We start from the raw sequence: 57671 nt of genomic DNA, 5'->3' as shown, positions 1-57671 counted from the left end.
GGAATATGTATATGAAGGTGAGCCACCAGAAGGATTGGCAGTTGCAGTACCATTACTTTGGTCGCAATATTCAGGGGTATTGGAAGCTGAAGTGATAGGCCCGTTAACAGTAGTAACAATAGCAGTTGTAACAGTGCTGCATTGATTGGCATCGGTAACAGTAACAGAATAAGTATCATCGCAAAGGTTGATTGCAGTAGAAGTAGTTTGTGAAGCAGCATTACTGCTCCATAAATAAGTGTAAGGCTCCGTACCTCCGGATGGTGTAACGGTGGCGCTGCCATTGCAATGTCCGCAATATTCAACTGTAGATGTAGTGGTAGCAGCAAGACTGCCCTGTTGAGGTACCGTACCTGAAAATGTTGATGAACAATTGTTGGCATCTTTTATAGTAACAGTATATGTTTGCCCTGCATACAAATTAGAGGCAGTTTGAGTTGTTTGAACGGGTGAAGTATTCCAGCTATAAGTAAATGGAAAAGTACCAATAACCGGAGTAGCCGTTAGAGAACCATCATTACTTGCACAAGTTGCTGGATTAGAGCTTATATTAGCTGTAGGAAGAGGATTTACATTTACTATAACAGTGTTACTACTCGTGCATCCCAGGTCGGATGTTGCCGTGACGGAATATGTTGTTGTTGTTGTTGGCGACACAGAAATATTTGGTCCAATTGAACTGTTACTCCACTGATAAGTATAGTTTCCATTTCCTGTAGCAGTTATATTTGCTGTTTCTCCTGCACATATAGTAGGAGAAGTTGGAGTAAATACAGGAAGTTCAATTGAAAGAGGGAGTGTAAGAGTAACTGTACATCCAGTAACAGAAGTCATTACGCAGGTAATGGTTTGTCCGTTTGGAACAGGGTTAACGGTAATAGTATTAGTAGTTGTAGTAGTATTAACAGGAGTTCCTGAAGTATTTACATAAGACCATTGATAAGAAACAAAACCCGCTGGAGCAGTAACAATATCGGAAGATCCGGCGCATTGCTGAACTAATGATAACGAACCGCAATAACATGAAATATATGCATAACCAAAATGTCCGCCGTTGGTAAAGGGGTCGCAATCGTAAGTAGTAAATTGGATTTTTACAGTTTGATTTAAAAATGCTTTTAAGTCCATACTAACAGTTGTCCAGTTTTTCCACATAATGTTAGTCGTTCTGCAAGTACTACCTGAAGGTGCAACAGGAGTAAACCCAGGAATGCTGCTTGAAGCAGTAACTTCATAAACACCGCAAGTTTGGTCAACTATTGTCCCATTAGCATCAGTTACATAAATTGTAAATTTTGGTTTTTCAATGGATGTATGCGAGGTGCCGGGGTCTTGAAGTACAACAGCATATTGATATGTGAATATACGGCTTTCAGGTGTAACAGTATATGAATATTCTATTCTTTCTGCTTGAGGTTCTCCGCCATCACAACCGGCAGCTCTTGCATTTCCTATCCGGCAAGATTTTGCTCCGGTTGCTGCGTTTGGAGGTAAAACATTTAACGAAGTTCCACCAACTATTGGGTCGTATGCTGACTGGGTCATTAATGTTTGCCTTCCTGTTCCGGCAGCGTATGTAATAGTATTGGAGTCACCAACAACCATTGATGTTCCGGTAACAGAATAAACTCCCGATTGATTTTCGCCGACAGACCCAGTCCATCCGGTAAAGGTGCCTGTAGAAAAATCAGCATTTGTACATTGTGAAAATCCAATGTTTGTAAGCATTACAGACAAAAAAAACATTAAAAATATCTTTTTCATTTTTATAAAATTAATTTATAAAATAAATTATTCTTGCAGCTGAAAAATTCTTAAAATGGGTTACTATAGATTTAGGCATCCCAAATGTAAAAACATTTTTCAATTAAACAAGACGAAAAAAAATAATACAGGTTGCTTTTCATAAAAGATTTTTTTTGATTTTTGAAAATAGAATATTTAATTACGATAAATATTTTGAAATCCTTTATAAATAAAGATTTTAAGAGTTTAAAGAAGAAAAAATGAAATAATTCAAATAGAAGATTACTCTCATTTTATAGACGAACTCATTGAAAACATCTGCAATTATTTTTTCTATTATTTGTTTATGAAAATTTTCCAAAATCAATAATGAAAAGGAGTATTGTTATTTTTTCTTCATTAAAATAACCCAATCTTTCCCGAAAAAAAGCCTGTACATCTATTTCATTTGCTCATATCATATATGTTAAAATATTTTTGTATAAATAAAAATTTCGTTGAAAAGATTTTTCAAATTTTCTTTCAATTATTTTTTTGGACAAAATACAGATTTGTCTTTAATAAAATTATACTCGTTCTTATCAGGTTTGCAAAGGCAAAACTGTTTAGAACGAGTTATACCGTACAGAAAACAAAAAATATTTTTGCAAAACTCTTTTCTGTCGGTATAATAAGAATTATTTTGAATTACTTTGATGCTATTCTTCTTGATATTAGTGATATTTATGACGTTTGTAATTCGTACAACAGGCAACATTTCATAAATTCTTATACGGGAAAGTGCTTTAAAAATGGGTGATTGATTTATTATAGACATTATTATTAAAACACATTAGCGTCGGAAATTATAACATCAAGATAATTTAAAAATATAATAGCTATGATACCTGAAAATTATAATGCTGGCTTAAACACTGAGAAAGAAGTTTACCAAATATCGAGGTTTACATTTGATTATGAAGACAAGATGCTTGTAAGAGAAAATAGTAAAAAAAGGCTGACTAACACGGAAGCTCATTTACTTAAAATGTTTTATGAAAATAAAAATCAGATTCTTCCGCGCGAACTGGCATTAAATACTATCTGGGGCGATAGCAATTATTTTCTTGCGCGCAGCATGGATGTATATATTTCCAAGCTAAGGAAATACTTAAGTGCAGATGATAATATTTCTATCATCAATGTGCGTAAGAAAGGTTATAAAATGGATATCAAATAAAAAATATTTAAGAAATTAATAATGCTATAACATTATTAATAGTGGTGTTTTTTCATAGCTAAACCTGCCGGTAGGATGATAGAAAAATATTGAGGAGTATTTTTTTTTCATCCTGCATAGGCAGGTTTAAAATTATATGGTTCTTACTTTTTATTGTAGATATAGGCATTGAAGAAATTAATAGTGAGAAATCATTGTTAATACAGTAAATTGTTTTTTCATGACAGACCTACCTGCCGGTTATAACGAATCTTAAATTTATGGGTAAATTATTCTTATAGCCTGCCAGATAGGTATTTTGTGTACTGAATCTTGGCAAGTTTGTAAAAACAAAAATAAAGGATTGTATTATAGAAATAAGCAGTTTTTTTTACTACTAATAGTATTAATCAAATAATTTATTTTATTGATTTTCCTTCAATATGCTTGTAAAAAGCATCGCGGTATTGTTCTGCAATTGTAATGCGTGCATTATCCATAATAATTTGACCGCGTTCAATCGTTTCAATATTATTCAGGTTAACAATAAATGAACGATGAATACGCATAAAAGTATTAGTGGGAAGCTCGGCCTCCAGCGATTTTAAACTCATCAGGGAAAGAACTGGTTTTTCAGCATTACGCAACCATATTTTTACATAGTCTTTCAAACCTTCAATGTAGATAATATCATTAAGAATGATTTTTATATGTTTGTATTCCGATTTTACATAAATATAATCATCCTGTGGGGAGCTTTGTTTGTCGGGCGAGTTAACCAGTTCAAACCATCTTAATGCTTTCAGTGATGCTGAAAAGAAATCGTCATAATTAAAAGGTTTCAGCAAGTAATCAAGAGCTTCTACTTTAAAACCTTCAATAGCATATTCTTCAAAAGCGGTTGTAAAAACTATTCTGGTATTATCTTTTATTTTTTTCGAAAGCTCAAGTCCGTTAAGGTCGGGCATTTGAATATCGAGAAAAACCAAGTCTGTTTTTTCATTATTTAAAAATAATATCGCATCAAATGCATTTGAGAATTTTCCTTTTAAATCCAGGAATGGCGTTTTATCTACATAGCCTTCTATTAACTGCAATGCAAGAGGCTCGTCGTCAATAATGATACAGGAGATTTTTTTCATAAGCTTTAAGCAAATATATGAAATTTTATTAAGAAAGGTCAATAGTTAACTGAACTTTAAACATACCGTTCTCAACATTTTTATATATCTGGTGCTTATTGGGGTATATCAGGTTAAGGCGCTGCTCTAAATTCTGAAGCCCTATTCCCGAACCGCTTTTATCATTCGAATCTTTTGGGAAGTGAGAGTTTTCTATAATAAAAAATATTTTATTTTTCGATAATTTCATCTCCATGCTTATTATAGATGGCTCTGTAGAAGAGATTCCATGCTTGTAAGCATTTTCAATTAATGGAATAAACAGTAAAGGTGCAATTTTTAAATTTCCGGTGTCTTCAGGGAAAGAGGTGCGGATAATTATGTTTTCACGAAGGCGAAGTTCCATCAGTGAAATATATTTTTTCAGAAATTCAATTTCATTATCAAGTTGTACAGATTCCTTTTCATATAACAGGTATCGCATTAGCTTTCCTAGATTATATAATGCATCCTGCGCTTTCTCCGGCGACGATTCAATAAGTGTATAAATATTATTTAATGAATTAAAAAAGAAATGAGGCTGTACCTGGTATTTTAAAAGCATCAGTGTCGATTGTATATTTTCTTTTTCTATTCTTTGTCTTTCTCTCTCGCTTCTCGAAAGCTTTTGAGTAACCCTTATATTTATGCAGAATATTAATGAAATACTGTATGTAATAAAATCTTTAAATTGAAGTGAATCGAAAATTAAGAAAAGAATATTATCAGGATGATGATCGCGTTCGTGTGGATGTGGTCTATCAAAATCCGGAGGTACATTTGTTCTTATTTGCCTTAAATATTCAAGTATAATAATAAAGAAAATGAAAATTAATAAATTGATGAGAAAAAATTTATAATATTTTTTGCTTATGAAATAACGGTCAATCAGTTTAAAATAGTTAATGTAAAAAATAATTGCAGCAGACAAAAATGGTGATAAAGGTCCAAACTGGAATGCCTCAAAATCGTAGGAAATAGGCATAAATAGAAAAGGAACCCATAATAATATAATCCATACTATAATATGAGTAAAAACTTTAATTAGAGTTTTATAAATATTATTCTTAGACATTTAATACCAATAACCTGCAATAAATACAAATTTATATTATTTAAAAGATATGTTGAAATAAAATAGATGATTAATGCTTTTTTATAGAAGATTAGGCTGTTTTTAAAAAGCAATAAGGTTATTAAGATATGTTATATACTCGTTCTTATCCATTTTGAAAAAATTATTAGAACGAGTTATGCCGATAGTAACGCTTGTTGGAAAATTATTTTTGTAGTCGCCGCGGCGACCTGTTACGGATCGGTATAAGTTAGAAAATTATAGCAACAGCATATACAGCAATACCTTCTTCCCTGCCCGTAAATCCAAGCTTTTCGGTTGTTGTGGCTTTTATTGATAAATCTGCTTCAGTTATTTGCATTACATCAGCCATAGTTTTTTTCATTTCAGAAATGTATTGAGCAATTTTTGGTTTTTGTAAACACACTGTAATATCAATATTTCCGATAGAATATTTTTTTTCTTCTAATAATTTTACAACTTCTTTCAGCAGAATTTTACTGTCGATATTTTTATATTTTGCAGAAGTGTCGGGAAAGTGTTTTCCTATGTCTCCAAGATTTGCAGCGCCAAGCAAGGCATCACAAACTGCATGTATTAGCGCATCAGCATCGGAATGACCTAATGCCCCTTTAGTGTGAGGAATTTTTATTCCGCCAAGAAAAAAATCGCGGTTTTCAGTTAATTGGTGAACATCGAAACCAAAGCCGATGCGGGGTTTCATTATTCGGTTTTGTTTTGTTCTTTAAACGCGTCGAAATCGAATAATAATGTAAATCGCAAAGTGTTTTCTAACGGATTGCGTTGTTCAATAGGAATAAGATATGCAAAGTCAAGCCCAAAAACATTATATTTTAAACCTGCGCCAAGTGTGAAATATTTACGGTTACCTTTTGTTTTATCTTCATAAAAAAGACCACCGCGAATAGCAAATTGTTTGTCGTACCAATATTCTACACCGGTTGAAATTGTGAATTCACGGATCTCTTCTTTGAATCCTCCCGGAGCATCACCAAAGGACTGGAATAATCCACTTACAACCGAAACATTTGGATCTTTGCCTGCGAGTATAATATTATTCCCATATGCATCAGTAACAGGAAGTCCATTAGAATCCGTTTCGTATACAGGAGTAGTTGGAACGAGTAGTTTGTTAATATCAAGTAAAAAAGCTATTTGATTATATTCATCAATATCGACAGTTAATGATGGACCAATTCGTAAGTTCATTGGAATAAAATCTCTTTCAGTAGTTTCAGTATAAGAAATTTTTTGACCTATATTGGAAATATTAATGCCAACTCCAAGTTTTGCAGGAGTTTTTCCAAATTCCAAATCTTTTTGATAAAATGCGGAAATATCAGTAGCTATTGAATTTCCCGGGTGTGATTCAGCTCCGCCAACAAAATTGCCACCAGTAAGATTTGAGTGTATATAACGAAGAGCTACACTTCCAGATATTACTTCTGAAAATTTTCTGGCATAACAAACATCAAAAGCATATTCACTGGGTCTGAATTGACCTATATTGGTACCATTAATATCAGTGAATGTAATGTCGCCTAATGAGAAATATAAAAGAGAAGCTGCTATTGCCTGGTCTTTACCAAATTTTTTATAGCCTGTAAGATAAGCCAGGTTAATATCATTGACTAAAGCTCTTAACCATGGGCTGTATGAAACAGAGAATCCCATGTTTTTTTCAATGAAAGCATATTTTGCAGGATTCCAATGCAATGAATTGGCATCAGGAGTAGATGCAACACCGGCATCACCTAAAGCTCCGGCTCTGGCATCAGGAGCAATCATTAAAAAAGGAACTGCTGTTGTTATAGTATTCAGGTCTTTGTTGGAATACTGAAAAACATTACTAGTTGAAGAATTCTGAGAAATAACACTAATTGAAATTAAAAATAACCCAATGTTCAAGATAATTGTCGGGTATAAAAAAACTTTTTTCATATCGAAAATTAATTAAGTATGCAAATGTAACGAAAAATATTTATACTTATTGTTTACCTTAAAATAATAAGCCTGTTTGTGCTTTCAAGCCATGAGTCATTTCCTGAAATAACTTTTATTCTGTATAGGTAAACACCGCTGTTTAAGCGATTTCCAGCATTATCACATCCATCCCAGCATAAAGTGTTAAAATTATTTCCGGATGTTAAAATGGTTTGTTTAATTTCCTTTACAAGAAGTCCGGTAATGTTAAAAATTTCTATTTCAACATCTATATCGCAGCATGGCTGATTATGTTCAAAATAAAAACAAGTACTTTCATTAAAAGGATTGGGGAAGTTAAATAAATTTTTGAATGAAAGATTGCCCGGTTTTGTAACAATAAAAGGAATAGTAGTACTGGAAGAATTATTAGCTATATCCCAGGCTTTTAAATTTATTGTATGTATGCCTTCAGATAAAGAAGTAAAAGGAAAATTAATTATACCCTTTTTATAAGTATTCATTTCAGGAGTATAGTAATCATTTAAAATATATTTTACAGAATCATCAAGTGTAGCAACCATATCATGACCCAATTCATACCCGGTGCATTGAATGCCTGTAGTGTCTTCAAGATACGCAATAAATATAGGGTTTGCATCTGTAGTCCCTCCTGAAATAAAAGTAGTATCATTAATATAAAGTTTTATATCAGGACCTTTATCATCGTTTGTTGTCGTGGATTCTATTCCTCCAATCATAAAGTCAGAACCTTCGTAATAACCGTTAGCATCAGTGTATTCATTTTTTGCGTAGTAACTTATTCTTGCCTGACCATAATCAATATTTAAATCTTTGGGAACCACAAATGAAAATTCGAAATCGCCATTTATTACAGATGTTTTCCCTTTGAAAATAATTTTTTCCTGGGTGTTAAATAAATAGGGAATGCTCGTTGCATCATTAGCTAATGTTGTATTCCAGATTTTACTATCATATACGGTAGGATAAATTAAACCGTTAAAGTTAGATAATTTATTTCCGCCCGCATCCTGTATGATTCCTTTAATTGTATATTGTTTTAAAGGAATAAGCGTATCAGGTACAGTTTGTATTTCATGATTATTGATGTGGGTTGTAACTACCGTATTTTCCGGGTATGATAATCTTAACGCAGGGTCGCCAAGCAAAACAATATGCCGTATATTGATGATGCATCCGTTTTCATTTTTACATTTTGAAAGTATATCACCTAATCTTGGATATCCATTAATACTGTCTTTTAAGAAAACATTTTTACAAAAACTTTTATTAAAATTCAGGTTTGAATATGCAAACGCGATACGTGTGGTAGTGAATAAAGCGATTCCTCCTCCATGAGGGTTAAGTAAAACCAGTTCTCCCGCCGATGTTCTTGATGGGTCATCGAAACGGCTGAACTCACATGATGCCGTTATAAAAGCTGGCATATTATTGATGTTTGACCATTTAAGAATATCAGATATTTGAACAATTCCTTCTCCTGCCAAACCTGTTTCACCTCCATGTCCTGTATAGTTTAAAAGCAGGCAGCCTCTCTGTAATTGTTCATCTATGGCTTTGTTTACATCGGGATAGGAATTATCGAATTGTTTATATGCATCAAGGTAAATTTTATAAACATTATTATTATTATACGTTGTATCTACGTATTTTGCTATTGTTTCTGCATGATCGATATGTAAGTCATTATCTTCATCATCGGCAATAAAACAAGAAATATTTCTCCAGTCGCCTGAATTTTCCTGGGTGTATGTGTTGCACCCGTTGGTTTCAGTATAAGTATCGTTTTTTGATAGATAAGCTTCAATTTTATTAACTACTCCTTGCGCTTCTTCTATTGTTTTTACAGGAAACCTTCCTATTCCAATATCAAGTGAGCCATTTGAATAATATCCTTCAGTGCTGTCAAGTACTCCATAATAATCGTCAGTTAAATATGATGTAACAAGTACCAAAGAGCTATGAGATTGATAAGTGGGAACAAAGTTCGTATTGCCGGGTAATATTCCTTTGTAATCATACGAGGCATCGCCAAATAATAGTAAATATTTATGATAATCATTTGTTGCATCTGAACGGTCATAAAACATTCGCATCATATTACGTATAGCGGTAATATCAGGGGAGCCGGATGAGAATTCATTATATATTTCTTCAGGAGTATAAATAGCAACATTAAAATTATCAAGCGTTTCATGAATATTTGCAATACGTTGCGCCTGTGTTTTAAAAAGCGGGTTGGTAACTATTACCATATCAGGAGTGGTACTTCCGTGAATATTTTGATTTTCGACTTTGCCAATAAATTCGGACTTATAAAAATTTGTGTAATCAAAAGCTATAAATTGTTTAAGTGAATCAGTTGCTAAACTAAAGCTAGCGGTAGCAGCATTTATGGAAAATTCCTGGTTGCTAATATTAAAAGGATCTGTAATATCCCATATTTTTATATCAGGTGAAACATTTGCCAATTTGAATTCTGTTATTTTGCCTGTACCAATACAAGATGTATTTCTGAATAACATTTGCGGTGATGAAAATATTAAATTACGTACAGCATTAATTTCAATAAAATTTAACCATGCTACAGCTCCTGCTGTAGTGTTTTTAATATTTACATTTATATTTTCATCATTAGGCGGAAAGCTTAATGAATCTTCACCAATTATAGCATAATCAGCTGTAAACCCTGCAGGGATAGGCTGAATGGTAAAAGATTTATTTTTATTATCGGTTGAAAATTCAATAATAGATGTGTCGTTTGAATTTCTTGCAGCAATATTCAATTTTAAAATTGCCGGTGTAGATATATCAATATTAGGAATTTTAAAGGTTATATTTTTTTCAGAAATGCCATCAAAGTATTCGCCATACCACTCTTTTCCTGATTTTAAAATATTTATTGAATCTTTTTCGTGGTAATAAAAATCATTGAATTTTGTAATTATGTAATTGGGGGTGCTTGTCTCAGAAGCCTGTGTAGCAATTCGTTTACCGGGTTGTGAATTAAAATTGATAAAATAATATGTGTAATCAGAGTAAATATTATTTACATGGTAAAAAATATTTTTAAGAGTGTCATAATTAACTTTTGTTGCAGCCTGTCCATAAAAAAGAATATAATCATTGGCATTAAAAACACCATCGCTTTCACCTTCAACATAAATTGCATTTTCAATAAGGTCATCGAAATTACTTTCCCAGTTTGCTTCAGTAAGCATTCCTCCGCCATTTCCAAAAATCCTTATATTTAAAGGGTTTATTGATGATACATCAATCCCTTGCTGTATAAGGTCGTTGTATGTTATTTTATAAACACCTTCCTCTTTAACTTTTAGCTTATACCATGTACCCGTTGACAGGAGAGAGTTTTCTGCATAACTATGTTTTTGTTTTGTAGAATTTAATACAGGTGTTTTTTCAAAAATAATATCAGCGCTTTTAAGTTTTTCAATTTTTCCTGTTGTAACATTTTTCCGGAAAGGAATAAAAGATAAAATCCCTGAACGCTTTTTTGCTGCAATTTCATAACGGGTATTTATCAGGATATTTTCATTTGAAATAATTATTTTATTAGTTGATAGAATATTTAATTCTTCTTCTGAAGGGGTAATAAAAACAGGTTCTTCAATATTTGCATTATTAATTATTTCAGTTGACTGAAGAGGAATATTATTTTCAAAAAAAGGCAATGAATTATTATCGTAATATTTTGCATTGGAAAAATAGATTACCTTATTATCAGATGAGGAATTATAATTATCAACAGGGTTTTCCCATGAAATGGAAACAGGTAAAATACACTTCTGTGAAAATGATGAAAGTGAAAATAAAATAAAAACAGATAGAAACAGTCTATTCATAGAAAATTAATTATACAAATATAAGAAAAAAGATAATATAAATTACCGCAGGATTACCAATTTTTCAGTTTTTTCAGCAGTTTTATTATCGCTGTTTCTTATTTTTAACTTATAAATATAGACACCTTTTCCAATAACGTCGCCGTAATCATCAAGTCCGTCCCAGGTAATAGGTTCAGCCCTGTATCCATTTGTTAAAACTTCCTGGTGAATTGTTTTTATAAGTCTTCCCGATACGGTAAAAATCTGAATTTGTACATCAAGATTACAACATGGATAGTTATGTTCAAAATAAAAATCAGTACTTGTTGTAAAAGGATTTGGGTAATTTAAAACATGGTATAATGCCAGATCTGCAGATGGCGAAACAACAAACTCTATTGATGCTTCAGAAGAATTATTGTAAATATCCCAAACTTTCAAATTTAATGTATGTGTGCCATTTGATAAATCATCAAGCGGATAACGTATACTGCCTTTCTGATAACTGTTCAAATCAGCTTCGTAATAGTCATTAAGTATTATAGGGTCGCTTGAGTTGGCGTCAACAATGGCGACAATATCATGTCCAATGCCATTTCCAACAGTGTTAATCCCATTTGTATCTTTTAAATATGCTAATATGAATGGGTTTCCGTTGGTCAATCCTCCATTTACAAAATTTGAATCATTTAAATATAGTTTAATTTCCGGACCTGCATTATCTTTAACAGAGTTTGTATCGGATCCCCCAATAATGAAAAATGGATTTTCATAATATCCATTAGCATCAATAGCTCCATTGCTTGCATAATAACTTATACGACCTTCGCCATAATTGTATGCTATATCTTTAGGGACAATAAATGAAAAAGTAAAATTGCCATTAGTTACACTAACTTTGCCTTTATATAAAATCCCTTTTTGTACTAAAAAAGTAGTAACATTACTTGAAGCATCATTTCCCAATGTTTTTATTGCAGATTTTTTATCAAAGACAGTAGGATAAACCATGCCGTTAAAATTAGTAAGTTTTTGTCCTGTATTATCTGCAATGATTCCCGAAATAGTAACTTTTGAAAGTGCTTTTAATGTATCGATAACAGTCATCGTATCATGTTGATTTACCTGTGTTGTTATAACTTTATTTCCCGGATAAGCAAGTGTAAGAGCGGGATCGCCGAGTAAAATAAAGTTTTTAATTTGAGTGTCAACATAGCTTCCGTTATAATTTTTTGAAATCATTATTAAATCCCCTAAAGTTGAGTATTCCCCATTTATTTTTTTAAATGCATTTTTATAAAATTGTCTGTTTAATGCATCATTAGAATTAGCATATGCAACTCTTGAGGTTGTTAATAGTGCTATACCTCCTCCCTGTGAATTTAATATAACCATTTCCCCAGCAGAAGTTCTTTTTGGATCATCAAACCTGCTAAATTCGCATGTGGCTGTGATAAATAAAGGTAAGTTATGGATATTTTTCCAGTTCTGAATATCGGATGTTTGTAGTATCCGTTCAAGTGCCCAGCCTACTTCTCCTCCGTGTCCAACATAATTAATTATTAGTGCTCCTTTCTCAACCCTTTTGTTAATTGCATCATTCACATCCGGGTACCTCTGACCACCTGAGCCCGTTTCCTGTATGTAAGCATCACTGTATATTTTGTCAATATTATAATTATTATAAGTAGTATCGATATAATTTGAATAATTTTCTGAATAATTTAAAAACATATTATTTTCTTCATCATCAGCAACAAAACATATAGTATTTTTCCAATCACCGGGATTATATGATGAATAACTAGTGCATTCTTCAGAAGATGTACCAGGATCATAAATTTTATAGTATTCTGTTACCTTATCGACCATTGTACTCGCTTCCGCTTCTGTTTTAACTGGAAAGCGACCAATGCCAATATCAAGCAAACTGTTTACATAAGAACCTTCATTGTAGTCGAGGAATCCAAAAAAATCATCAGTAGCATAAGAGTCGGAATAACTTATAGCAAAAGTTGATTCAAATGTTGGGATATAATTAGTGTTATCAGTAATTTTATTCTTATAATCGTAGGATGCATCACCGAATAATAATAAATATTTAGGTGATTCATCTTCTCCAGATGCTCTGTCATAAAACATTTTTACAAAATCTCTTATTGCTGAAACATCTTGATTTCCTGAAGAAAATTCATTATATATCTGGGCTGGGGTAACAACAACTGAGGTCAATCCATTATTATCAGAATGAAAACTTGCAAGACGATTTGCTTCTAAAATGAAATCAGGATGAGTAACTATTATATAATTTACTTGACCTAAAGCATGCAGGTTTTGATTTTCAATTTTTCCTATAATAATAGGTTTTAAATAAAAAGCTCCGTTAAAAGCTATAAATTCTTTTAATGTATCAGTAGCAATTTTAAATTGTGCGTTACTTCCCGAAAGTGTGTATTGTTGTTCAACTGCATTAATAGGATTAGTTATATCCCAAATCTTTAAATCTGGACTTGCATTACCAATGGTAAACTCTGATATGTTCCCTGTCCCAACACTAGAAGCATTTCTGAATATTAATTGTGAACCGGAGAAAGTTAAATGTCTCATTACATTTAATTCAATATAATTTAACCAACCTATTGCTCCTGAGGTTGTTTTTTTTATTGTAACATTTATATTATCGCCGGAAGGATAAAAATTTGCAGATTCTGTTTTGGTTGCAGCGTAAACATATTCTCCTGAAACGCCCGAAATTATTGAGGTGTATGAATTACCTGAATATTCTACTGAATAATAATTGCTCGAAGTGTATTTACTGGCGATATCAGTTTGGATATTTGCTACAGTTGTATTATCGATATTTGGAAAATTGAAACTGAATGAGTAGGATGTCTGTATGTCGAATGGTTCACCATACCATTCTTTACCTGAAGAAACTAAATTGAATGAATCTTTTTCATGACAGGCATAATCATTAAAATTTGTAATGAATTTATTCGCGGTAAGTGAAGATGAGCTTTGTAATGAAATTCGTTTTCCATTATTGCTGCCTGAAGTAAGGAAGTATGTTGTAACCTCATTATAATAGTTTGTTTGATGATGAAATTTATTATCAATAGTATTATAATTCCACTGAACAGGAGCATCACCATAAAAGAGTATATAGTCGTTCAAATCAAAGCTTCCATCTGATTCTCCATAAATAAAAATTGGATTCTCAACAAGGTCGTCATACCTGAATGAAGAATTATTTTCAGGAAGAATTCCACCGCCGTTACCATATATTTTAATAGTTCTGGGATCTATAGAACCAATATTAATCCCAAGTGAAACAAGATCGTTATAGGTTAAAATATAAATTCCGCTTTGGTTTACAGCTATCTTATACCAATTTCCTGATGCCAGAACTGATGAATTGGTATATATTTTCTTTTTATCATTTAAAGTTGAAGAATTTGGTATTTTATGAATATTTAAATTAAATGAAATAAGCTTTTCTGTTTTTCCAGTTGATTGATTTATTCTGAAAGGAAAAAATGAGATACAGAGATATGGAGATTTTTTTTCGAAGTTGACAGAAGAGGATACTTCTATATTTTTTTTAAATAAGGAATTATCAAGATATTTTATTTCTTCCGCAGTACATTCTTCATAACTGGCATCAGTAATTTCAACCGAATAATTATTATAATCAAAAAGCTTTATTTTTTCGGAGAAACAGGGTATATTCTTAATGTAAGAAGCACCATCAAAACTTAGATAATGAACGGAATCAGTTTCATTAATAAAAAATGATTTAGTTCCTGTCCAGGTAATGTTTCTTTTTTGCTTCGTATCTTTAGTTTGTGCTAATAAAGAGGTATAAGTAAAAAGCAAAAGAAATGGAATTAAAAATAATCTGTTTTTTGCAGTAATATTCATTCGCTATATTTGTATACTGTTTTTATTTATTGAAAATCTTTATGAAAACGATTATTATCATATTTTATTGTTTTTATAAAAATACATTGTTTAAATATATATTTAAACTGTATGTAAAAAAAATATAATGAAAGAATTTTAAAAAAATTATTTGATATCTAAGTGTTTTCCGCAATATTTTTTCTTATATTTAGCGCAAATTTATTTTATTTAATGATATTTTAAATATAATTATCATTATAAAATCAATTGAGTAGGTTATTTCAAAGCTTTATTTTGTAAGGTTCTTTTATTTTTTAATTTTTTTCTTAATAAATTGCAAATTTAAACAATAAAATATATACTGCTTTGTTTATATTATGAAAGTGGAATTTATTAGAAGAAATAGTATTTCTATAAAAATAAATATCTGGAATAATGAAACTTTATTTTTCTTATTTGTGTATAAAGTAAAGTAGAGATACAAATATTTATTTTTTTAGTTTGCTTAAAAAATATTGTCATAATTAAAAAAATATGTAATATTGTAACATCTTAATTAAGATTTATTTGAAAAAAATATTATGATTGGCTTAAAAAAGATTTTCCTACTTGTATTAATTATATTGTCAGGAGTTTCTCTATACCCTCAAGATCCGCATTATTCGCAATATTATGCTAATCCTTTATATCTTAATCCTGCGTTTGCCGGAACAGCAATTTGTCCACGTTTAATTATGAATTACCGTAATCAATGGCCTTCAATAGCCGGAAATTATGTTACGTATAATGCATCATACGATCAACATGTAGAAAATCTTGCCGGCGGTGTAGGTTTAATGTTCACTTCAGATCAGGCAGGAGAGTCTACTTTAAATACAACTATAATCAGCGGAATTTATTCCTATAGACTTCAGGTTAGCAGGTATTTTTCTATAAAAGCCGGATTTCAGGCAACATATTTTCAAAAAAGCCTAGATTGGGAAAAGCTTACTTTTGGTGATCAAATAGATCCCCGTTATGGATTTGTATATTTTACTAATGAAACCAAACCAAGTGAGCTAACAAAAGGAACTGTAGATTTTAGCGCAGGTATACTTGGTTATAGCGAGAGTGTATATGGCGGTGTTGCTGTTAATCACTTAACTGAACCAAATGAAGGTTTTTTCTCGGTTAGTAAACTTCCTATGCGCATAACTGTTCATGCTGGAGGTGTTATTGATCTGGAACATCATAGAAGAAGAAGAAAAATTGAAGATCCAACCATATCGCCGAACATTCTTTTTATGAAGCAGCTTGACTTTGAAGAGATAAACTATGGGTTATATTATAATAAATATCCTCTGGTTGGTGGTTTATGGTTTAGGCAGGGTTTTGATAATCCTGATGCTTTTATTGCATTAATAGGATTACAGACTAGTGTTGTGAAGATAGGATACAGTTATGATGTTACAGTATCCAAGCTTAGTAGTGCTTCTGGTGGTGCTCACGAAGTATCTTTTGCCCTACAGTTTGATTGTCGTCCAAAAAAGAAACGTATCAGAGCAATAAATTGCCCATCATTTTAGTTATTATTGAAAAAACAAATCAATATGATAATGAACAGAAAAACTATTTCCAAGTTATTTTTAGCAGTTGCGATTTTATCCTTAGCAGCTTGCAAAAAAGACCAATCCTCGACTACAGGCTGGGAATATAACCAACCTAAAAATGGCGGATTTGAAGTAGTTCCTTATGAAGAACAGGAAACTGGTCCGGGTTTGATTCTTGTTGAAGGCGGTACTTATGCAATGGGTCGTACTGAACAGGATGTATTATACGATTGGAATAACATTCCAAGAAGAGTAACCGTTTCTTCGTTTTATATGGACGAAACTGAGATAAGAAATCTTGATTGGCTTGAGTACCTTTATTGGTTAACAAGAGTGTATGGTGTTGATTTTCCTGAAGTATATAAAAAAGCTTTACCAGACACATTAGTATGGCGTGATAAACTTGCATATAATGAGCCTTTTGTAGAATATTATTTACGTCATCCGGCATACAGAGATTATCCTGTAGTGGGTGTAAGTTGGTTACAGGCAAGCAATTATTGTGCATGGAGAACGGATAGGGTAAACGAATATATCCTTATTCGTGAGGGAATATTAAAAACCAACCCAGATCAATCGAATGAAGATAACTTTAATACAGAAGCATACTTAGCAGGTCAATATGAAGGTCTTGTAAAGAATGACCTTATTGATTTGAATCCAAGTGGTCAGGGTACACGTAAAGTTAGAATGGAAGATGGCATTCTTTTACCAAAATACAGACTACCTACTGAAGCAGAGTGGGAATTTGCTTCATTGGGTTTAATAGGAAATACTTTATTTGAACGTGTTATTGAAAGAAGATTATATCCATGGAACGGTCATATAATTCGTACAGATATGGATAAAAACCTTGGAGATTTTGTAACTAATTTTAAAAGAGGTAGAGGTGATAATATGGGTGTAGCAGGTAATCTGAATGATGCTGCTGATATTCCCGGACCAGTTATTTCTTATTGGCCTAATGATTATGGTTTGTATAACATGGCTGGTAATGTTGCTGAATGGGTAATGGACGTATATAGACCTCTTTCTCCGGAAGACATGTCGGATTTTAATCCTTATAGAGGTAATGTCTTTAAAACTAAAGTTACTGATGAAGAAGGTAATATTGCAGAAAAAGACACTTTAGGGAATATTATGTGGCGTAATGTTACTATACAGGAATCTGCCGGAAGAAGAAATTATAGAAAATCGGATAATATAAATTATCTTGATGGAGATTGGACTTCAGCAATTGATCATGATTGGCTAGCAAGAGAAGACGATAGCTTAAGTACTTCAAATTTGATGTATGATTATAGTAATACATCAATGATTAATGATAAATCTCGTGTATATAAAGGTGGTTCCTGGAATGATAGAGCATATTTCTTAGTAGCAGGTACCCGCAGATTTCTTGATGAATCATTATCTACAAGCTATATAGGTTTCCGTTGTGCAATGACTCGCGTTGGTAGTCCTATAGGAGGTAATTAAAATCTAATTTATTAAAATATTAAAACCCCATTTGCATTTTGTAAATGGGGTTTTCAATTATAAGTTTATGATGACTATAGATCAATTATATCAAATATTTCTTAAGTGTGGGAATATATGTACCGATACAAGAAAAATAGTAAACAACTCATTATTTTTTGCAATACATGGCGAGAATTTTAACGCCAATCAATTTGCAAAAACAGCAATTGACAATGGTTGCAGCTATGCAGTTGTTGATGATGAAAAATTTGTTTTAAATGAAAAATTTATTCTTGTTGAAGATACACTGAAGACTTTACAGGAATTAGCAATATATCATCGTCAACAATTTAAAATTCCATTTATTGGCATTACCGGAACCAATGGTAAAACAACAACCAAAGAGCTTATTGCTGCTGTCTTGTCAAAAAAATATAATGTGTTATATACAAAAGGAAATTTAAATAATCATATTGGGGTTCCTCTTACTATATTATCAGTAAATCAAAATACTGAAATTGCAGTAATTGAAATGGGAGCCAATCATCCCGGTGAAATTGCACTGCTTTGTAAAATATCACATCCTGATTATGGAATTATTACAAATATCGGGAAAGCACACCTCGAAGGTTTTGGCAGTATTGAAGGTGTGGCAAAAACAAAAAAAGAATTGTATGATTTTATAAAAAATTTACAAGGAAAAGTTTTTGTTTGTAGTGATAATGAATTTCTGATGAACTCTTCTGAAAAAATTGAACGCGTTACTTATGGCGTATCTAGTGAAAGTTCATGCAGGGGAGAAATAATTGAAAGCAACCCATTATTAAAAGTTAAATGGCTTAATAATAATTCTTCAATTGAAATTCCAACAAATTTATTTGGCTTTTATAATTTCGAAAATATAATGGCTGCAATTTGTATTGGCTCATACTTTAAAGTTGATGAGAAAAATATTGTCAAAGCAATCGAAGAATATATTCCTTCCAATAATCGTTCTCAAATAATCAAAACTTCACGTAATACAATAATAATGGATGCATACAATGCCAACCCAACCAGTATGGATGCTTCTATTAAAAATTTTATTCATGTTGATGCAGAAAATAAATTTATGATTATTGGTGATATGCGCGAACTTGGGAATGACGCTTTAGTTGAACATGAAAAAATATTAAACCTGATTGAATCTTCCGGAATAAAAAATGTGATTCTGGTTGGAAATGTTTTTTCTTCAATAAATAAAAACAATAATATTAAAGCCTTTGTCAATTCTGATGAAGCATTGGAATATTTAAAAAAGATAAATCCATCGAATAATTATTTTTTAATAAAAGGTTCGAGAGGAATTAAATTGGAAAAAGTGCTGGAAGCATTGTAAAAACTATGAAAGAGTATAATATAATTGGAATAATGTCGGGCACTTCACTTGATGGAGTTGATGTTGCTTGTTGTCAATTTTATTTTGAAAGTAATAAATGGAATTATAAAATTATTGTTGCAGAAACATTTCAATACGATTATACCTGGAAAGAAAAATTAAACCATGCAATAAATTCCGATGCATTACACCTGATATTGTTACATACAGAATATGGTGCTTATCTTGGGAAACTGGTTAATAAATTTATTTTAAAGAATAAATTACCTATTGATTTTATTGCATCACATGGGCACACTATTTTTCATCAACCTGAAAAGCGTATGACATTTCAAATAGGTGATGGCTCTGCAATAGCTGCTGTTACAGGACTTCCGGTAATTTGTGATTTTCGCTCAGGTGATGTAGCTCTTGGAGGACAAGGTGCTCCTTTGGTTCCGATTGGTGATAAATATTTATTTTCTGAATTCGATTTTTGTATAAATCTTGGTGGCTTTGCAAATATTTCTTTTGATAAAGATGACAAACGCATTGCATTTGATATTTGTCCGGTCAATATTGTTATGAATAAATATGCAGAACTACTTGGGATACCATTCGATAATGATGGACTGATTGCATCGCACGGTAATTTAAATAATGATTTGTTTGATGAACTGAACAACCTGGAATTCTATTTTTCGAAATATCCGAAATCATTAGGAAGAGAGTGGGTTGATAAAAATATTTTCCCTCTCATCGAAAAATATAAAATTAGTGTTGAAGATAAACTTTACACTTTTTGTGAGCATGTAGCTTTGCAAATTTCTGTTATTTTAAATTCCGAGAAAACTGGAAAAGCTCTTGTGACTGGTGGAGGTGCATACAACAAACATTTGATTTCGCGAATAACTGATTTTTCAACACATGAAATAATTATTCCCGACAATACTACTGTTGAATATAAAGAAGCATTGGTTTTTGCTTTTTTGGGATTGCTGAGAATGAATAACGAAATAAATTGCTTGTCTTCTGTAACCGGCGCCAGTAGGGATCATTCGTCGGGTGCAATTTATCTTCCCTGAAAAATATTTTATCTTTTATTATTTTTTCTGTATAATAAATCATCCGTTTCGTTGTTATATTATTAACATGACGGTGTTAACATTTATATGTGATTGAAAAATTTCATGGGTTGATTCTATTTAAATTTACACATTAAAAATAAAAAAACATGTTAGGAATATTATTGCAAGTAGTAACCAATGTTGCTGACACAGCAGCCAAAACAGTAAATCAGGTTGTAAATACACCGGTTGCTGAAAAACCTGTAGAATCGATTTCATTTTTAGACCTGCTGGAAAAAGGAGGAGTCATTATGATTCCTATAGCATTGCTCTCAATCATTGCGATTTATGTTTTTATTGAACGATATTTTTCAATTAGAAAAGCTACTCGTGAAGAAAGTAATTTTATGAATAGCATTCGTGAATTCATTTTAGCTGGGAAAGTCGATTCAGCTTTGGCACTTTGTAAATCTACCAATAAGCCTATTGCAAGCATGATAAAAAAAGGGATAATGCGAATTGGTCGTCCGCTCAAAGAAATTGAAGAAGCAATAGAAATTATAGGAAAATTTGAAGTTTATAAACTTGAAAGAAACTTAGTTATTCTTTCAATCTGTGCTGGAGTAGCTCCAATGCTTGGTTTTGTGGGAACAATTATAGGTGTAATCAAAATTTTTCACGATATTTCTCTATCGGGTGATGTAAGTATAAATAGTGTTTCAGCAGGCTTATATACAAAAATGGTATCAAGTGCAGCAGGATTGATAGTTGGAGTTATATCATTTATTTTTTATCATTGGTTAAATATAATGATTGAAAAAGCAGTACAGAAAATGGAGCATGCTGCCGTTGAATTCATGGATTTATTACAGGAGCCAACAAAATGAACCTGAGAAAAAGAAAAAAAATAGGTGCTGAAGTCAGCACTTCAGCTATGAACGACATAATGTTCTTTCTGATGCTGTTCTTTATTATCATGTCAACAATCCTTAATCCAAGCGTGATTAAACTTACTTTGCCCAATTCTAAAAGCAGTCAGGCAATGCATAAAAAGGAAGTGGCATTATCAATAACAAAAGATAAACGTTATTATATTGGAAACACTGAAACAACAAAAGATAATTTAGAAGTTCTGCTTGCAGAAGAAATAAAAGGTTCGTCAGATGCCATTGTTGTTTTGCGTGTTGATAATGCATTATCGATACAGGATTTGGTTGATGTGCTTCAGATTGGAAATAAACTGAATGTTAAAATGATTTTAGCTACTAAAACGCTTAATGGCTAGTGACGCAACATATAAGTCAGATAACTACTGGTATGCCGGTTTAATAGGCACCGTAGTTTTTCATGGATTACTTCTTTTGTTTTTCATATTATTTATTTTTAAAACACCTATACCTCCAATAGAACCGGGAGGTGGCGGACCAGGTATGGGAATTGAAGTTAATCTTGGAAATTCTGAAACCGGAATAGGCAGTGAACAGATTGCTGATTTATCAATGCCTGATTTTGTAAATGAAAAACCTGTTAAACTTTTTACACCTGATAGTTATGTTACACAGGAAAACAGCGAATCGGAAACTGTTTCAACCATTACAAAAGACGATAATAATAAAAATGTAAAACCTGAAGTAACAACTGCTACTACGCCTACTATTGACCCTAAAGGACTTTATAAAGGAAAGAAGAATAAAAGCGAAGGAATTGCAGGTGGTTCAGGAAACCAGGGAAATCCTAATGGTAATTTAACATCGAAAAATTATTTAGGAGATGGTGGTGAAGGCAATGGTGGTGGAACCGGTGGTGGTGTAGGTACAGGTAATGGTCCCGGAAACGGTCCTGGTACAGGTCCCGGAATTTCATACGACATAAAAGGAAGGAAATTAAAAAATCTTGCCAAGCCTGTATATAATGATGATGATGAAGGGAAAATTGTAGTTACTGTAACCGTAGATAAAAAAGGAAATGTGGTTACTGCAAAAGCTGGTGCAAAAGGTACAACTATAGCCAATACAACTCTTCGTAAGCAATGTGAAGCTGCGGCACTTAAATCTTCATTCGATTCAAAAAGCAATGCTCCTATTGAACAGATAGGAACCATTACTTATGTTTTTCTTAAATTAAATTAATGGATTATCGGCAAACGCTGGATTATTTGTATGAGCAATTACCCATGTTTCATCGTGTAGGAGCGGCGGCATACAAAGCCGATTTAAATAATACTATAGCCATATCCGAACTTTTAAAAAAGCCTCATTTATCTTTTAAGTCCATTCATATTGCCGGAACCAATGGCAAAGGTTCGGTATCGCATTTTCTTGCTTCCATAATGCAGGAATGCGGTTTTAAAACAGGATTGTATACATCGCCGCATTTGAAGGATTTCCGCGAACGGATAAAGATAAACGGACAAATGATTTCTGAAAAATATGTTGTCGATTTTGTTGAACATTATAAAACAGAATTTGAAAAAATAAAACCTTCTTTTTTTGAGTGGACAGTTGGATTGGCATTTGATTATTTCAGAAATGAAAAAGTTGAAATTGCTATAATTGAAACAGGACTAGGTGGCAGGCTCGATTCAACAAATATTATAACTCCTGAAGTTTCTGTAATTACCAATATCAGTTGGGATCACAGCAATTTGTTAGGCGATACGCTTGAAAAAATTGCAATAGAAAAAGCAGGAATAATTAAAGAAAATATTCCTGTAATAATAGGAGAGACACAAGAACATTCAGGAAAAATTTTTCTAGCAAAAGCCAAAGAAAAAAAATCAGAAATATTTTTTGCGGATAAGCATTTTGAAGTAAAAAATATCTTACAAAAATTTGAAATGCAACCTTTGCTTGAATTAATGCTTCAACCGCTTGATAATTCTATATGTTCAGTGTTTTTTAAAAATGATTTTAAAATTGTTTCGGAGCTTACAGGTAATTATCAAACTAAAAATATTATTACTGTTTGTACTGTTGTAGATGTATTGAATAAGCTAGGATACGATTTAAAACAAAAAAATATTTTAGATGGATTTGCGAAAGTGGTAAGAAATACAGGTATTTTAGGACGCTGGCAAAAACTTTCCGACAATCCTTTAACCTTTTGCGATACTGGTCATAATGTTGACGGCATTAATGAAGTGTTAAAACAATTACAAAAAATTTCCTATCATAAATTACATATCGTTTTTGGAGTGGTTAACGATAAAGATATTCATAAAATTTTGCCACTTCTTCCCGAAAATGCAATGTATTATTTCTGTAAAGCCAGTGTGCCCAGAGCTTTGGATGATAATGAACTATTGACTGAAGCAAAAAAATATAACTTGAACGGGACTGCTTACGGTTCGGTTCAGAATGCATATAAGGCAGCACAATCACATGCAACAAAAAATGATTTGATTTATATTGGCGGAAGCACTTTTGTGGTGGCTGATATTATATGTTAATGATTATATGCTATCCACCACGATTGGAGTAAGAAATAAAACATGAAAATAATAAATGGAAATGTTCCATATATAAAATGTATTGTCGGTAATTTTTTCCATCTAACGAATGTAATAATAGCTATTATAAAAGTGATAGATAGAGAAAGGAATGTTAATGGAAGAATTAAACCAATATTAAAACTAAAATTATGTGGTGCATATCCTGGTTCAATTCCAAATAATTCTTTTCTAAAATATCCGAAAATAATTGCAAGAAACTGAAGAATAATTCCAACTGAATTTCCAATTACAATAAATGTTGAAGCTTTAATCTTCATAATCTGAATAATATAAAAAAAGCCGCTTTTCTGCGGCTTTGTGGGAGTTACTGGGTTCGTCCCGATTCATCGGGGCAGAGACCCCCTGCTATATTCAATTAAAAATTTTCAAATTGAGATTTAATAATGTCAGGTGAATGAATAAGGTTTTCAATATATTTGCGGCTTTTCATTTTTTTAATATACAGTTCAATTCTTCTTGCGATATTAATATCATTGCATTCCAATGAAAAAACAATATTCCAATCATTAGCTTGTTTCGTGAAAGAACCTTTGAAAAACCCTGAGTTATGCATTTTTAAACGTTCTTCGAGGTTGCAGGTTTCACCAACATAATAACGATCAGCTTTTGTACTATATAAAATGTAAACAAAGTGCCCCATAAAAAAAGCCGCTTTTCTGCGGCTTTGTGGGAGTTACTGGGTTCGAACCAGTGACCCCCTGCTTGTAAGGCAGGTGCTCTGAACCAGCTGAGCTAAACTCCCTTAATCATTAATTGGGAGTGCAAAGATAAAAGTATTTTTATAAAAACCAAAAAGTTTTTTATTCTTTGTCTTTATCCTTTTTCGGCTTAGGCATGGGTTTATCCCTGAAAGTATACATAAGCCTTAGTGTGATAAGGTTATTGAACTGATTGCGTTTTTCTCCTGTAAGAAAAATTCTCGTTCTGATCTTAGCAACAGAATATGCATATCTCATATCAAATGAAAAACCTTGTATTAGTCTAAGCTGTACGTCAAAAATAAAATCAATATCCGATTTTTTATAAGGACCGGTAGGGGTATCCCAATTAATTTTTTGTTTGTGCTCCCATTCGCCAAAATCAACAAGGCGTCCCCAGGAAAAACCTGTTCCGAATTTTATGATATCTTTATCTTCATATTGGAAAAGAACAGGAACATCAAGGTAATTAAGGATAAGTTTATAGGCTCCGTTTTTTACTGAATCAATAAGCCACGCTTTTTGGTAACTGCCTTTCTGATTGTATAATATTTCAATACTGAATGAAAATTTTTTCTTAATAGGTACAGAAGCAAAGGCTCCAGTATTTAAACCATACTTATGGTAGCCATATACTTCATCACCATCAACTTGAGTTTTGTTAAACCCGCATATCAATCCGCCCCTGATGCTTTGTGAATTCGAAGCAAGTGAAATAAAAACCAGTAAAATAGTCGAGGTAAATATTTTTAAGTAAGAATTCATCCTGTAATTATATGGTTCAAGTTTTCTGCAAAAGTAATAAAACGAAGTTTTGATGAATAAATTATTGATCAGGAAATATTTTCAACATCTTTCATTGAAAGAGAAATCCTTTTCCTGTCGATGTCGATTTCAAGAACTTTAACTTTTACTTTCTGATTCAGTTTTACCAAATCATTTGGGTTGCTTACAAATTGGTTGGCAAGCTGGCTTATGTGAACAAGCCCATCCTGGTGTACGCCAATATCAACAAAAGCACCGAAAGCAGTGATGTTGGTAATAATGCCCGGAAGTATCATCCCTTCTTTTAGATCTTTAATGGAATGTACATTATTATCGAATTCGAAGAAATCGAATTTCTTTCTTGGGTCGCGGCCGGGTTTCGCGAGTTCGCTCATGATATCGTTCAATGTAGGAATACCAATGGTTTCCGTTACAAAATCGTTGATGTTTATTTTTTTTCTGACATCTTCATTCGCAACCAGATCATTTATTTCGCAATTTAATTTTTCTGCCATTGCTTTCACTACATGATAACTTTCGGGATGTACTGCACTTTGGTCGAGAATGTTTTCAGCATCATGAATGCGAAGGAAACCGGCAGCCTGCTCAAAAACTTTTTCACCGAAGCGTGTAACTTTCCTGAATTCTTTTCGTGATTTGAATGCGCCGTTTTTATTCCGGTAATCAATAATGTTTTGCGCTAAAGCAGGACCAACGCCCGATACGTAAGTCAGCAGTTGTTTGCTTGCTGTGTTGATTTCAACACCTACAGCATTCACGCAGCTTTCAACAACATCATTCAAACTATTCTGCAATTCATTTTGATTCACATCATGCTGGTATTGCCCAACGCCAATCGATTTAGGGTCAATCTTTACAAGTTCTGCCAATGGGTCAGTTAATCTTCTGCCAATAGAAACAGCGCCACGAACTGTAACATCGTATTCCGGAAACTCTTCGCGTGCAATAGCCGAAGCCGAATAAACCGAAGCGCCGCTTTCATTTACAACAAGTGCAACGATGGGTTTATTAAAACGAATACTTTTTATAAACCGTTCTGTTTCTCTTCCGGCTGTTCCGTTTCCAATTGCGATAGCTTCAATTTTATAAGCATTTACTAGACTTTCAATTTTGTTTACGGATTGCTTTACCTGGTTTTCCGGGGGATGCGGGAATATAGTTTCGTTATGTAAAAGTTTCCCATGTTTATCAAGGCACACAACCTTACATCCGGTTCTAAATCCGGGATCAATTGCCAATACGCTTTTTTGTCCCAGTGGCGGAGCCATCAGCAGTTGTTTCAGGTTTTCTGTAAAAACTTTTATAGCTTCTTTATCTGCTTTTTCTTTTGATACTTGTCGGATTTCGGTATCGAGTGAAGGTAATAGAAGTCGCTTGTAGCTATCGCGTATAGCGCTTTTTACAAATTGTGACGCTTCATTATTTGCTTTCAGAAATATGGATTCAATTATTTCAATTGCTTTTTGTTCTTCAGGTGAAATGGTAATTTTTAAGAAACCTTCTGTTTCTCCGCGGAACATGGCAAGTACACGATGCGATGGGGCTTTCATTAATCGTTCACTGCAATCGAAATAATTTTTATAATTAGCACCGTCTGTTTCTTTTCCTTTAATGATTTTTGAAGTAATGATAGCTTCTTTCTCAAATAAATTCCGCAAGCGTTTTCGGGTGAACTGGTGTTCATTAATCCATTCAGCAATAATATCACATGCTCCTGAAATAGCTTCCTCTTCTGATTTTACGCCTTTTTCTTCATTGATAAATTTTGAAGCTTGCAAATTGATATCATCATTTTTCTGCGACATGATAATTTTTGCAAGAGGTTCAAGTCCTTTTGCAATGGCAATGGTAGCGCGGGTTTTACGTTTTGGTTTGAAAGGTAAATAAATATCTTCAAGTTCTGAAAGTGTGGTGGCTTCGTTTAATTGCTTTTCAATTTCATTAGTAAGCTTTTCCTGTTCGCGGATAGAATTGATGATGGCATCACGACGTTTGTCAATTTCAATAAGCTGGTTATACCTATCGCGAATTGCTGCTATCTGTACTTCGTCAAGACAACCGGTAACTTCTTTACGATATCGTGCTATAAAAGGAATAGTTGCTCCGCTTGTAAGCAATGATAGCGTGTTTTCAACTTGTTTTTCCTGTATGTTTAATTCTTTTGCAATGCAAGTAATATGTTCCTGTTTCATAGGAATAATGATATTTCTACAAAATTAAAATATTAAATTGAATATGTAATTCATTAAATTAACTGAATAGGTCGGGATGAGAAATAATAACTGATGTGGCATTTCCTCCGAAGCCTGTAGCATTAATCATCACTTTACGGATATTTCGTTGACGATTTTTTATTTCGGTAGCGTATGGAAAACTAGGTGAATAATTATTTTGTATGCACATAATTCCCAATGCAACACTAAGAGCTGGCGATGCTGCATAAGAGTGACCGATTTTCCATTTGTTTGAAAATAAATTTGGTATATCATTACAAAAAACATTATGTACAGCGTTGAGTTCGGCTTCGTCACCTTTAACTGTCCCGGGACAATGTAACATTATCAGATCAACGTTATTATCAGTCAGCATTTGTTGAGTAGCCATTTTCATTGATGAAGCGATAAGAGAACCATCTTCAGAAAGTCCTGTTAATGAAGGTGGCTTCTCGTATGAAAATCCTACAGACTCAATTATTGCAAGAGGTTTACGTTGTTTGACTTCAAGAATATTTAATTTTTCAATTGCCAAAGCAGCAGCACCTTCGCCTAAAACAAAAGTGTTTACACCTTTTCTTTCAATGAATAATGGAGCGCAAGGATATTTTTCATTCAATAATTTTGAATAAATTCCTAAAGCTTCAACTTGTGCAATAGTGAATTTTGTAATAGGAGCTTCGGTTCCACCAACAATGAAGCGGTTTGCCATTCCCGAACGTATCCATGCAATAGCATTGCAAATAGCCTGTATCCCGGTGCTACATGTAATTGAAGTATTTATTACCGGTCCTGAAGTATTTAAGTAGGATGCTACATTATTTGAAACATAACCTAAAGTTGTTAATGGCGAGGTTGAGATAGCTGTTTTTTTATTTCTGTCCCTTAGAAACTCTTCATGTAATTCTTCAAACAAAGCTGTTGATCCTCGTGAAGATCCAAAATTAATCCCGGTAGTTCTAGCTGAAGAAGCTGACCATCCTGACTGGTCAAAAGCTATCTTTGCAGCTTTCATTGCCATCAGAACAGTCTTATCAATTCTTTTACATTTTGGGTTTTCAAGAATGAGCTTGATTAACTGTTCTTCGGCTTGTTTTGATATTGGTGCAACAGGATAAATTTTATTGTTAAAAGGTTTATTAACTATACACGTATCTTTTGTTAAATACTTTGAGTATATTAAATCGTTGTCATAACCAAGTGGCGAAACTGAACCGCTACCGGTTATAGCGATTAACTCATTTTTTTGAAATTGGAATGACATTACTATAATGTTTAGAAACCATAAAGGTAAACAAAATCATTTTTTAACCAAATAGTAAAAGGTTGTTTAAATTTTATAATTTCAGTACTAAAGTCCAAATAATTGAGGTATTTATTAACTACGCACTTAAGGGCGTAGTTATGACAAATAGCCACAAATAAAGGGCTTCATCTTTGAAATAATAGTATTAAAAATAAAATCAGAATGTTTTTAATAAATTTTTAACAACCTCTAAGTGATTAAAATAATAATGATTTATATTGATAAGGAAAAGGTTGCAGCGGGGACCAAAGAACTTTTTTATAATAAATATTTTTTGCATAACTCGTTTAAATCATTTTTAAAAAACTAATAACAACGATTATAAAAATAAAAAACCTGAAGTTGAATTCAGGTTTTAAGTGGCAGCATTCTATTTGCTGTATATATTGATATTTGTTACCCTGCAATGAATTTGCTAAGTTCATCGATACTGCTGTCGAAGGAGAATGCCTCATTTACTTTAAAAAAATTTTCTTTGTCAATTACTTTTTGGTAAGCCAGTTTTGCTATTTCAAGTTTGCTAGATTCAAAAGTGAAACATTTTAATATTTGTAAAATCTGGGTAGAAGTAAAATAATTTGAATTGATAGCTTCTGTTGCAATTTTTACTTTTGAGCTTTCAAATGTAGAATTATTTATAGTGCTTAAGCAGGAAATGAAATCTGCATCAGATATTGAATAAGGGGTATTATCTGGTTCGGAATACATGTCATCGTTGTAACCTTCTTCACTGAAATTTCCATATTCAAAACCATCATTATTATATGAATCATCAGGGTTAAGGCGATTTATTTGATAAATTACTTTATAATGCCCGTGTCTGCTTATAATAGAATATATTTTCATATTAGGAATAATATTTATTTTACCTGAAAATATTTTTATTGGAACAGTATTAAATCCAACATGATTTAATACAAAAACTGATAAACTATGTTTACCCGGCTTTAGATTGAGTTTAAAAGCTGAAGAAATATTGTTATAGGGTACGTTATCAATCTTTACAAAAAAAGGGCAATTATTATATAACTTCAGATGTAGTTCTGAGATGCCCGGGTGAGCTGATAACGAAAGAATGCTAAAGCATAGTGCGAGTGTAAAAATTAAATTTTTCATAATCGTTCCTCCTGAATATTATTTTGATTTTTAATGCAAAAACCAATTTATATGCCAAAATTTTTTGAATTCTTAAAAAGATTGAAATGAAGAAGCTTTGAAGTTATTTCAGAAAAAATAACATAGAAATGATTATTCCAGCAGTTATAATAATTATTCTTAAAATTTCGGGATTGATTTTATTAACTAATTTTCCTCCGAGAGTTCCTCCGCAAAGGGCAGCAATGAGCATAGTGCATGTAATAGGCCAGTTTACCAAACCTGAAAAGCAAAAGTAAATTGCAGCAGTAACATTAATGCAAAACGATGTTGCCTGTTTTAAAGCATTAATCCGTATAAGCGAGTCGTTGAAGATTAACCCGAATATTGCCATTAGAATTACACCAAGCCCGGCACCGAAATAACCACCATATATTGATGAGAAGAAAACAAAAATGATGATTAAAAAATAACTTGATTTTTTGCTTGTATTTATTGGTTTTCGTTTAGAGATATAATTTTTTAAAATTTTTTGCAAAGCAAGAATTATAGTAGCTGTTAGAATTAAATAGGGAATAAATATTCGAAAGGTATTTTCTGATGTGCATAAAAGAAGAACTCCGCCACATATTCCACCTATGATAGCTGAAGGAATAACAAACCACAAATGTGTTTTTTGCGATAAAAAATCTTTTCGCTGAGCGTATGTACCGCCAAAGTAGCCGGGACAAAGAGCAATGGTATTTGTAATATTTGCAGCAACCGGAGGAATGCCCAATGCAACCAAAACAGGAAATGTTATTAATGTCCCACCTCCTGCAATAGCATTAACAAAACCTGCAGCCAATGCGGCAAAGAAAGCAATTATATAATTGTAATATTCCATTTTTTAATGGTAAATGTTGAATATTAAATTTTAATTAGATTGATTTCATTATAAAATTGTTCAAGAAATATTTCCATGAATTGATGGCGTTGCTCAGCAATTAATTTTGCAGTATCAGTATTCATGAGGTTTTTAAGCAATAAAAGTTTTTCATAAAAATGGTTAATGGTTGGAGCATTACTTTTTTTATATTCTTCTTTGCTCATATTTAAATTAGGTTTTATTTCAGGGTTATACATTTCCCTGTTTTTAAACCCTCCGTAATTAAAAGCTCTTGCTATGCCTATAGCTCCCATAGCATCGAGCCTGTCGGCATCTTGAACTACAAGAAATTCTTTTGTTTTATTTTTATACAAATTGTTTTCTGATTTAAAAGAAACATAACGAACAACATTTTCAACTTCTGAAATTATTTTTTCATTAACATTTAAAGTTTTCAGAAATTCTTTTGCTTTCTGCGGACCAATATTTTCATCGCCATTATGGAATTTTGCATCGGCAATATCATGAAGTAAAGCAGCAAGTTCAACAATAAAATTATCTGAATTTTCTTTTTCAGAAATATATAAAGCCATTTTCCTGACGCGTTCTGTATGCAGCCAGTCATGGCCTCCTTCAGCATTTTGCAAATTTGCTTTAACAAAATTTTCTGTTAGGTAAATTATTTCTTTATGGTTCATTATTAAAAATCTAATGAACCAAAATTAGTGAAAATGTTTGCAGTTGTTAAATTAAATCGGAAAGTTTTGTTTTGCTGAGTTTCTTATTTGTATAATCCCGGATATCTTTAAATACATTCCGAAGCTTACATTTCTTTTCATTCATACAGAATTCACATGACTGATATGATTTTTCAGAAACACAGTAAATCAAGGCAAGCGAACCTTCAAAATGACGGATAACAGATGCAAGGTCGATTTTGTTGGGAGATTTTTTTAAAAAATATCCGCCATCTTTTCCAAGCTTACTACCAATAATGCCCATCTTTTTTATATCGAGAAGAATATTTTCCAAATAACGCTGTGGAATTTTTTCACCTTTTGCAATTTCACTGATAAGTATGGCGCCATTGCCGTATTCTTTTGCCAGGTGTATTAATGCAAGCATGGCATATCTGGTTTTGAATGATAGCATATTATCCGAGTTTACTAATTTCAGTTAATTTTTTACGATCAAGAATTTCTATTTTTTTACTGTCAACTTTAATAATTCCTTCTTTATGAAGCATATTTATTGTTGTCATAACATTTGCTGGTGAGCATGCTGCAAATTCGCTAATTTCCTTGCGTGTAAGGCATAATTTAAAATTGTCGCTTTTATAAACCTGGTCGGAAAGATAAAGCAGTATATCTGCAATACGACCGTTAACATGCTTGTAAGAAAGGTTGATGAAATTAAAAATAGAATATTTATACATGTCAACAGAAGCTTGAAGAATGGTCATAAAATAGCGGTTATTCTCGGAAATTATTTTGAAAAGAGCTTTATTATTAATCAAACAAATTTCAGAATCTTCAACAGCTTCAATTGAAAATAAATTAGTTTCATTGAAGAAAAGATTTGCGCCTCCAAGTAACTTTGGCCCCGAAACTACGGTAAGAACAAAATCTCTGTCCGGGGTAATCTGGTATTTAAACTTCACTATCCCGGAATACAGGAAGGCAATGTTTGACGATTTATCACCTTGCTTAAAAATAATTTCATTCTTTTTAAATGAAAGTTGTACCGATGTTCTTCTTATTAGTTCGTATTCATCCTGAGATAAAAATTGAGTACTGATTTTTTTAAAAAGGCAATCTTCACATCTTTTATTCATATCATTTTTTAAATTAAATTATATTAAAACTTTAATAATTGAATATTTTATAATTCATACAAATGTACACATAATCGGTGAACATTGTGTATAAATTTGTAAAATAAATTTTAACAATAAAATTAATATTAAAAAATGTGTTATGGATATAAATAAAATTACTGTATTAGGAGGCATTGGCAAAGATGGAAACCCTGAAAATGTGAAAAGTTTTGAATTAAAGATGGGTGATATAATAAGTATTGTCGGACCTACTGGTTGCGGAAAAACAACATTGATTAACGATATTGAATTATTCGCCAATAAGAATACTCCTTCGCAAAGGAGGGTGCTGATAAATGATGAGCCAATACCTGAAGATTTTTCTTTCGATCCTTCAAAGCATCCCATTGCTTTGATTTCGCAGCATACAAACTTTCTATCTGACTTGCCCGTAGGCGAATTTTTAAATATTCATGCAAAGGTTAGAGGATCTGAAAATATCGAACAAATGATTGAAGAAACACTCGATTTTGCTAACCAGCTTACAGGTGAGGCGATAATAAGAGAAACTTCAATGACTGAATTATCAGGCGGGCAAACACGTTCTTTATTAATTGCCGATGCGGTAATTATTGGTCATTCACCAATCATTTTGCTTGATGAAATCGAAAATGCAGGGATTCATAGAACCAAAGCATTGAAATTATTAAAAAAGTATGAGAAAATATTTGTGTTTGTAACTCATGATCCCCGAATCGCATTGCTTTCAGATTTTAGAATCATAATGGAACATGGTGCAATGCAAAAAATGATTACCACCAATGCCGAAGAAAAAATGGCAGCAATAGGTTTGAAAAAAATTGATGATGTAATGCTCGAATTCAGAAAACTAATAAGGGCAGGAGAAGAGATTACCGATTTAATTTTTAGTGAACAGATAAAAGATTTAGCAATGAGTTATCAAATTTATTTAAAAAGGAGAAACATATGAAACTATTAATTTTTGCAGGACCACCAACTTGCGGTAAAACAACAGTAATAAGACAGGTAATAAGAAAAATCATCAAGAAAAATTTAAAACCTGCTTATTTAAAAATTGATGTATTGTTTGCTGATGAAGATGAGCAACTGAAAAATGAATTTGGTATTCCAACAAAAAAAATATATTCAGGTGAACTTTGTCCCGACCATTGCAATGTGGTTGTGCTTGATGAAGTAGTTGAGTGGGCTGAGAAAGAAGGTGCCGAATATCTATTTGTTGAAACAGCAGGTCTTTGCCTTCGATGTTCTCCTTATATCGAAAATTCATTGGGAATTGTTGTTCTCGAGGCAACCAGCGGAATGAATTTACCGAGAAAAATTGGTCCAATGCTGACGTTGGCAGATATTAGCGTTGTTACAAAAATTGATTTGATTTCACAGGCGGAACGTGAAGTGTTCCGTTACCGTATTCTTGAAGCAGCAAAAGATATTAAAGTTGTTGAAAGCAATGCATTGTACGGAATCGGTATTGACCCGATTGTACGCGATATTTTAAATACTAAAGACATTGAACAACCTATGTTCTTGAAAGGAAATCCACCTGTAGGAACTTGTACTATTTGCGTTGGGAAAAAAGAAATTGGTGCGAAAAATCATTTCGGTGTTCTAAGAACAATGGAACAGGAATTATTTTATGTTGGTGAATAATGAATAAAGAAAAAAGAATTTATTTGGATAATGCCGCTACAACACCTCTTGATGGACGTGTTCTACAAGCCATGATGCCTTTGCTGAAAGATAATTTTGGAAACGCTTCAAGCCTTCATTCGTTTGGTACTGAAGCAAAAGAAATGCTTACCTATTCAAGAAAGAAAATTGCATCATACCTGAATGCTTCTGCAGATGAAATTATTTTTACAGGCAGTGGTACCGAGTCAAATAACCTGGCATTAAAGGGGATTGCTTTTGCAAATAAAAATAAAGGAAACCATATCATAGTTTCATCAATAGAACATGATTGTGTATTAAATACCTGTAAATGGCTCGAAACACAAGGGTTTTATGTTTCCTATCTGTCCGTTAATAATGAAGGGTTGATCGATTATCAAGAGCTGGAAAAATTGATTAATCCAAAAACCATTTTGGTTTCGGTAATGCATGCAAATAACGAAGTAGGAAGCATTCAGCCAATTGATGAAGTTGGAAAAATTTGCAAGCAACGAAAAATATATTTTCATTCCGATGCTTGTCAAAGTTTTGGGAAACTTGAAATAGATGTTGTAAAAGCAAATATTGATTTACTTACCATTAATGCGCATAAAATTTATGGTCCAAAAGGAGTTGGTGCATTATACATTAATAAAGAAGTTCAAATATCTCCTTTGCTTCATGGTGGTGGTCAGGAAATGGGAATCCGTTCTTCTACTGAGAATATTGCCGGAATTGTTGGATTTGCTAAAGCAGCAGAATTGTGCATTGATGAAATGGAATCAGAAACAAAGCGTATTTCTTGCCTCAGAAATATATTAGCAGAAGAGTTACAAAACAATTATGAAGGTTTTTATATCAATGGAAGTACGACACAGCGATTGCATACGAATTTAAATTTTGCGATCAGTGGATTGGAAGGCGAAACAATCAGGTTATTGCTTTTACTTGATGAAAAAGGAATTGCTGTTTCTACTGGTTCGGCATGTTCGAATAACGATACAACTAAAAGTGCATCGCATGTTTTGCAGGCAATGGGCCGTAACCAGTTCGAATCGCGTGGTGCCATAAGGTTAAGTATTGGTCGCTTCAATACCGAAGATGATATTGATTATTTTATTGAATCTTTTACAAATACAGTAAAAAAATTAAACCCGATATTTTCTTAAAATGAAAATTGCTGATTATTTTATTCCTGATGTAATTGAAAGATATTAAAGTACAGACCTATCAAATAAAATTATTTAATAATAAAAAAATGGAAACAAAAGTTGAAAATAAAATTATGGAAATGCTGCCTGGCTTGGATTGTGGCGCATGTGGCTATAAAACATGCAAAGATTTTTCTTATGTAGCTGAACAAAATAATGATGAATTGAAAAAATGTATTCACATTTCTGAAAAAAAGGAAAATGTAACACAACATCAGTTTTGTCATTCCTGTGCAACAGGTGGGCTTGGAGAAAAGTTGGGATGGAAAGACAGTTTGAAACGTGATTTTGATTTTATCCTTGATGTTTTCGAAGGTGAACCGGGACCAAAAGAAACGATACTGCCATACAACCCTACACTGGTAAAAGAACTTGGAGTAAAAAAAGGCGATGTCATGATTGGCAGACCAATGGGTATGTCGTGCGGATGCCCGGTTACTCATTGCGGGGTTGTGAGTGATGTGGATGCTCGCAATGGTGTTATTCATTGGCATGTTACGGGTCCGCTTCGTCCAAGAACAGAAGCCTTTGTTGATATTGGCTATTATGTTTCTCAGGCTTATGAAGGCATCATTAAAGAATCGAAAGATAAAATTCAACTTGGACAGCGGTATTGGTTTTTGCCAAGAAGATGTATGCTTCAGTGGAGGCACAGCGGTCTTGTTAATGCTGTAACAAAACTTAAAGACGGAAGCTATAAAGTTAGAGTTGAAGGCTTGCTGATAGGTTAATTCATTATTACAATTTAGTAAAATGATTTTTATATTATGATCCTCGCAGGTTAAGGTTTCTGCGAGGATTAATAATTTGTGCAGTTCTTATTTAAAGCATGGATGCTTTGAACTATTTTTATTATATGTACACATGTTCGGTGAACAATATGTATTAAAATATTTTATAAAATTGTTAAATATGTGTTAATCGCTGAATATACTTTTCTATTCATTTTGAAATAGGTTTATATTTGTAAAAAAAAGTCATGAAAAAATATTTTCTTGTTATAATGTTGCTTTTTACCTCATATATGTCGAAATCTCAGAATAACGCTGTTGATTTTAATTTAAAAGATTGCAATGGTACTCAACAAAACTTATATAATATTATTGATTCGGGTAATGTTGTAGTTCTTGTATATGAACATGAATGCCCTTCATGCCTTGCCGGTGCAACAAGTTTAAAGAATGTGATAAAAAATAATTTTTCTGACAAAAAAAATATCAGGGTAATTTATCTTGATAATGGAGCCAACTCATGCAATACAACAAAAAAATGGGTACAGAAAAATAATTTGCTGGAAGGTTTATATTTTAAATTCTCTAATGATTTTACTTCGCCTTATGGTGATGGAATGCCTGTAATTGTTGTTACCTCAGGCAAATCTCATAAAGTTTTTCTTATTGCAGGTTCGCCTGACGAAGCAAATAATGATGCTTTAAAAACTGCTATTGACAATGCATTATCAGAAGGAAATTAATACATAATGAAATTTTTTAAAAATATATCAATAAATTTTTTTGTTGCTATTGTTATTTTAAGAACAATTTTAACTGGTGCTTTCTCTCAAACTTTATCAGGATATGTTTATTCTGTAAATGAAGCAAAGGCAAATGTACCTGTTGTTGGTGCAACCGTATACTGGCGTGGAACAAGTATTTCAACTACTACCGATATTAATGGGGACTTCCATATATCAAAAAATAATATTTCTGATTATCATTTGGTGTTTAAAATGCTGGGATATAAAACCGATACAATTTCAGTAGAAAAGAATTTGCAAAAAGTTGAAGTTGAAATGAAAGTTGATTCTAAGGAGCTAAAGACAGCGGAAATCAAGGAAGCCAACAAAAGTTATTTTTCAAAAATGAATGCCCGGGATGTTCAGGTAGTAAATAAAGGCGAACTATACAGAGCGGCATGTTGCAATTTATCCGAAAGTTTTGAAACCAATGCTTCTGTTGACGTTTCGTATTCCGACGCAATTACAGGTGCAAAACAAATTCAGTTGTTGGGATTATCCGGAATATACAGCCAGGTTCAAACCGAGAATATTCCTATGCTTCGCGGGATGGCTTCAACATTCGGATTGAATTATATACCGGGTTCATGGATGGAATCGATTCAAATTTCAAAAGGAACATCTTCCGTAATTAACGGCTATGAATCGATAACAGGACAGATAAATGTGGAATATAAAAAACCTTCTTCATCAGAAAAGTTTTTTGTAAACCTATATGGCAATGACAAAACCCGCATGGAAGCTAATCTTAACGGCTCGCTTAAAATTAATGACAAACTTAGTACAATGATCATGCTTCATGGAAGTGAATTCAATAAAACAATAAATAAAATAAACACAACCACCATCAATGCTGTTGACATGAGCAACATGAGTGTGCTTACCGACAATGAAGGAAATATAATTCACTGGACAAAGCCTGATAACTTTTTAGATATACCAAAATTCAAAACTATCAATATTTTTAACCGTTGGGATTATATGGTACCGCAAAAATATGTCTCGCGTTTTGGAATTAAATATCTGGAAGAACAACGTGATGGCGGCACAACGGATTATGATAAAAAAACTTTTGTTCTTGACACATCGAAAATCAACAACATGACACTACCCTATGGTTTCGGCATGAACACCAAGCGTACCGAAGCTTTCTGGAAAAACGGGATCATGTTTAACAACAAACCATGGAAAAGTTTAGGTATAATTTTATCATCTATATATCATCATCAGGAAGGTTTTTTCGGAGTTAACAATTACCGCGGTGAAGAAAAAAGTTTTTACTCAAATTTAATTTATCAATCAATAATAGGAACTACCGACCATAAATTTTCAACAGGGTTGAGTTACCTGTATGATAATTATATTGAAGATTACAGCCAGGTTCAGTTTAAATATATTTACCAAACCTTACCGGCAGGAAGTGTTGTAAGCATGCACGATGTGGTTACACTTTCACCAACTACTGACCTGAATCCGGTGTTGTATAATTTCAACAGGCGCGAATGGGTTAAAGGAGCATTCTTTGAATATACATATAATAGTATGGATGTATTCACTTTGATTCTTGGAGTACGCGGCGATTACAGCAATCTTCATGGTTTATTTTTCACACCGCGAACAAATTTCAAATGGAATATAAATGAAACAACCATTCTGCGAGGTTCTGCAGGATTGGGTTATCGCTCGGCAAATGTGATCTCTGAAAATATTTCGTTACTGGCAAGTCAAAGAATAATTGATATAGAAGGTCCGCTGGCACAGGAGCAAGCTGCAAATTATGGAATTAATTTAAATAAGGAATTCAAATTGTTTAAAAGCAAAGCAGATTTTGATATGGATATTTACAGAACAGATTTTATTAACCAGGTTGTAATTGATATTGATGAAGACCCCGAAGTTGCTCATATCTATAATTTAAAAGATAAGAACGGAAAATCATTTTCGAACAGTTACCAGGTTCAGGTAAGTTTCGAACCTGTTGAAAAGTTTAACGTTACCCTTGCATATCGTATCAATGATGCTAAACAAACAACAGAAGGTATATTACAGGAACGTGCGTTATTAAATAAATATAAAGGATTAATAACGATCTCATATAATACAAAAAATCATAAATGGAAATTTGATTATACAACTCAATTCAATGGTCCGGCAAGAATTTCCGATCAAAGTAAAATGCCGGAAATTGCACAACGCGACTATAAATATTCACAACCCTATACCGTTATAAATGTACAGGTATCTAAAGAATTCAAATACAATATTGAAGTTTATTTAGGTGTTGAGAATTTATTCGGCTTTAAACAAAGTGACCCTATTACCGAGCCTTTTCTTCCATATCATACGCACTTCGATACTATGATGAACTGGGGTCCTATTTCAGGAAGGACTATATATAGCGGACTTAGGTTTACTATAAAATAATAAAACCGCTCCATGATGGGAAGCGGTTTTGAGGCGGGGGATATATGCTGACAAAGAATTCTTATGAATTAAGCTCTCAATAATAATACACATTAGTGGGATATTACCCTGGTAAAAATTAACAGATATTTTACAAAGAATAATTTTAAAGAAAATTAAAATTGGTTAGATTTGCCAATAAAATAAATTTTAAAAATAATAGATATGGGAAAATCAATAAAAGGTACTAAGACCGAACAGAACTTATTAAAGTCATTTGCCGGCGAATCACAAGCACGTAACCGTTACGAATTTTTTGCTAGTGTTGCAAAAAAAGAAGGTTATGAGCAGATTGCTGCTATTTTCACAGAAACAGCAAGTCAGGAAAAAGAACATGCAAAGCGTTTCTTTAAATTTCTTGAAGGAGGAGCTGTTGAAATTACAGCTGCATATCCTGCAGGAGTGATAGGAACAACAAAAGAAAATTTAAAAGCTGCGGCTGAAGGGGAACATGAAGAATGGACCGAATTATATCCGCATTTTGCCGAAGTAGCAAAAGAAGAAGGATTTCCTGAAATTGCTACTGCATTTAAAATGATTTCAAAAGTTGAAGCGGAACACGAACGCCGTTATATGAAATTATTACAAAATGTTTCAGAAGATAAAGTATTTATTAAAAATGGTAAGGTGTGGTGGAAATGTTTGAATTGCGGATATGTATATGAATCAGAAAAAGCTTTGGAAAACTGTCCTGCATGTTTACATCCAAAAGCATATATGCAATTAAGAGAAGAAAATTATTAATAGAATAAAATGGAAATACAAATGGCGCAGCGACTTTGTCGCTGCGCCATTTGTATTTCTACACATGTCATTTATTAAGGCAGAGCTAAGTAAATTGTTCCTCCGTTTGTTCCATTCATTTCCCAATCGAGGCGGAAGCGTGTAGGGCAATCCCCATTAGTGATAAGCTGATTGGTGTTATCATAACCAAAAGTAACTGTAGCTTTTTTGTTTTGGTCATCAGGAATTTGATGAACTTTAACTCCTGAGCAAGGATCCCATCCGCAAGCTTGTTTGAATACAGTAGATGTAGTAATTTGAGTATAGAAATGATTATCGTCTCTGTTTTTACCCCAGCATACCAGATTATCATATCCGTCAGCAGAACCCAAACCGTCTTCGGTTATCACATATAAACCTATTGTTCCTGTATAAGTGATTTGTCGTGCCAGGTTCCAAGTACGGGTTGTGTTATCATCAAATGTAGCTTGAAGAGTACCGATTGCTTTATGAATAATAGTTGTGTATGCAGTACCTAATTGTATCAAAAATCCACCAGTTACATTTTCATATGTTTTTGTTCCGTTTAAAATTACCCATTTCTGGTCGGAAACCCGAGTGATTTTAAGATTTATAAGGCTGATGGTAACTTTTGCACCTGCATCACACCAATGGGTGTTGATGTTCTTTTTAACCTGTGCATTTCCTACTCTGTATAGGTTTCCTGCACAATTAAGTCCGTTGTAAGTGATGGAGTATATAATAGTGTCATTTACGATACTCGTGGAATCAATAGTAACATTGCATGGAAGCTGGGAAATTGCTTTTCCTGAATTACCCGAAAGAACACTATTTGCATCTTTAAGCACATCACCTGTGGCATTTTCGATGGCAACTTCATCTTTCGAAAGTTGCTGTAATGAATTGGAATTGGTTTCGTCGTTTTCGTCCCTGTCTTTTTTGCAGCCTGATATGCTTAAAGCTACAGCTGCGGTAAAGATTACAACCAGTTTAAAAAAATTTGTTTTCATGGTTTATCGTTTTTTAGTTTATAATTCTTTTCTTTTTCATTAATAATACACAAGAAAAAAACTTTACCCTGATATAAAATAAAAAAATTATGGTATAACCGATAAATAGAGCGTTTCTACACCGCAGGCAGAAAAGAAACCAATCGCTCCATTGCTTATATTTGTTGGAACATTAGAATGTGATGAATCAAAAAATCCACCAGTCCAGTTTGTTTCTGAAAGCATTGCCCTAATAAATTGTGCATGTTCTTCAGTAATGGAATAGCGCCTTTCTGTGATTAATGTTCCGGTTGGAAAATATATTTTTTCAACAGAAGGTGCAAAAGTCTGGCTTACATCTATTGTAGGAAGTGTGTAGTATAACAATCTTTTTTTACAACTATCAGGATTGCATTGCTGGTATCCTTCTACATTTGACCAGTCGAGTAATATTTCCCATATTGCATAATGTTTTGCATTGTAATTACTAGATACTGTAGTAATATAGAATAATCCATTATCTGTATTCATTTCATAAAGCAAAGGATGGAAATCAATTCCGGGTAATAAGCGTGTTTTTGCCGTGTATACTATATTGTTATATGATATAAATAATGTATATTGAGTTCCTGGTATTCCTGCAAAATCTGATGATGTTTTATAAATCCCTGAATTGGCCGGTTGTTCTGATAAAGTATAAACAGAGTTGAAGTCGCTTATTACCACTGCTGCACCTGTTACCGGTTTAGCTGTATCATTTAAATTATCAACAGGGAAAGAAATTTTAATAGTATGCTCTTTCTTTTCATTAGTTATCATTCCATCAACAACAATAATATTTTTTTGTTCCGATTCTAAGTCCCATGTTGTTTGCTTTTCGCATGATGCAAATAAAAAAATAATATAGATATATATCAAGCTCTTTTTCATCAGAATTTAAAATTATAAGAAATAGAAGGGATAAAGCCTGCTACAGATATTTTTGTTGGAATGATTTCATTTTGACTGTCATGGTCGGACGGAATAACAAAATTTCCATTATCATCAATGATCTTATTGAAGTCAACAGAAATAGGATTTTTTCGTGCATAAGCATTGTAAATAGTGAAAGTACAACTATGCTGAAATTTTTTAACGCTGCCGGGACGATTTAGTTTTAAGGTAACAAGCAAATCGAGGCGATGATAGTCGGGAAGTCGGTCATTATTTTTATCACCGTACAAAGGAACATTATACCCATCATAATAATAAAACCCTATTGGTGTAGTAATTGCCCCACCGGTCATGTATATCCAGTTTGCGGAAAATAACCAATGTTTTCCTGTATTATAGGAAAAATTTAAAGTGATATCATTAGGCCTGTCGTAAAATGCCGGATATGTTTCATTATTATTTACTCCTTCAATTTTCTTGAAAACACGTGAATAAGTGTAACCGAGCCACCCCGAAAATTTTCCTTCTGTTTTACGGAGCATCAGTTCAAGCCCATATGACCAGCTTTTGCCAAACCTGAGTTCACCTTCTATCAGAGGGTTGTAAAGCATGTTTGCGTGATCTTCATAATCAATCTGGTTTATACAATTTTTATAAAATGCTTCAGCAGAAAAATTCAAATTATTTTTATAAAATCGTTTTGCGTATCCCAAAGAGAATTGATCTGATTTTTGTGGCTTGATATTCGGACCACATGGAACCCATACTTCGAGTGAAGTAAAAGGGCTGATAGAATTTGAGAGAACTTGAATGAATTGTGTGGTACGACTGTAACAAGCTTTTACAGCCGAGTTTTTGCTGAAGGAATATTTTAAATTTATTCTTGGCTCAGGCGAAGATGCAGTGTAATACGATTCTTTATCGCCAACCAATAGTGTGTCGATAACTTCGTAACTGGAATTAAAATAATAAACTGAAGTTTCGCCAATATTTCTCCAAACAGGTAAACGCAATCCGTAATAAACAGAAAGCTTATCAGTAATAGTTTGTTCATTGCTTATATATATATCAATTTCGCGTGAATTATAACGTGGTATAACTGGTGTGCTTTTTTGAATAAGGCTATCGGTAAAGTGAACGTTGCCGGGGTTTGAAGCATGAGAGCTTATTTCTATTCCTGTTTTTAAAGTGTTCAAAGCATTTGCATAATATGTGAAATCGGTTTTAATTGTGCCATTTGAAATGGAAGAATTCCAGTAATCGCTGTATTCTTTTGAGAGGTAGAGGTAATAGTTATATTTGCTTGAATAAATTGTCGTATTTGAAAAAAGTTTTTTATTGTAAATATGATTCCACCGGATCGTGCCTAAAACATTATTCCAGTTTATACCGTAATTATTCTTAGAACCCGATAGGCTTCTGCTAAGCAAATCATTCCCGACATAAAAAGAAATAAAAAACCGATCGTTCTCGGTAGCTATATAATTTAATTTTGTATTAATATCAAAAAAAATTATTTTCATATTTGTCCCGCTTAATGAGCTTAGCCAGTTCATATTTGAGCGGCGGCCGGAAAAAAAGAAAGAACTTTTATCTTTTTTAAAAGGTCCTTCAATAGTAATGTTGGATGTGAAAGGTCCCATGCTTCCTGAAAGGAAGGCTTCTTTCATGTTGCCGTCTTTTGTTTTTATGTCGATTACTGAAGACAGGCGTCCACCGTAGCTTGCGGGGAAATCACCTTTATACGCTTCCACATCTTTAATAGCATCGGGAGCAATTGCAGTAAAGAAACCAAAGAAATGCGAAGGATTATAAATTGGCGCTTCATCAACAAGAATAAGATTTTGATCGCTGTTGCCACCACGCACATAAAACAGCGTGGAGCCATCACCGTATGCTTTGATACCAGGGACAGCCTGAAGCGATTTTATTATGTCCACATCACCAACAAAACCGGGCATCTGGCGTATCGCTCTCGGGTTTAATTTCATATTGCTAAGAGGACTTACTAATTTTTCATTCTCCTTGTCGGCAACAATTTCAACAGCTTTTATTTCAAAGTTGGATGCTTCCAATTCGTATGAAATTTTTTTATTTTCTTTTAAATCAATATGATGAGAAATGCTTGTATATCCTATGAAAGAGTATATAATATCATAATCCCCCTCGGGTAAAGTAAGCGAATAAAATCCATAACCATTGGTGAAAGTGCCCATAATAGTGCCTTTTGCATATACGGTTGCACCAATAAGGATTTCGCCGGTTTTGGAATCTTTTAAGTAACCACTTATAGTATATTTCTTTTTTTCTTTAGAATTGGTTGAAGAAGCTATAGTATTCTGAAAAGACTCTTTTTGTAAGGGTCGTAAAACAATTTGTTTTTCAATGATTAAATATTCGATTCCGTTTTCGGTGAAAATTTTTTCAAAGACTTCTTTCACCGTTTTATTTTTTGCTTTTATGGTTACTTTATTATTTAAAGGGATCTGTGTTGAACTGTATGTAAAATTGATTTGTGTAAGCTCGGTAATTTTTGTCATTACTTCGCTTATGGTAACATTTTTCAGGTTTACAGAAATTTTCTGATTCAAATCTTGTGCATGTGTGTTTTCAATGGTCAAAAAGAGAACTGCAAAAAAAGTTATTACAATTAAAATCGGTGATTTTAGGAAGTATGTAAGTAAATTGTTACTTCGTTTCATATCCGGACAGTTCAATCTGTTTACCCGATTTTTTTGTTACCCGAAGTTTAAAAGTACTTTCAATTAAAGTAAGAATCTGTTCGAGTGATTTATTAGAGTATGAGCCGGTAAACTTAAGTCCGGAAAGTTTTTTATCGGTAATTGATATGTTGGCATTAAAATGTTTATTCAGGATTTCAATCACATTACTTAATGAATCATCAGCGAATATGAGGGTATTCGTTTTCCATGCAATAAAATTATCGTCGGTGTTTTTCGTTTCAGAAATTTTTTGCTCAGCTTTATTAAATTCGGCTTTTTCTCCCGGTTCAAGCATGGTCTTTTCAGAAGAATTATTTTTATCATAAACGGCTACTTTTCCTGTTTTAACAATTACTTCCACATTCCCGTTTTTATTGGCATTAACATAAAATGAAGTTCCTACGACTTCAACAATTATTTCATTGGCTGCAATTTTAAAAGGCTTTGATTTGTTGGGAGTAACTTCGAAAAATGCTTCGCCGGTAAGTTTTACGGCACGTTCTTTACCTTTAAATTTTTCAGGATAATTAAGAGTAGAACCTGCATTCAGCGTTACATTTGTTCCATCAGGCAGTTTCCCTTCAACTTTTTCATTTAAAGCCATCAGTTGTTTTTGCACAGGCGGGTGTTTGGTAAAAGTCAGGATAATAAAGGTTAAACCTAACAGAGCAAGAATAACTGCTGCAATGCGCATTGTCTGCCTGAAGAATGATTTATTTTTTGTATTTCCTGTTTCAAGATGAATTACTTTGGTTTCTGATTTTTGGTCAGTTGTTATTTTATTTTTCAGCTTAGCCCATTCTGCATTGGTATCAAGCGCTTCAATTTTCGATTTTTCAACGATTTCCCATATTTGTTTATAGTTGTTGAAAGCTTCCCGGTTATCAATACCTGATTTCAGCCATGCTGATAAAACTGAAAGTCCTTCGCCAGTCAGTTCACCTGCGAAATACTTTGCAATCAGATCGTGATAATATGAAGTTTCTTTTTCCATTTTAGCTAACTATTCACTCACTATACACATAAGTTTTTGTTTACCCTTATACCTTATAAAAAAAGTTTGTTGTTTATTGTTTGTCGTTCGTATTCTGTTGCATCCTTTTGTATTTCTGTCCTTTAAATTCAGATTGGTTTAGGTGGTTTATAAGACTTCCGGATTTTGATATAATTTCATCACAAAGAGAATAACTTTCTTTGAATTCTTTTTCGGAAATATATTTTCTGTCAGAAGCACGATAAAGTTGTGATTTGGTTTCATTGCATGACCCTATAGCAATACTTAGAAAATTAATAAATTCTTTATTGCCGCCACGACCAAAACCTTCAGCAATATTATCCATTACAGAACCACTGGAGTTATTGATTTGTGCTTTCAATCCAAAGTCTTTAGAGAATGTTTCTTTTGAAATATATTCAAATATAATTGAGGCTAACTTTCTTGAAAGCTGCCATATTTCTAAATCTTCAAATTTATTAATGGTTCCCATTTTTTTTTACTACAAACAATGAACAACAAACTACAAACAAAATTTTTCTTTTAATTCGACATAATAATTAATAGCAAAATAGTTATATACTCAACAAGCTTTTCGCGCATATGCTGTAAGGCCTTCGACATCTGAGTTTCAACGGTTTTAATTGAAATTTGCAGTTTGTCGGCAATTTCCTGGTATTTTAAATTTTCATACCTGCTCATAATAAAAATTTCCCTGCATTTTTCAGGAAGTTCATTAATGGCATCTTTAATATTTTTTTCCAGTTCATCTGTTACAAGCCTGTCAGTTTGCTCGTAACCGGCATCAGGGAAAAGGGTTTCAAATGCCAGAATATCTTTATCAAATTTTTTATTATCCCTGATATAATTTAAACTTTTATTATAAACCGATGATGCAAGATATGATTTTACGGGTTTTGATAAATCAATATGAGAACGTTTTTCCCAAAGGTTAATAAAAACATCCTGAACAATTTCTTTAGCGGTTTCAATATCCTTAACATAGCGGACAGCAAACCATGTAAGCCCTTTAAAATGATTTTTAAAAAGCTTTTCGAAAGAAACTTCATCAAGTTTTGTAACGATATTTTCGTTAGAATTTGTCAGAGATAATATTTTAGGAATACAAATATAATCAAGTTCTTGATGAAATTATTAAAGTTCAATAAAAAAGGCAGATCTAATTTTTAAATCTGCCTTAATGTTTTTTTATTTTGAGATTAATTCAGTCCTCTTCTTTTTAATAAAGGTTCTACAGATGGTTCCTGTCCACGGAATTTTTTGTACTGAACCATACCTTCGCCATCACCTGATTCTTTCAGGCAATATTTTCTGAATTTAGCAGCAAGGTCTTTATTGTAAATATCGCCGGATTTTACAAATGCATCAAAAGCATCGGCATCAAGAACAGCTGCCCAAATATAAACATAGTATCCGGCAGAGTATCCGCCACTAAAGGTATGTGAAAAATATGTTGAACGATAACGTGGCAATATTTCCGGAATTAATCCGATTTTATTCATCTGTTCTGTTTCAAATTTATCAATATCGGTAATGTTGGATTTTGAATTTAATTCATGATAATCCATGTCAAGAATAGATGCAGCAAGGTATTCGAGAGTTGCAAAGCCCTGGTTGAACAAGCCGCTTTTTACAATTTTCTCAATAAGTTTGTCGGGAATTACTTCACCGGTTTTATAATGTTTTGCATAATATTTTAAAACTTCAGGTTCGCCGGCCCAGTTTTCCATAATCTGTGAAGGTAATTCAACGTAATCGTTTGGAACGGCACCTGCGGTTCTGTTGTATTTTCCTTCGGTAAACAAACCATGTAATGCATGACCGAATTCATGGAAAAGGGTAGTAGTTTCGTCCCAATTTAATAATGCAGGAGTATTGCCTGAAGGTTTTGTAAAGTTGCAAACTACAGAAACAATAGGATTGACTTTTTTACCATTTTCCCATCCTGCATTACGGAAGCTGGTACACCATGCACCACCTCGTTTTGAATCTCTCGGGAAATAATCGAGATATAAAATTCCCAGGTGTTTTCCATCGGCTTCTTTTACTTCATATGTTTCAACATCCTTATAATAAATTGGCAGATTTGTAAGTTGGGTAAATGTAATGCCATAAAGTTTATTGGCAACATAGAACATCCCTTCACGTACATTTGAAAGGCTAAAATATGGTTGCAGTTCCGATTCTTCGAGGTCATATTTTTCTTTTCTTACTTTTTCGGAATAATACCACCAATCCCATGGCTGAAGTTTGAAGTTTCCTTTTTCTTTATCAATAATTTTTTGCATTTCTTTTACTTCTTCTTCTGCTACTGGTAATGCTGCTTTCCATAGTTTCATTAAAAATTCATCAACTTTTTCAGGAGTTTTTGCCATATTATCGTCAATAACATAAGCTGCAAAGTTTTTATATCCTAAAAGTTCAGCTTTTTCCTGACGGAGTTTTATGATTTTAGCAATAACTTTTTTGTTATCATTTTTGTTATTATTATCACCGCGCATAAAATATCCGCGATAAATTTTTTCACGCAGTTCGCGATTTTTGGCATATTGCAGGAATGGGATCATGCTGGGTTTATCAAGAGTGAAAACCCATTTCCCGTCTTTCTTGGCTTCTTTTGCTGCTTCGGCTGCTGCATCTATTGATGTTTGCGGAAGTCCTTCAAGGTCTTTTTTATTGTCAATTACCAATTGGAAATCTTTGGTTTCATTAAGAACGTTCTGGCTGAACTGTAGCTGAAGTGTAGATAATTCTGAATTTATTTTTTTAAGGGTATCCTGTTTATCTTTTGGAAGGTTAGCACCAAGCCTGATAAAATCGCGATAATATTTTTCAACAACACGAATTTGCTGACTGTCGAGTTTCATTTCATTACGCTTTTCGTAAATGGTTTTAACGCGTTTGAAAAGTTTTTCATTCATTGCTATTTCATCCCTGTGTTTCGATAACAGTGGATTCATTTTTTCAGCAATAGCCTGCATCTGGTCGTTAGTGTTTGTTTCCAGAACGTTGAAAAAAACCAGGCTGACATTGGTTAATAATTTTCCTGATTTATCATATTTAAGAATTGTATTGTCGAAAGTAGGTTCCTCGGTATTATTGATAATGGAATCGATCTCGGCATTTTGTATTTTCATCCCTTCTTCAAAAGCAGGAATGTAATGTGATGTGTCAATTTTATCGAAAGGCGGAACTTCGAAAGAAGTATTATATGCCGTAAAGAACGGGTTTGCGCTGGTATCGATTTTCTTTTTCTTAGTACATGAAGTCATAATCAAAAAGGTTAGTGCAAAAATGATAATTGGTAACTTTTTCATATTAGTTATTATTTGTGATTAATGAATTAATTATTTAGGGTATCAAAAATAATTACTTTTAATTGATTAGCAAGAATTTTTACGATGAAATATCCATTAAATGTAAACTTGCAATAACCGATATGAATAAATTCAAACAGGAATTCAATGCAGGATTTACTTTAGCAGGAAATTCACGAGTAAATATATATTCTGCTCCGATAGATACCAGGAGGTGAGAGTGAGAGACAAAAATCTATAATCATCAATAATGATGAAAATATTAAATTACCATTTCATTCGGTAATTATATTTCAAGTAAAGAAAAAATTGTTATAAAGAAATTTTCAGAATTAAGCTTTTTTCTTTTCCTCGCGCTTAGCTAATTTAGCTGCTCTTTTTTCTTTAAGAGTTTTTGTGGGAGCTTTCTTTACTGATTTTTCTTTTATTGATTTTTCTTTTGACATATTATATATTTTTATAAAATAGTTTATACAAAGATGAGAAAAATTTTTATTAAATATAAATAAATTAAACTAAAAATATTTCATGATTAAATTTTCATGTGTTTAAGTTTTTATAGTTACCCGCCTTACCAGTCGGGCAGGCCCGCCTTGCCAGTCGGGCAGATCCGCTCGCACCCCCGATATTCATCGGGGCGCAACACTGGCTTGCTCGTGAATATCCATGCATTTTTAAACGGGTAATAATAAAAAAAGCCTCACGTTTGTAAGGCTCTTTAATGATAAATGTCTGAGTAATATATAAACTATGCTAGTCTAACATTTACAGCATTTAAATCTTTTTTTCCTTGTTGCAGTTCAAAAGTAACTTCATCATTTTCTCTGATGCGGTCTTTTAAACCTGAAGAATGTACGAAATATTCTTTTCCTGATTCTGCGTCTTTAATGAATCCAAAACCTTTGGTTTCATTAAAAAATTTTACTGTTCCTTTGTTCATAAAATGAATTTAAAATTTGATTAATAATACAAAGATAAGTATTTATTTGAAAATAAGTATTAGTTATTGCAGGAAATATTTTCATAAAATGTATTTAAATATGTTCAACTAAAGACTATCGAAGTAGTGTTTAGTTATAGCTAAGAATAATACTTTTTTGATTTTATCGTGGCGAAACATTTTGTTTCCCGAATCTTTGTTTATTGTTGTTTTTCATTGCTGTATGTGGATGCGTAGTATGCCTTACGTTTGGCTTTACTGATGATGCCTGCTTTTGATGATTGAAATTATTTCGTTGTTGTTTCGGTTTTTTTACCGGGTGATGATCCATCAAAGGAAAGGGATGATTTTCAACTACAGGGATTTTTTTTCCTATCAGTTTTTCAATGTCGCGTAAATACTCTTTTTCTTCGGCATCGCAAAATGAATAAGCCGTTCCTTTTGCGCCGGCTCTGCCTGTTCGTCCAATACGGTGCACATATGTTTCGGCAATATTGGAAAGTTCAAAATTGATGACGAATTCCATGTCTTCTACATCAATTCCGCGTGAAGCGATATCTGTTGCCACTAATACTCTTGTCGTTTGTTCTTTGAAATTTGCTAAAGCCCGCTGGCGTGCTCCCTGTGATTTATTGCCATGGATGGCTTCAGCTTTGATTTTATTCTTATCCAGTATTTTTACCACCTTGTCGGCGCCATGTTTGGTTCGTGTAAAAACCAAAGCGGTCTTAATAGTTGAATCTTTCAGTAAGTGTAAAAGCAAAGCATTTTTATTTCCTTTGTCAACAAAAAATACATTTTGCTTGATAATATCGACAGTAGGAGCAGAGGGTGTAATATCAATTCTGAAAGGATGATTCAAAATGGAATTAGAAAGTTTTACAATTTCGGCGGGCATGGTAGCCGAGAAAAAAAGTGTCTGACGTTTGCGAGGCAGCGCTGCTATTATTCTTTTTACATCATTTATAAAACCCATATCCAGCATACGATCGGCTTCATCAAGTACAAAAATTTCAATATCATGTAATGATACAAATCCCTGGTTCATCAAATCGAGTAAGCGACCGGGTGTTGCCACCAGAATGTCTACGCCCTGTTTCAATGAAGCTGTTTGCGGATTTTGATTTACACCGCCAAAAACTACAGTGCTTGTTAAGCCTGTAAATCGGCCGTATGCCTGTATACTTTCATTTATCTGGATTGCAAGTTCGCGGGTTGGTGTTACAATCAAACTTCTTATCTTCCTTTTTTTGTTGAATGTTTTTGAAGCAAATAATAACTGTAAAATTGGAATTGTGAATGCAGCAGTTTTGCCTGTGCCTGTTTGTGCGCAACCCAGCAGATCGGTGCCCTGCAATATAACAGGAATGGATTCTTTCTGAATGGGCGTGGGTGTTTTATAACCTTCCTGTTGTAATGATTTAAGAATAGGTTCAATAATGTTTAATGATTGAAATGACATAAATTAATTAAAGTAATTTTTTTGTGACCAAAGCCTGACTAATTATAAGGAGGGAAATGTCCGTAAGTTGATTTCTCTGCAAAGATAAGGTTTTTATTTGATTTATACCGATACGGAAATGATTTATTCATAACTTATTTTATTTTAAAGGTATTCATGAGCTCACAAGTTCGGTTGCAAAAATTTCCTATCCGCGACAAGTCGGGATAAATCGGCATAACAGAATCTAAGCACATTTTGCTTATTTCGACAATGCTCAATAACCATTACAAATCTGCTAAGATTCTGTATAACAGAATTTGGAATATTCCGCTTTCATTATTTGTAATTTGAAAGCTGTGCAATAATACGTCCGCCATTTGTTCCGCCGCCGGGACCAAGTTCAATTGTTTTAGCTGCTGAGGCTATCAGCAGAGGTTCATGAGTAACACAGACAATAGTATTTCCTTCTTCAATAAGTTCATCGAAAAGGTTCATCAATTTATCAATATCTTTCGGATGCAAACCGCCTGTAGGTTCATCCAAAAGGATAAGTGTGTTGTTGTTTGTTTTGGATGAAAGTCCTGAAACCAGCTTCAGTCGCTGTAATTCACCGGTAGATAATGTTTTCAGTGAGCGACCACACGACAGGTATTCAAGTCCTGTTTTATGAATAAGCTCAAGAATTAATTTTGTTTGTGTTTTTAATTTGCTCTGAAGATGGACATCGAAAAATAGTGATAATTCATTGAAAGGAAATTGCAACACATCGTAAATGGTTTTTTTGTCAATCATTATTTCGAGTGTTTCCTCATTGAAACCTATGCCTACGCAATGTTCGCAGGGAGAAATAACATCATTGAAAAAATCCATGCTGACCTGGTTGAACCCTGTTCCTTCGCATGTTATGCAACGACTTTCGCGTGTACCGCTGATAAAATGTAAAGATTTATAATTACGTTTTTTGCTTTCTTCTGTTGAAGCAAAAATTTTGGAAATAATTTCCGATAGCCCAAGCATGCTGCCAATTGTGGCATTGCGCCCTTTGCCATGCACCGGTTGTTCGATATAAATAAGATCGGAAAAATTTTCAAATCCTGAAATAGTTGAACAATCAAACGGTTTCCCTGAAGAATAACTTTCAAAAATAACTTTATCAAGAAGGCTGGTTTTCCCGCTGCCACTCACTCCTGTTATCACGGTCATTATTCCCGAAGGAATTTCCACGTCAATATTCTGAAGGTTATTAGCATGTGCTTTTGTTATGCTCAAACCTTTTCCGGGATTTCCTTTATTTTTTAAATGTTCAGAAACCTTTAATTCTTGATGTGAAAAACCTTTTGTACTGCCCGAATAAATTATTTGTCCGCCTTCGTTACCGGCACCGGGTCCCAGTTCAATGGTATATTTAGATTTTTCTAAAAGAACAGGTGAATGTTCAACCATGATCACGCTGTTTCCATACTGGTTCAGGTTTTCGATGAGCTTGCTGATGTGTAGGGTATCTTTAGGATGTAAGCCGAAAGAAGGTTCGTCAAGAATATATGCAACTCCGGTAAATGGCGCTCTTACAAGTCCTGCAAGTTGCAAGCGCTGAAACTCGCCGCCTGAAAGCGTTCCCACAATCCTGTCTGTGGAAATATATCCTAATCCTGCTTTCAGTAAGGCATCAAGACGACTTTTAATATTTTCAAGAAAAGATGAAGCTGCTTTTTTTTCTAAATCATTTTCGAATGTTCCGGTAAAATCATTATTAAAAAATTGTAATGCATCTTCGGCGGTAAATGCTGTAACCTGCCCAATATGCAATGTGTTAATAAAATATTTCAGCATTTCAGGTTTTAGCCGGAACCCATTACAGTTGCTGCATTTCATGCTTTTCATCAAATCAAGCATGGCATCACCGCGAGCATCATTATGTTTGCGAAAATATTCAGTTTCTACAAGTTTTAGAAATCCGGGCCAGTTTGTTTTAAGTTTATGAATGCCTTGATGCGCGCCGCGTTTATAGTTCCATTCCACATCGAATATTTCTTCACCACAAACATTCATGGCCATTTCTTTTGCTTTGCCATCAAGTTCTTTGTAGGGAACAGAAAAATCAATTCCGTATTTTTTACCAACGGTCAAAAGAGCTGCGATATATTGTCCGTATGGATCGCCATAAAAACTTCCGGTTTTGTTTCCATCCAGGGCTCCTGCTATCAGTGGTTTTTGGGGATGTGTAACTAATTTGTCCGAATCACAGACCGTAAGGGTTCCCAAACCTTTGCATACAGGGCATGCGCCTTCTTCGCTGTTAAATGAGAATGCTGTTGATAATGGATTCGTATTTTTATCAGTTGATTTTGCAAGCCTGCTGAACATTAAACGATACAAATCATAAAGCCCGGTATATGTTGCGATGGTTGAACGCGGGTTATTCACCGGATTTTTTTTCTGTAAAGAAATTGCAGGTACCAATCCATGACTTTCCTGTAATACCGGTGTTCCTGCTTTTGCTGCGAACTGTTTGATATATGATGACATTCCTTCAAGAAATCTTCGTTGGCTTTCGGCATAAAGTGTTCCGTAAACCAAAGATGATTTGCCACTGCCTGAAACTCCCGTTACTGCTGTAATTGCGTCAACAGGAAATGATGCATCAATATTTTTAAGATTATTTGTTTCCACTCCGTTTAATTTAATTGGAGCTTCAATTGTGTCATTGCTGCATGGAATATTTGAAGTTCTTTTTACCGAAGCATCGCGTGATAAAAATTTTATGAGCTCAGAAGCAGTAATGGATCCAGGATGTTGTATCAAATCATTTACAAAGCCTTCTGCTACAATGGTACCTCCTTCATCAGCGCTTCCCGGACCAAGATCAACCATCCAGCCGGACTGAAGAATGAAAGAAGGATCGTGTTCAATGCATAGCAGCGTGTGACCTTTACTGATAAGCTTTTTCAATGCTTGTGTAAGAATATCTACATCAGCCATGTGCAGTCCTGTTGTTGGTTCATCCAGGATATATAATGTTTGTCCGCTGGCTGAGCGTGAAAGCTCAGTTGCCAGTTTAACCCGTTGCGCTTCGCCACCCGACAGAGTTGTAGAAGGCTGCCCTAGCTTGAGATAACCTAATCCTAATTCTGACAGTATTCCTGTTATTGCAGTTATTTTTTTATGTCCTTCAAAGAATAAGTGAGCTTCATCAACTGTCAGTTCAAGAATATTGAAAATGTTAAGTCCCTTATATTTTATTTCAAGTGTTTCTTCAGTAAAACGTTTTCCTTCGCACACATCGCAAACCACTTCAACGTTTCCGAGAAAATGCATTCCTATTTGCTGAACACCTGCACCACCGCAGCTTTCGCAACGTCCGCCTTTTACCACAAAAGAGAATTGTCCCTTCTTATAACCTCTTTGATGCGACTCAGGTAATGCTGCAAGCAGGTCGCGCACATGATCGGATAAACCTGTGTATGTTGCCGGGTTGCTTTTGGGTGTGCGACCGATAGGGGAGGAATCAATATGAATCACTTTACGGAAAATTTCAGTTCCTCCTGTTTTTTGTATAATGGTATTTTCAATAAGAAAATTCACCAGGCTTGTTTTTCCGCTGCCCGAAACGCCCGTGATCACATTGCATGCATTAATTAAAAAGCGTGGTGAAATATCCTGAAGATTATTTTTATTTGCATTTTCTATTGTGAAAAAAGTATTTTTATCCGTCCTGATTGGCTCTGAATCATGATCTTTTTTTTCAATAAGATATTTTCTTGTGATACTTTCGGATTCCTGTTGATTGAAAAATTTTTCTGTAGAACCATTATAAAGAATTTTGCCGCCGGCTTTTCCTGCACCCGGACCAATATCAATTATCCAATCTGCTTCACGCATACTTTGTTCATCATGGTCTACGACCATCACTGTATTTCCATTGTTCACCAGGGTGCGCATTACTTCAAGCAACAGATGATGTTCTGAAGGATGTAATCCTGCACTTGGTTCATCAAGAATATAAAGTACATTACGCAATCCTGTGGCTGCCTGGTTTGCAAGGCGTATGCGTTGAGCTTCTCCACCGCTCAAAGAAAGAGATTCCCTGTTCAGTGAAAGATGACCGGCTCCAAGTTTCATCAGCAGCGTAGTTCGTTTGAGTATGGCCTCGCGAACAGGTTCTGCAATCAATGATTCGTTGGTTTCAATTTTCAATTCACTGAAGAACGAATGTATTTGTTTGATGCTCATTTCTGAAAAAGCAGAAATATCGCGATCCCAGAGTTTCACTGACAGCGCTTTTTCATTCAGCCGTTTTCCGTTACATTGTGTACAGGTGTGGGAGCGTGTGAAGCGCATGATGTTCGGGTTGCGTTCACGTCGCAGAATTTCTTCCATCACCGGAAGTATTCCTTTATAATAATCTTCTTCGCGTGGTTTTGCTGTAATGCCTGTCCATTTTAATCTCGATTCAAGAGGATGCTTGCCAAACAAAACTTTTATTTTTGAAGAACCATTTAGTACCACATTTTTTTGTTCATCAGTAAGGTACTGCCATGGAATGTCTACATTGAAACCTTCTGCACGGCACACCTGGTCGAGCACATCCATGGTAACCTGCGAGTATACAATATAATTATTTGGTGTTGTTAAAATGAAAGCGCCACCGCGAATGGTTTTGGAAGCATCGGCAATAAGAAGGTCGGGGTCGATATGATCCTGTACGCCCAAACCCTTACATGCAGGGCAATATCCATCGGGAAGGTTGAAGGAAAATAAACTGCGATAAGGATGTAAGTCCTGAATAGTTGATTTCCCAAGGCGTGCAAAAAGCAAACGTAAATGGTCGTATAATTCGGTAAGGGTACCAACTGTTGAGCGTGGACTGCGAACAATATTATTTTGATCAACTGAAATTACCGGGAATAACCCTTCAATCCGTGAAGCTTTGGGGCGCGTAAGTTTTGCTGATGACAATCGGCCGCCAGTAAAATTCTCAAAAAAAAGGCGATGTCCTTCAGTGCATAATACATCGTATACCAGGCTGGTTTTGCCGCTACCAGAAACACCTGTTACTGCAATAAGCTGATAATGGGGTATGCGAAGCGAAACATTTTTTAAATTGTTTTCACTGGCGTTTTCTATAATGATCTCGCGCATGGTAGTGTATTATTCAGGATACGAAAATAGACTGAAATATTCACACTCAAAAATTAAATTGCTGAAAAATTTGGAGAACGATAATTATAACGGTTTGCGGCTACAAGAAGTTGGCGAATTCGGAGACGAAAACTGTCTGCCACCACTGAACTTCCTACGAAGCACAAAACTTCATTTAACCACTGTCCCCCAATTTCTTAACCCGTGTGTGTGCCCTGCATGTGCTATGCAGAACCCACTCCGCAAGGTTCTTTTTAGATGCTAAAATACAAATTTAATTGAAAGTGAAAAGCGAAGTGAGAGGAAACAATTTTCTAAAGGGTGCAAGTCCCTTATACGCGGGTGTAACGCCCTGAAGTATTAGCAAGTCGCAAGGTGGTTTACCGTGAGGTATGCACTGAAGGAAGCGAGACTGCAAAATCTGGTACTGACGAACAGGAACGGAATATGAGGCATTATTGTTCGGGTGAGCAAGCACAGCATTGCAATGCCCAAAGAATACAAGAAGAACAATGATGTAGATTTCGCAGGCATCGGACGAAAGAATAGCACTTACCAGGGGAGGTCTTGGAGCAGATTCGTTCTGCAAACCAAGAAGTCAGCAGAAGTCATAGTAACAGCAGAAACGAGTTGTAATAGAACTACAGAGGACTCACAAAAACTGCGAAGGACTGAACATTAAGATGTTCCAAATGCAACAAGGAAACACTTGTGTTAGCCTTGCTATAAGCGGAACAGAGCATAAGAAATAAACAAGATGATTGAGCAAGTATTAAACCGAAGAAACATAATGCAGGCATACCGCCATGTATTGAAGAACAAAGGTTCGGCAGGCGTGGATGGCATGACTGTAAAAGACCTGTACAAA

The 57671-nt window shown here is 33.6% G+C and carries 44 protein-coding genes and 1 tRNA gene (1 of these 45 running past the window's edge); 17 read left to right on the top strand and 28 right to left on the bottom strand.

Annotation, left to right across the window (positions count from 1 at the left end; translation table 11 throughout):
• Nucleotides 1-1764 carry the beginning of a gliding motility-associated C-terminal domain-containing protein gene (locus PKK00_06815; protein HNW98105.1) on the bottom strand. The gene continues 1821 nt to the left of window position 1, outside the view, so the window shows 1764 of its 3585 coding nt (coding positions 1-1764); the start codon lies at nt 1762-1764; its stop codon lies beyond the left edge, outside the window.
• 862 nt (nt 1765-2626) lie between these two features.
• Here PKK00_06815 and PKK00_06810 point away from each other — a divergent pair.
• Nucleotides 2627-2965, top strand: coding sequence for a winged helix-turn-helix domain-containing protein (locus PKK00_06810; protein ID HNW98104.1), 339 nt, complete (start codon nt 2627-2629; stop codon nt 2963-2965).
• 398 nt (nt 2966-3363) lie between these two features.
• Here PKK00_06810 and PKK00_06805 read toward each other — a convergent pair whose 3' ends face one another.
• From PKK00_06805 to porU (PKK00_06780), 6 genes are all read right to left on the bottom strand, one after another.
• Nucleotides 3364-4086 (bottom strand): LytTR family DNA-binding domain-containing protein, encoded by a 723-nt coding sequence (locus PKK00_06805; protein HNW98103.1) that lies wholly within the window; start codon nt 4084-4086, stop codon nt 3364-3366.
• Nucleotides 4087-4114: 28 nt separating this feature from the next.
• On the bottom strand, nt 4115-5089 hold the full coding sequence (locus tag PKK00_06800; GenBank protein HNW98102.1) for a histidine kinase: 975 nt from the start codon (nt 5087-5089) through the stop codon (nt 4115-4117).
• A gap of 340 nt (nt 5090-5429) precedes the next feature.
• Nucleotides 5430-5903: a 2-C-methyl-D-erythritol 2,4-cyclodiphosphate synthase gene (gene ispF, locus PKK00_06795; GenBank protein ID HNW98101.1), complete on the bottom strand. Its 474-nt coding sequence runs from the start codon at nt 5901-5903 to the stop codon at nt 5430-5432.
• Entirely contained in the window at nt 5903-7141 is a 1239-nt protein-coding gene (gene porV / locus PKK00_06790) for a type IX secretion system outer membrane channel protein PorV (protein HNW98100.1), read from the bottom strand. Before porV ends, ispF begins: the two co-directional genes overlap by 1 nt.
• 53 nt (nt 7142-7194) lie before the next feature.
• Nucleotides 7195-11028 carry a type IX secretion system sortase PorU gene (porU, locus tag PKK00_06785; GenBank protein HNW98099.1) on the bottom strand — a complete coding sequence of 1278 codons (3834 nt, stop codon included), beginning with the start codon at nt 11026-11028 and terminating at the stop codon, nt 7195-7197.
• Between the two features lie 42 nt (nt 11029-11070).
• Nucleotides 11071-14931: a type IX secretion system sortase PorU gene (gene porU, locus PKK00_06780; GenBank protein HNW98098.1), complete on the bottom strand. Its 3861-nt coding sequence runs from the start codon at nt 14929-14931 to the stop codon at nt 11071-11073.
• Nucleotides 14932-15494: 563 nt separating this feature from the next.
• On the opposite strand from porU (PKK00_06780), the gene PKK00_06775 reads away from it, so the two are divergent.
• The 8 genes from PKK00_06775 to PKK00_06740 all read left to right on the top strand — a co-directional run bounded on the left by PKK00_06775 (nt 15495) and on the right by PKK00_06740 (nt 23835).
• Complete coding sequence (locus tag PKK00_06775) at nt 15495-16478, top strand: type IX secretion system membrane protein PorP/SprF (GenBank protein HNW98097.1); 984 nt, start codon at nt 15495-15497, stop codon at nt 16476-16478.
• 30 nt (nt 16479-16508) lie between these two features.
• Nucleotides 16509-17981: an SUMF1/EgtB/PvdO family nonheme iron enzyme gene (locus PKK00_06770; protein ID HNW98096.1), complete on the top strand. Its 1473-nt coding sequence runs from the start codon at nt 16509-16511 to the stop codon at nt 17979-17981.
• Between the two features lie 70 nt (nt 17982-18051).
• Nucleotides 18052-19341 (top strand): UDP-N-acetylmuramoyl-tripeptide--D-alanyl-D-alanine ligase, encoded by a 1290-nt coding sequence (murF, locus tag PKK00_06765; protein ID HNW98095.1) that lies wholly within the window; start codon nt 18052-18054, stop codon nt 19339-19341.
• A gap of 5 nt (nt 19342-19346) precedes the next feature.
• Nucleotides 19347-20405 carry an anhydro-N-acetylmuramic acid kinase gene (locus PKK00_06760; protein HNW98094.1) on the top strand — a complete coding sequence of 353 codons (1059 nt, stop codon included), beginning with the start codon at nt 19347-19349 and terminating at the stop codon, nt 20403-20405.
• 149 nt (nt 20406-20554) lie between these two features.
• Entirely contained in the window at nt 20555-21274 is a 720-nt protein-coding gene (locus tag PKK00_06755) for a MotA/TolQ/ExbB proton channel family protein (protein HNW98093.1), read from the top strand.
• Nucleotides 21271-21672 (top strand): biopolymer transporter ExbD, encoded by a 402-nt coding sequence (locus tag PKK00_06750; protein HNW98092.1) that lies wholly within the window; start codon nt 21271-21273, stop codon nt 21670-21672. The genes PKK00_06755 and PKK00_06750 overlap by 4 nt, the downstream gene beginning before the upstream one ends.
• A complete protein-coding gene (locus PKK00_06745; GenBank protein ID HNW98091.1) occupies nt 21665-22516 on the top strand; it encodes a hypothetical protein in 852 nt (283 codons plus the stop codon). Before PKK00_06750 ends, PKK00_06745 begins: the two co-directional genes overlap by 8 nt.
• Entirely contained in the window at nt 22516-23835 is a 1320-nt protein-coding gene (locus PKK00_06740) for a Mur ligase family protein (protein ID HNW98090.1), read from the top strand. Before PKK00_06745 ends, PKK00_06740 begins: the two co-directional genes overlap by 1 nt.
• On the opposite strand, the gene PKK00_06735 is transcribed toward PKK00_06740, so the two are convergent.
• The 11 genes from PKK00_06735 to PKK00_06685 form a co-directional block, all read right to left on the bottom strand.
• Nucleotides 23832-24155, bottom strand: coding sequence for a hypothetical protein (locus PKK00_06735; GenBank protein ID HNW98089.1), 324 nt, complete (start codon nt 24153-24155; stop codon nt 23832-23834). The two genes, PKK00_06740 and PKK00_06735, sit on opposite strands and share 4 nt — an antisense overlap.
• 98 nt (nt 24156-24253) lie before the next feature.
• Nucleotides 24254-24538, bottom strand: coding sequence for a GIY-YIG nuclease family protein (locus tag PKK00_06730; protein HNW98088.1), 285 nt, complete (start codon nt 24536-24538; stop codon nt 24254-24256).
• 27 nt (nt 24539-24565) lie between these two features.
• Nucleotides 24566-24640 (bottom strand) — tRNA-Val (locus tag PKK00_06725).
• 58 nt (nt 24641-24698) lie between these two features.
• Nucleotides 24699-25361, bottom strand: coding sequence for an outer membrane beta-barrel protein (locus PKK00_06720; protein ID HNW98087.1), 663 nt, complete (start codon nt 25359-25361; stop codon nt 24699-24701).
• 68 nt (nt 25362-25429) lie between these two features.
• Nucleotides 25430-27574 (bottom strand): Tex family protein, encoded by a 2145-nt coding sequence (locus PKK00_06715; protein ID HNW98086.1) that lies wholly within the window; start codon nt 27572-27574, stop codon nt 25430-25432.
• Nucleotides 27575-27632: 58 nt separating this feature from the next.
• Entirely contained in the window at nt 27633-28859 is a 1227-nt protein-coding gene (locus tag PKK00_06710) for a beta-ketoacyl synthase N-terminal-like domain-containing protein (protein HNW98085.1), read from the bottom strand.
• 438 nt (nt 28860-29297) lie between these two features.
• Nucleotides 29298-30017: a DUF4476 domain-containing protein gene (locus PKK00_06705; GenBank protein ID HNW98084.1), complete on the bottom strand. Its 720-nt coding sequence runs from the start codon at nt 30015-30017 to the stop codon at nt 29298-29300.
• Between the two features lie 103 nt (nt 30018-30120).
• On the bottom strand, nt 30121-30882 hold the full coding sequence (locus tag PKK00_06700) for a sulfite exporter TauE/SafE family protein (GenBank protein HNW98083.1): 762 nt from the start codon (nt 30880-30882) through the stop codon (nt 30121-30123).
• A gap of 23 nt (nt 30883-30905) precedes the next feature.
• Nucleotides 30906-31562, bottom strand: coding sequence for an HD domain-containing protein (locus PKK00_06695; GenBank protein ID HNW98082.1), 657 nt, complete (start codon nt 31560-31562; stop codon nt 30906-30908).
• A gap of 46 nt (nt 31563-31608) precedes the next feature.
• Nucleotides 31609-32016, bottom strand: coding sequence for an Rrf2 family transcriptional regulator (locus tag PKK00_06690; GenBank protein ID HNW98081.1), 408 nt, complete (start codon nt 32014-32016; stop codon nt 31609-31611).
• Nucleotide 32017: 1 nt separating this feature from the next.
• Nucleotides 32018-32698, bottom strand: a complete 681-nt coding sequence (locus tag PKK00_06685; protein HNW98080.1) for a Crp/Fnr family transcriptional regulator — start codon at nt 32696-32698, stop codon at nt 32018-32020.
• Between the two features lie 142 nt (nt 32699-32840).
• Here PKK00_06685 and PKK00_06680 point away from each other — a divergent pair, with 142 nt between their 5' ends.
• The 7 genes from PKK00_06680 (at nt 32841) to PKK00_06650 (ending at nt 40303) form a co-directional block, all read left to right on the top strand.
• Nucleotides 32841-33671 (top strand): ATP-binding cassette domain-containing protein, encoded by an 831-nt coding sequence (locus PKK00_06680; protein ID HNW98079.1) that lies wholly within the window; start codon nt 32841-32843, stop codon nt 33669-33671.
• Nucleotides 33668-34369, top strand: coding sequence for a GTP-binding protein (locus tag PKK00_06675; protein HNW98078.1), 702 nt, complete (start codon nt 33668-33670; stop codon nt 34367-34369). The genes PKK00_06680 and PKK00_06675 overlap by 4 nt, the downstream gene beginning before the upstream one ends.
• Nucleotides 34369-35538, top strand: a complete 1170-nt coding sequence (locus PKK00_06670; protein HNW98077.1) for a cysteine desulfurase family protein — start codon at nt 34369-34371, stop codon at nt 35536-35538. Before PKK00_06675 ends, PKK00_06670 begins: the two co-directional genes overlap by 1 nt.
• A gap of 89 nt (nt 35539-35627) precedes the next feature.
• Nucleotides 35628-36311, top strand: a complete 684-nt coding sequence (locus tag PKK00_06665; GenBank protein HNW98076.1) for a (Fe-S)-binding protein — start codon at nt 35628-35630, stop codon at nt 36309-36311.
• A 248-nt stretch (nt 36312-36559) separates the two neighbouring features.
• Nucleotides 36560-37054, top strand: coding sequence for a redoxin domain-containing protein (locus PKK00_06660; GenBank protein HNW98075.1), 495 nt, complete (start codon nt 36560-36562; stop codon nt 37052-37054).
• A gap of 6 nt (nt 37055-37060) precedes the next feature.
• Complete coding sequence (locus tag PKK00_06655) at nt 37061-39520, top strand: TonB-dependent receptor (GenBank protein HNW98074.1); 2460 nt, start codon at nt 37061-37063, stop codon at nt 39518-39520.
• 204 nt (nt 39521-39724) lie between these two features.
• Nucleotides 39725-40303 (top strand): ferritin family protein, encoded by a 579-nt coding sequence (locus PKK00_06650; protein HNW98073.1) that lies wholly within the window; start codon nt 39725-39727, stop codon nt 40301-40303.
• 74 nt (nt 40304-40377) lie between these two features.
• Here PKK00_06650 and PKK00_06645 read toward each other — a convergent pair whose 3' ends face one another.
• The 7 genes from PKK00_06645 to PKK00_06615 all read right to left on the bottom strand — a co-directional run bounded on the left by PKK00_06645 (nt 40378) and on the right by PKK00_06615 (nt 49280).
• Complete coding sequence (locus PKK00_06645) at nt 40378-41313, bottom strand: hypothetical protein (protein HNW98072.1); 936 nt, start codon at nt 41311-41313, stop codon at nt 40378-40380.
• An 87-nt stretch (nt 41314-41400) separates the two neighbouring features.
• The gene (locus tag PKK00_06640; protein ID HNW98071.1) at nt 41401-42222 is read right to left on the bottom strand and encodes a DUF4249 family protein; all 822 of its coding nucleotides are present in this window, start codon (nt 42220-42222) and stop codon (nt 41401-41403) included.
• Nucleotides 42222-44927: a TonB-dependent receptor gene (locus PKK00_06635; GenBank protein HNW98070.1), complete on the bottom strand. Its 2706-nt coding sequence runs from the start codon at nt 44925-44927 to the stop codon at nt 42222-42224. Before PKK00_06635 ends, PKK00_06640 begins: the two co-directional genes overlap by 1 nt.
• On the bottom strand, nt 44914-45942 hold the full coding sequence (locus PKK00_06630) for a FecR domain-containing protein (protein ID HNW98069.1): 1029 nt from the start codon (nt 45940-45942) through the stop codon (nt 44914-44916). The genes PKK00_06635 and PKK00_06630 overlap by 14 nt, the downstream gene beginning before the upstream one ends.
• Nucleotides 45943-46015: 73 nt before the next feature.
• Nucleotides 46016-46435, bottom strand: coding sequence for a four helix bundle protein (locus PKK00_06625; protein HNW98068.1), 420 nt, complete (start codon nt 46433-46435; stop codon nt 46016-46018).
• Nucleotides 46436-46485: 50 nt separating this feature from the next.
• Entirely contained in the window at nt 46486-47028 is a 543-nt protein-coding gene (locus PKK00_06620; protein HNW98067.1) for an RNA polymerase sigma-70 factor, read from the bottom strand.
• A gap of 134 nt (nt 47029-47162) precedes the next feature.
• On the bottom strand, nt 47163-49280 hold the full coding sequence (locus PKK00_06615) for a M3 family metallopeptidase (GenBank protein HNW98066.1): 2118 nt from the start codon (nt 49278-49280) through the stop codon (nt 47163-47165).
• Nucleotides 49281-49342: 62 nt separating this feature from the next.
• Here PKK00_06615 and PKK00_06610 point away from each other — a divergent pair, with 62 nt between their 5' ends.
• Nucleotides 49343-49498 (top strand): hypothetical protein, encoded by a 156-nt coding sequence (locus PKK00_06610; protein HNW98065.1) that lies wholly within the window; start codon nt 49343-49345, stop codon nt 49496-49498.
• A gap of 530 nt (nt 49499-50028) precedes the next feature.
• Here the strand turns inward: PKK00_06610 and PKK00_06605 are convergent.
• The 3 genes from PKK00_06605 to PKK00_06595 all read right to left on the bottom strand — a co-directional run bounded on the left by PKK00_06605 (nt 50029) and on the right by PKK00_06595 (nt 56803).
• Nucleotides 50029-50220 (bottom strand): cold shock domain-containing protein, encoded by a 192-nt coding sequence (locus tag PKK00_06605; protein ID HNW98064.1) that lies wholly within the window; start codon nt 50218-50220, stop codon nt 50029-50031.
• Nucleotides 50221-50383: 163 nt separating this feature from the next.
• Entirely contained in the window at nt 50384-51682 is a 1299-nt protein-coding gene (locus tag PKK00_06600; protein ID HNW98063.1) for a DEAD/DEAH box helicase, read from the bottom strand.
• A 318-nt stretch (nt 51683-52000) separates the two neighbouring features.
• Nucleotides 52001-56803 (bottom strand): ATP-binding cassette domain-containing protein, encoded by a 4803-nt coding sequence (locus PKK00_06595; protein HNW98062.1) that lies wholly within the window; start codon nt 56801-56803, stop codon nt 52001-52003.
• Between the last annotated feature and the right edge of the window lie 868 nt (nt 56804-57671).

This window comes from Bacteroidales bacterium, from assembly GCA_035353855.1.
Lineage (GTDB): Bacteria > Bacteroidota > Bacteroidia > Bacteroidales > CG2-30-32-10 > DAOQAK01.
The sequence above is the reverse complement of the archived record's forward strand: the minus strand, read 5'-3'. Positions and strand labels throughout refer to the sequence as shown.

What these genes read in the sequence shown, in the direction of transcription:
- PKK00_06810 (HNW98104.1), top strand. Translation starts at nt 2,627, where the DNA reads ATGATACCTGAAAATTATAATGCTGGCTTAAACACTGAGAAAGAAGTT.
- PKK00_06805 (HNW98103.1), bottom strand. Translation starts at nt 4,086, where the DNA reads ATGAAAAAAATCTCCTGTATCATTATTGACGACGAGCCTCTTGCATTG.
- PKK00_06800 (HNW98102.1), bottom strand. Translation starts at nt 5,089, where the DNA reads ATGCCTATTTCCTACGATTTTGAGGCATTCCAGTTTGGACCTTTATCA.
- ispF (HNW98101.1), bottom strand. Translation starts at nt 5,903, where the DNA reads ATGAAACCCCGCATCGGCTTTGGTTTCGATGTTCACCAATTAACTGAA.
- porV (HNW98100.1), bottom strand. Translation starts at nt 7,141, where the DNA reads ATGAAAAAAGTTTTTTTATACCCGACAATTATCTTGAACATTGGGTTA.
- porU (HNW98099.1), bottom strand. Translation starts at nt 11,028, where the DNA reads ATGAATAGACTGTTTCTATCTGTTTTTATTTTATTTTCACTTTCATCA.
- porU (HNW98098.1), bottom strand. Translation starts at nt 14,931, where the DNA reads ATGAATATTACTGCAAAAAACAGATTATTTTTAATTCCATTTCTTTTG.
- PKK00_06775 (HNW98097.1), top strand. Translation starts at nt 15,495, where the DNA reads ATGATTGGCTTAAAAAAGATTTTCCTACTTGTATTAATTATATTGTCA.
- PKK00_06770 (HNW98096.1), top strand. Translation starts at nt 16,509, where the DNA reads ATGAACAGAAAAACTATTTCCAAGTTATTTTTAGCAGTTGCGATTTTA.
- murF (HNW98095.1), top strand. Translation starts at nt 18,052, where the DNA reads ATGACTATAGATCAATTATATCAAATATTTCTTAAGTGTGGGAATATA.
- PKK00_06760 (HNW98094.1), top strand. Translation starts at nt 19,347, where the DNA reads ATGAAAGAGTATAATATAATTGGAATAATGTCGGGCACTTCACTTGAT.
- PKK00_06755 (HNW98093.1), top strand. Translation starts at nt 20,555, where the DNA reads ATGTTAGGAATATTATTGCAAGTAGTAACCAATGTTGCTGACACAGCA.
- PKK00_06750 (HNW98092.1), top strand. Translation starts at nt 21,271, where the DNA reads ATGAACCTGAGAAAAAGAAAAAAAATAGGTGCTGAAGTCAGCACTTCA.
- PKK00_06745 (HNW98091.1), top strand. Translation starts at nt 21,665, where the DNA reads ATGGCTAGTGACGCAACATATAAGTCAGATAACTACTGGTATGCCGGT.
- PKK00_06740 (HNW98090.1), top strand. Translation starts at nt 22,516, where the DNA reads ATGGATTATCGGCAAACGCTGGATTATTTGTATGAGCAATTACCCATG.
- PKK00_06735 (HNW98089.1), bottom strand. Translation starts at nt 24,155, where the DNA reads ATGAAGATTAAAGCTTCAACATTTATTGTAATTGGAAATTCAGTTGGA.
- PKK00_06730 (HNW98088.1), bottom strand. Translation starts at nt 24,538, where the DNA reads ATGGGGCACTTTGTTTACATTTTATATAGTACAAAAGCTGATCGTTAT.
- PKK00_06720 (HNW98087.1), bottom strand. Translation starts at nt 25,361, where the DNA reads ATGAATTCTTACTTAAAAATATTTACCTCGACTATTTTACTGGTTTTT.
- PKK00_06715 (HNW98086.1), bottom strand. Translation starts at nt 27,574, where the DNA reads ATGAAACAGGAACATATTACTTGCATTGCAAAAGAATTAAACATACAG.
- PKK00_06710 (HNW98085.1), bottom strand. Translation starts at nt 28,859, where the DNA reads ATGTCATTCCAATTTCAAAAAAATGAGTTAATCGCTATAACCGGTAGC.
- PKK00_06705 (HNW98084.1), bottom strand. Translation starts at nt 30,017, where the DNA reads ATGAAAAATTTAATTTTTACACTCGCACTATGCTTTAGCATTCTTTCG.
- PKK00_06700 (HNW98083.1), bottom strand. Translation starts at nt 30,882, where the DNA reads ATGGAATATTACAATTATATAATTGCTTTCTTTGCCGCATTGGCTGCA.
- PKK00_06695 (HNW98082.1), bottom strand. Translation starts at nt 31,562, where the DNA reads ATGAACCATAAAGAAATAATTTACCTAACAGAAAATTTTGTTAAAGCA.
- PKK00_06690 (HNW98081.1), bottom strand. Translation starts at nt 32,016, where the DNA reads ATGCTATCATTCAAAACCAGATATGCCATGCTTGCATTAATACACCTG.
- PKK00_06685 (HNW98080.1), bottom strand. Translation starts at nt 32,698, where the DNA reads ATGAATAAAAGATGTGAAGATTGCCTTTTTAAAAAAATCAGTACTCAA.
- PKK00_06680 (HNW98079.1), top strand. Translation starts at nt 32,841, where the DNA reads ATGGATATAAATAAAATTACTGTATTAGGAGGCATTGGCAAAGATGGA.
- PKK00_06675 (HNW98078.1), top strand. Translation starts at nt 33,668, where the DNA reads ATGAAACTATTAATTTTTGCAGGACCACCAACTTGCGGTAAAACAACA.
- PKK00_06670 (HNW98077.1), top strand. Translation starts at nt 34,369, where the DNA reads ATGAATAAAGAAAAAAGAATTTATTTGGATAATGCCGCTACAACACCT.
- PKK00_06665 (HNW98076.1), top strand. Translation starts at nt 35,628, where the DNA reads ATGGAAACAAAAGTTGAAAATAAAATTATGGAAATGCTGCCTGGCTTG.
- PKK00_06660 (HNW98075.1), top strand. Translation starts at nt 36,560, where the DNA reads ATGAAAAAATATTTTCTTGTTATAATGTTGCTTTTTACCTCATATATG.
- PKK00_06655 (HNW98074.1), top strand. Translation starts at nt 37,061, where the DNA reads ATGAAATTTTTTAAAAATATATCAATAAATTTTTTTGTTGCTATTGTT.
- PKK00_06650 (HNW98073.1), top strand. Translation starts at nt 39,725, where the DNA reads ATGGGAAAATCAATAAAAGGTACTAAGACCGAACAGAACTTATTAAAG.
- PKK00_06645 (HNW98072.1), bottom strand. Translation starts at nt 41,313, where the DNA reads ATGAAAACAAATTTTTTTAAACTGGTTGTAATCTTTACCGCAGCTGTA.
- PKK00_06640 (HNW98071.1), bottom strand. Translation starts at nt 42,222, where the DNA reads ATGAAAAAGAGCTTGATATATATCTATATTATTTTTTTATTTGCATCA.
- PKK00_06635 (HNW98070.1), bottom strand. Translation starts at nt 44,927, where the DNA reads ATGAAACGAAGTAACAATTTACTTACATACTTCCTAAAATCACCGATT.
- PKK00_06630 (HNW98069.1), bottom strand. Translation starts at nt 45,942, where the DNA reads ATGGAAAAAGAAACTTCATATTATCACGATCTGATTGCAAAGTATTTC.
- PKK00_06625 (HNW98068.1), bottom strand. Translation starts at nt 46,435, where the DNA reads ATGGGAACCATTAATAAATTTGAAGATTTAGAAATATGGCAGCTTTCA.
- PKK00_06615 (HNW98066.1), bottom strand. Translation starts at nt 49,280, where the DNA reads ATGAAAAAGTTACCAATTATCATTTTTGCACTAACCTTTTTGATTATG.
- PKK00_06605 (HNW98064.1), bottom strand. Translation starts at nt 50,220, where the DNA reads ATGAACAAAGGAACAGTAAAATTTTTTAATGAAACCAAAGGTTTTGGA.
- PKK00_06600 (HNW98063.1), bottom strand. Translation starts at nt 51,682, where the DNA reads ATGTCATTTCAATCATTAAACATTATTGAACCTATTCTTAAATCATTA.
- PKK00_06595 (HNW98062.1), bottom strand. Translation starts at nt 56,803, where the DNA reads ATGCGCGAGATCATTATAGAAAACGCCAGTGAAAACAATTTAAAAAAT.